Raw genomic sequence first — 55,117 nt, forward strand, 5'->3', positions numbered from 1 at the left:
TCCGAACAAAAACGCTAAGTTCAGCAAGTACACATCGCGGATTGCCGACGTCCTTAGGATTGATCCCCAGTGGCTCTCCTATGGGACAGGAGAGAGTCCGGACGCCCAGGCGGACTTGGTTATCAGGACCGAGGATTCGGGCGCCTTCGTTGAACTCAAATCGCCTCCCCCTTCCCTGGAGACCGTGCAGAAGATCAGGGCTATCGCTATCCTGAAAGAGCTCTCCGGGGCGTCTCTTACAAAGGCCCTCGCTTTTCTTCAGGACTTGGAAAGCTCGCAACAGTCCGCCCCGGCCAGCGCAGAGAAAACCGTCATCATTGAGGGCGGGAAGCCTGACCCGATAGCGGGAGCGCCCGCCAAGAGCAAATCGTCCAGATGACGATCACCTCAACTCATAAGTATGGAAGGGATGTCAGATGCGAAAATCGCTTGCTGCGCTACTGCTTTGCACCATAGTCCCCGGAATCTCATTAGCCGGCGGTGGCGCAGAAACACTGCTCATTGAAGATCCGACGAGCATTTCACAACGCTGCGAAGAATCTCTTCCCATACAGGGTATTGCGTGCATCCCCGTAGACCACGAAACGTGGGGCAAGATAGCAAGCAATGAAAATAACAATGAAGATCTCTGGAGAAAGACCTCCGTGGGCATCACGCAACCCATGGGGGTATACAAAGGGGAAGTCGGTTTAGTAGACAACCTGGTCGGTCGCACCTACTCTGTGGCGCTGATTCTTGATGAGCGCAAAACTGCCGAGGGATCGACCTACTTCGGCGCGTTTCCGGTTGTGTTCTCGACCACGGCCTTCACGCCAGGCGCCAGTCGCTTGAGCGATGATGAGGCCCCCGGGTTCGTCATGGATCAGATCGGCAGATCTATCAAATTAGCTGACCAGAAATCACCCGAAGCACAAGGATTCTTGAAGCGCCTGGATGCGCCAACCCTCGCGCAGCGAGCAATCAAAGAGCGCGAAGAGAGGCGTATCGAAGCGGAGGCCCGCAAACAGACTCCTGAATACAAGGCAGAAGCGGCCGCGAATTCTATGCGCGAGTGCGCTAATAACGTCGCTGTTGCTCAGAGGGGAATCGACCATGAGAAAAATATCGGGAGGATCTCCGGCGTGGTGAATCAAGTTTCCCTTTACACATACGGCTCAGTGATCGCCAATTGTACGGATGCAGTGCCTCGTCTTTGGAGGTCCTACAAGGAAAACGGGGGCACGGCAAAATCAATTGCAGAGGTTATGGGGGGCAAAGTGACCGAAATGTGAACTTTCATAAGATTACCCTAGCATTAAAAAAACCCGCCTTGGCGGGTTTTTTTGTCGCCATCACCAGCAGCGCCTTCTGCCGGAATCCATGCAGAAACTGCTGCCTCCTACTTTAGCGGGGGACTATTCAGTGGAAACTTAAAAGATATTTCGATGACTCGATGGATCGCCGGGGGCGCACCCGGCGACAACAGGGGTCAAACAGAATGGCTAACGTAGTAGATTTGGGCGACTACCGGAGAAGTCAGCGCCCAAAGAGAGCGTCACCCCCTGCCGGGGAAGACACGATTCTCATCCGCAAGAAACCGGACGGAACCTACACCGCCCACCTATCCGGCGCCTACGCATCCTCCCCACTGTTGGCGGTTGAGCACGCCTCCGATCTGGCGTCGGAACTCGCACGCAAGGAACGATTGAGCTAAGAACTACAAATTTCTCTGTATTCTTCTTGCGCTGCTACAAATTGCTTTGTAGACTACCCTCATCGATGCATCGCGTGCGGTGCTTTGCAACCGGAGATGAGGGATGGACCTGCTCGTACCTATCGGAATCATGCTGCGGGTGCTCTGCGTAGTCGGAGCGTTCGCTTTCGCGTCCTCGCGTGGATGGGTCTGAGCCATGGCCAGGCCCCTTACCCACGACCAGATCCTGGCGCTGCCGCTATCACAGCAGTTGGCCGCGATCGCGGAATGGCAGTGCCGCGCCCGCCTGAGCGAGATCAAGACCCTCGCTACCGCCGTGAAGCTGTTGGAAGTCGAGCACGCAGCAATCAAGGCGGCCGGCTTCACCATTCACCCGAGCGCCATCTCAGCCGTCTACGGCGAGAAGACGACGATCAGCATCGGCGGCTCTAGCTCCGCCGGAGAACGCCTCCTGGTGAAGGCGCTCTTGACCTGCGGTTTCGCGCTGGATCAGCGGCGCGACCACGGCACCTTCGCAACGGTCCGCTTCAAGAAGGGCCGCCTGGGTATCCGTTCTCACGTGAATGTGGCGGATCTGGACCGTGCACTGGCCGATGCCCAGCAAAAGGAGGTGGCATGAACAACGATCAAGCCGCCCTGCGCCAGGCTGGGCTTGCCAACGACAACGCCGACTTGCTGCGCGAGCTGCAGATGGCCCACGTCATCATCGGCAATGCCTCTCTGCTGATGTCCCCGCTGCAGCGCCAGGTGTGGGCCGAGCGGAATGCCCGCGCAGCCATCAAGGGTCAAGTTCCCTCGCGCGACAGCGAGCGTGCAGCCGTCATTTCCAAGGCTACTGGGAGCACCGCATGACCGCGACTCGTGCACAAATCGCCCTGCTGCAGCACGCGCTCGGCATCAATGAGGACCGGCGGGAGCCGTATCGCAACTACTTCCTGGCTGGCGGCATTGATGTCGCCCGCTGGGATGCAATGGTCGCAGCAGGTTGGGCAAGGCGCGGACGCACGCCATCCTTCGTGCCGCAGGAAGAGGTCAATTTCCATGTGACCGATGCCGGCCGGGTGCTGGCAATCGAGGCCCTGCCACCACCCCCGCCGCCGCCCTCCCGCGCCCAGGCGAAGTATCAAGACTATCTTGATGCGGACGGCTGCGCCGGAGACTCGTTCGCAGAGTTCTTGTGCGGCAGCCGCTTGCCGAAGTTCGAGGAGCGCCAGGCTTACGGCAATAGCCGGCGCGACAAGTGGGGCTGCGAATACCGCATGTATCGCCGCCAGCCTTACCCATACGAACACCGGCACGGCATTGAAGGCAACTGGGCTCCGACCAAGAAGGAAGCCAAGGCCAGCTACAAGGCGGCGCTGAAGAAGCATCAGGAAGCGCTGCGCGCCGAGCAGAGGGCCTACGCATGAAGATCGTACGTGCCATCGCCTTCTGGTTCGCCGTCGCCGCCGGTGCGATCGCCCTGTCTGGGCTCTACGCGGCGAACGACCCCGACGCGCCCACCGTCACCCCCATCTGGAGACAGTCATGAATCCCAACATCACCTGGGAGGCATGGGTACGCACGTGCCTTTCCGCCGATCCCGATATGACCGTCGCGGCGTGCAAGTCGCTGCTGAAGAAGCGCGGTTACATCGCTCGCTGGGATGCCCGCCTTGGCTCGCCCGTCCTCGTTCGCCTGCACTGATCAGAAGGAATCCAGACCATGTCCGCATTTTGTGTGTACGGCATGACCATCACGCATGCCACGAAGCTTGCCGAGAAGCGCCTGGAGCGCACCTCCGACTACAAGACCAAGGAGGAGTGGAAGGACAAGGTCCTCGCCATCGCCGAGGGCATCCTCAGCAGTCACGCGCCGGTGCAAGTAAGCCCCACTTTCGATGCCCCCATTTCGCCCGGGACTGGATCGAGGTTGCGCAGCGCACTTCGAAGATCTACGCGCCGAAGGTCATGGTGCGCAAGCAGAAGGTCGACAAGCACGGCAATCCGGTAGTCAGCAAATCCACGGGTCTGCCGACCCTCGGCTGGTCACCCTACCAGGCGTAACGATCAACCGGGGAAAGCGGCAAGACAGCCCCAAGTCGCTAAACACCGAGGGAAGCCTCCAAGATCGCGCCGCCGCAAGTACCCGACCCAATGCAGTACCCCTTCACCAGAGGATGATCATGACCGCAACCACCGCAGCAGAAGCAACCGCAATCCTGAGCACCATCACGCAGGCGGCCGCTGCCACCCTGCAGCCCGGCGACGCCATCGGTGGCGGCTTCTACGCCGGCCAGATCCGCCAGGCCGATGGCCTCTATGCACTGGTCGTCGCCCCCAAGGACGGCGGCAAGCACGATGAGACGGTCTGGCATGAGAGCTACAACCGCATCGAAGGCGCGCAGAGCTACTTCGACGGCCACGCCAACACCGCTGCCATGGCCGAGGCCGGCAGCGAACTCGCCAAGTGGGCCCTGGGACTGCAGATCAACGGCTTTCACGACTGGTACCTGCCGGCGCGCGACGAGCTGGAGATCCTGTACCGCAACCTGAAGCCGACCGCCGGCAACTGGGCCAGCTTCCGCGACGGCGAGAACGCCAGCAGCTTGCCGGTGGGCTATCCGTACACCAAGGACGTCCCCAGTCAGACGGCTGTCGAGGCTTTCCGAGACGGCGGCGCCGAGGCCTTCGAGCAGGAGTGGCACTGGTCGTCGACGCAGTCCGAGCGCTACTCCCTCAACGCGTGGTGCCAGTACTTCGGCAATGGCGGCCAGGGCTACGGCCCCAAGTACGACGAGCTTCGCGCCCGCGCCGTCCGCAGATTGCTGATTCAGTAATTCAGTCCTTTCATGGCCGCGCCAGCGGCCTCCCCTTCCCTCATACGTGGAGAGCAACGCAATGACCCAACACGCAGAAGTCGTCACCGTCGAGGTGGGCGGCGCCCAGGTCAGCATCCCCAAGGAAACAGTCGTGAAAAGCTGGCTCGACAGCCTGCTGCAGAAGGCCGCTGCCGCCGCGACGCCCGCGCCGGTACCGACCCCGGCCCTGTACATCCGCATCCCCGATCTGGCGCCCGGCGAGCGCTACGCCGGCCTGATCCTCGGCAAGGACGACGAGCCGAGCCATCACCTGATCCTGCTGCCTGGCGCCGTCGAGGAGGTGACCTGGGAGAAGGCTAAGGAATGGGCTGCGTCGGTCGGCGGCGAGCTGCCCGCCCGCCGCGAGCAGTCACTGCTGTTCGCCAACCTGCGCGAGGAATTTGAGAGCGCCTGGTATTGGTCCTGTGAGCAGTCCGAGCGCGACTCCACCTACGCGTGGTGCCAGACCTTCGACGATGGCTACCAGGACGACACCCACAAGGGCGACGAGCTTCGCGCCCGCGCCGTCCGCAGATTGACCATTTGATCTTTTGATCATTTCAGCATGGCCATCCATACCTCGCTCCCGATCTACAAGGCGGCATATGAGCTGCTCGACGTCGCCACGGATCTCGCCAAGAACATGCCGCGCGACTTCAAGGCACAGATCGGCGGGAAGATTCGCGACGAATGCCTGGAGATCATGGTCCTCATCTTCCGCGCGAACGTCTCGCGAGAGAAGGAAGCGCCGCTGCTGGATCTGCTCGAGCGCCTGCAGGTGGCCGAGCTGCTTCTTCGCCTCTCGGTGGACAAGCGGCTTATTTCGCGGCCGCAGTACGCCAAGGCGATCGCGCTGACCAGCAGCATCGGGAAGCAGGCCAATGGATGGAAAAGGAAGTCCGCACCGTCGCCTGTTGCTTGACCGTCAAGGCGGTCAAGCCCGTGCGAATTTCAATCTGGTCGTGCCGCTGGCCCAAAAGGCCACCGCCAGGCGCAATGAGGATACCGCTGGAAGTCTCCAGGCCTGGTCCAGCGCAGTTTCTCCGCTGATCGGCAAAGCCTTCGGCGAGGCGACGTAGATAGCACGAACAGACGCAGTCCGAGCGCAACTCCAACAACGCGTGGTACCAGAACTTCGACAATGGCAACCAGAACAACAACCACAAGAACAACGAGCTTCGCGCCCGCGCCGTCCGCAGATCGATCCGGTGCGGATCGCGCATCCTTCGAAGACCTCGTCGAGGCCTACTTCGACTGCCGGCGCCGCAAGCGCAATACGCACAGCGCGCTGGCATTCGAGCAGAACCTCGAGCGCAACCTGTGGCGCCTGCACCAGGAGCTGGTAGACGGCACCTATCGACCCGGCCGCTCCATCTGCTTCGTCGTCACCCGACCGAAGCCGCGCGAGGTGTGGGCGGCAGACTTCCGCGACCGGGTCGTGCACCACCTGCTCTACAATCAGGTCGCCGCACGCTTCTACGCATCATTCATCGCGGATAGCTGCGCCTGCATCCCGGGCCGCGGCACCCTCTACGCTGCCCAGCGGCTCGAGGCCAAGGTGCGCAGCATCACCGAGAATTGGGTACGCCCGGCTTGGTACCTGAAATGCGACCTGGCGAACTTCTTCGTCAGCATCGACAAGCAAATCCTCCGTGCACAGCTGGCCGCGCGCATCACCGAGGCTTGGTGGCTGTGGCTGACCGACCTGGTGCTGATGCATGACCCGCGGCCAGATGTCATCATGCAGGCCAGGCCTGAGCTGCTGACGCTGGTCCCGCCGCACAAGAGCCTGCTCAACCAGCCGGCGCATCGCGGCCTGCCGATCGGAAACCTGTCTTCTCAGTTCTTCGCCAACGTCTACCTGGACGTCCTGGACCAGCACGTTAAGCACCGCATCGGCGCGAAGCACTACATCCGGTATGTGGATGACTTCGTGCTACTGCACGAGTCGCCCCAGTGGCTGAATGCCGCGCATGACGACATTGCTGAATTCCTGCCGCGCCGGCTTGGCGCCCGGCTCAACCCTACCAAGACCATCCTGCAGCCGGTTGCCCGCGGCGTCGACTTCGTCGGCCAGGTCATCCGGCCGTGGGTACGCACCACGCGAGCACGGACCGTTAATGTGGGCGCGCGCCGACTTCGCGAAATGCCGGCGGCCGATGTCTATGCCGCAGCCAACAGTTACCTGGGTCTGCTGCGCCAGGCGACCGGTAGCCGTCGCCATCAAACCCAATTCGCCAACATCGCTCGTCGCCGCGGACATTGCGTCGACACCAGCCTGACCAAGATCTACCCACGCCGCGACACCGCGGCCCTGCTTGGAGGGAAAGCAGCATGACACATCAACGAGACGTGCGCGAGGGGGTGGCAACACAAGGCCATAGCGTACGCGTGACCGCACCGAAACAGATCTTTCTCGTGGTCGGCGAGGAATGCCCGACGGATGTCGATTTCAATGATCTGACTGACGTCTGCTGGTGCGCCGATCAACAGTTCGACACCGACATCGAGTATGTGCGCGCCGATGTCGCCGCGCCCGCCGCATCGCACCCTGTTGTCGCCATGCTGATCGAGGTGGCCCGCAGCGCCTATCTCGCGCTGGACGAATCTGAAGAACGCGAGGGCGAGGGTGGGCGCATTCATGTGCTGGACGCCGCAGCATTTGATGACCTGTCCAATGCGCTCGACAAGCTGGACGAGTTGCCCGACGACCAGCCCGGTTACGCCATGGGGCCGGCGCAGAAGGCGGAATGGGCGTTGCGCAATTCGGCCGCCGCATCGACGCAGCAGAGCGAGCCGCGCGAGGCGGAGAAGAAAGCGGCAGAGTGTGTGTTCCAGTCCGTGCTGCGTCGCGCCGGTGATATTGACGACTATGAGCAAGGGCTGATGCGTAATGCCTGGGATGCTGCGCTGGCATTCGCCACGCCACCCTCCACCGACTGCGCATTGGCACCAGCAGCGGATCTCATCGGCCTGCGCAAGCGCCTTCTGGCTCCGCGCGAGATCGTACGTAATGCGGACGGGTGGCTGGTGAATCCCGCTTTCCCGATCCTGGACGAAGGCGACGACGTGCGCATGTTCCTTTCTGCCTTCGGCGTCGAGTGCTGCACGGTCAGCATGGAATCAGACTGCGACGACGAAGCGCTGCGCGATGCTGTCTGGGCTGGCGAGAAGGGTTGCGGCGAATGGACGCCGACCACGCCCGCCGGAGAAGGCTGGATTCTCTCGGAGATCTATGACACCGAGGATGGGCCGGTCGCCCTCTTCATCCATCAGAAGCCGAAGGCGCCCCGTATGTCCCGCCGTGAGCGGCAAGCCGCACTCGCTGCGGCGCGTGCCACCGAAAGCGACAGCGCAGCGGCGCGCGATGTCCTGGCCGAACGCCACCGGCAGATCGATGCAGAAGGCTGGACGCCGGAGCATGACGACAAGCAGCGCGATTGTGAAATGGCAATGGCTGCCGCGTGCTACGCGCTTACGCCGGGTGCGCCATTCTCCAAGGTCGGGATGATTCCGGGATGGTGGCCGTGGGCGGAGCAATGGTGGAAGCCCAGCACGCCGCGCCGCAACCTGGTGAAGGCTGACGCTCTCATCCTAGCCGAAATCGAGCGCCTCGACCGCGCCGCTGCCCAGCTCGAGGGAGGGGCAGCATGACGACCGCCCGCCGATCCGTAGCAATAACGGTCATCGACGCCCTGCTTAATGGCCGCTCCGTCTGCGCCGAAGTGTTTGCCCGAGAAGTCAAGGCAGCGGGTGCCAACGTGAGCGCCGTGCTGCGCTACGTCAAACCGTACCTGAATGCCGAGCGACGCGGGGATGAGCCCGGCCGCAATCGAACCTATTACACGGCGGAGGACAAGGATGCCCTTAGCTTGGTGCGTGAGGATCTCGCCAAGAATGGATGGAATCCACGCACACGGCTTCCCCGCGCGTCGCGCCCGGCGTTCGGCGCCCTGCTGACCGCATGGGGCATCGCGCCGACGCGAATCGAGTTGCCGACCATCGTGCACCGCTTGGCGACGGTTGAAGACGAAATGGAGGAGGCATGACGACCATGAAGGCCTACGAGGTATACGACGGCGGCGACAACTGGGAGATCGTCTTTGCCACGAACTCTGCCACCGCGCGCCGGGAAGGCGCAAGCGACATCGGCTGTGCCTGGGAGGACATCGACCATTGCCGCCGCAAGCCGGAACTCGACCAGTACGCACCCGGCCCGGTCCCCCCGCTCGCGCTGATCGCGGCAGGCTGGCACTACGAATGCGGTCACTGCGGCCGCCGCGTCGATGAGGACATGGAAGATGCAGAGCCGGACCCGCATTTTGACGCATCGGATCTCGGCGCCGTGGCCGTTGGCCGGATGGTCTACTGCAGCCACTCATGCGCAGCAATGGAAAGAGCCGAGAGACGATCGCGCGAAGCGGCGGAGTCTGCGCTGATCGAGCTTGTGGAGACCAAGTACCCGGGCAGCAAGGTTACGCACGTCAACGTCTATGGCCACCGGCTGGAGGCCGAGGGCGGCCACTGCCTAGCCTACTTCAGCTTCCCAGGCGGGGAGCATCACGCCACCTACAAGTTTGGCGAGGGTGATGCCGCATGGGTATCCCAGTGTGATGCCGAGATCTTCCGCCGGCTCTACCGCTCGCCCCGGGACCAAAGCGCTCGCCAACTGAATGGTCTGCGCGAGGGAGGGGCATGATGGCCGAGTTCACCGTAGACCAACTGGAGCGCGAGGCCCAGATGTGCTCGCGGTTCTTCGGCAAGCGGCTCGCATGGGCTGCCGCGCGCATTCGAGAACTGGAGGGCCGAGCAGAGCCGCAAAGCACGGTGCCGCTCAATTACGACCCGAACATGGTGCTGTGTGGCCGCATGGCCGAGCAGAAGGTCCGTCTGACATTCCAGATGTGGGACTACCGCGCTTCCGTTGAGGTAGTCGTCAGCGGCAACTGCACTGGCATGGAAGTCATCGAGTGCGCGCTGGGATTTGCCTATGAGCAGCTCGATGCGAAGCCCACCTGGAATGAGCATAGCCAGGAAGTCGAGATGGCCTGCATCGAACTGCAGCGGCCCAACGGCGAGGTGCTGCTGTGCGAGGACGGCGAACTGCACGGCGAAGACTGGCTTGCCGGCATGCTGGTAGGCGCAGAAATCGCCGCCATCGCGGCCGCCGCCCCTTCTCCGGCGAAGGAGGAGTGAGATGAACTGTGGCGACGATCTCTACTACCTGCAGGACAGCCGCAGCTACGTCGGAAACGACGTGCTGTGGTGGGCAAAGGACGGCAGCGGCTACACCACGGATCTGCGCAAGGCGCATGTCTACACTCGCGGCGAGGCCATGACGCAGCATGAATCCCGCATTACAGACATCCCCTGGCCGAAGTCCTACATCGATGCCAAGACCCGGCCGGCCGTGGACATGCAGTACATCAACCGCGATGAGGCACTGATCGGCACCGGCATTGTCCTGGTCAAACCCGAGAAGCCAAAGCGCTCTCTCACCAACTGCGGCGGCTGCGGCAGGTTCATCGTCGAGCGCCAGCTCTGGGCCGGAGCGTGCCGCCATTGCGGCGCAGACAACAGGCCATGACCGAAGCAGCAGAACGAATCATCGAATTGACCCGCCGCGCTTGGCGGATTGGAGAATCAGATGGCTACCGGCATGCCTAAACTCATCTCGTTGGACGCCTGGGCGGAACGCATGTTCGGTACCGCGAAGCCGCACCGCAACACGCTTCGAAACTGGCGTAAGCTGGGCCTCATCAGCCCGCTACCCGTGAAGTGTGGGCGCATGTACTTCGTCGAGCCTGATGCGGTCTATATGGACGAGGGCGGTGAACTCGCTCGGAGGATCGGAAATGGCCGCTAGGCGCAGGGTGGCAAGTCGCAGGAACTGGCCGGCGAACCTTAACCAGAACGGCGCAGGCTACTTCTACTGGCGCGACCCGAGCACACAGAAAGACTACGGGCTCGGGCGCGACCAGGCGAAGGCGTTTCAGGAGGCCAGGGCAGCCAATGCCGAAATTGCGAGGCGCGCAGAACACACGTCGCTTGCGCAGCGCATCAGCACGCCAGAAGGTAAGACGCTGACAGAGTGGGCGCCGGAGTACCTGAAAGCGTATGAGAGCGAGAGGTCCCCCGCCGCGGCAACCATGAAGACCGTCAGGGCCGGCGTCCGGGCATGCCTAGATGCGCCGTTTGCCGGTAACGCGCTGAAGGCGATCACGACGAATGACGTTCACAAGTACATCAATGCCGCCATAGAGGACAGGGGCGCCAACATGGCGAAGCTGATCCGCAAGACTCTTAACGACATGTTCCGGGAGGCCGAGATAGCTGGCCTGATCGACGGGGGAGCGAACCCCGTCACGGTGACGCGCGCGCCGAAATTCGATGTGGAGCGCTCACGCTTGACGCTTGAGCAGTTCCGCGCCGTCTACGCGAAGGCGAAGGCGATGGATCCGTGGGTGGCGCGTAGTCTGGAGTTGGCGCTGCTGACCGGCCAGCGGCGGGAAGACATTGCGCGAATGAAGTTTGCTGACGCGAAGGATGGGTTCCTGCATGTCGTCCCCTCCAAGGGGCGCGGCGCCATCAAGCTGAGGATTCCCCTGTCGCTGCGCCTGGATGCGCTGAGTATGACGCTTGGCGACGCGATCAAGCTGGCGCGCGATAGCGTGATCTCAAAGAGCGTATTGCACCAGGTCAGAAATTCAGGGCGTCGCAAGCCTGGTGCTACTGTGACGGCAGATAACCTCACGAAGGCGTTTCAAGCACTGCGGGAGGATGCCGAACTGACGTGGGAAGAAGGGAGGGATCCAGCGACATTCCATGAGCTGCGCAGCTTGTCTGCTCGGCTCTACACCGAGCAGTACGGGCCGGAGTTCGCGCAGTCCATCCTTGGGCACAAGACGGCCAGCATGACAGCGATGTACCGCGATGTGCGTGGCGCCGAGTGGATTGAGATCAAGGTGGCCGTCTGACCGAATTCCAGACGAATTCCAGACGATTGGCAGACGGCCCGCGCCAGCTATGGCTTTCCGGCGCGCTCGATTACGCGGCGAGTAATCGTTCCGCGTCCGCCGCATCGCGGACGCGGGGAATGGTGCGATCCGGCGTCCGCGCCTTCCACTGCGGAAGACGCGGACGCCGGCGCAAGCGCGGTCAGGGCTTGAAGGTGTCGCCCAGTACCACGCCCTCGCGGCGGGGGTCGGTGCCGCCCTGCAGCACCGCCACGCCATTGCGCTGCACACGCATGATGGTGTTGACGCCGCTGGCCTGCGCCGTCGTGCCTATGGTGTGGCCGAGCGCCCGCAGCCCGGTGATCAGCGGATCATCATTGCCGCCGTTCGCGCTATTGACATAGGGATGCTCGCCGCCGAGCGTGGTGGTGGGCGAATTCGACGCGCCGAAGTCGATCAGGTTGGCCGACTGCTGCGCATCGAGCCCCCAGTCGAGCACGCCGACCAGGGTCTTCACCACGTACTGCGGAATCGTGCCGCCGCCCGGCGAGCCAGTGGCCATCACGAAGTCACCCTTCGAGCCGTCCGGCGCGACCTTGAAGACCAGCGTCGGCGCCATCGAGCTGCGCGGCCGCTTGCCCGGGGCGACGCGGTTCGCATAGGGCGTGCCGCTGCTGTCCGCCGGGTCGGCCGAGAAGTCCGTGAGCTGGTTGTTGAGCAGGAAGCCGTTGGTCATGTGGAAGGACCCCATGCTGCTCTCCACCGTGGTGGTCGCCGACAGCACGTTGCCGTCGCCGTCCACGATGGTGAAGTGGTTCGTGCCATGCTCGACCAGCAGCTTGTCCACGCCCAGCGGCACCGCGCCCAGGTTGCCCGGGTTGGCCGTCTTCATGCTCGCGCTGAAGCTGACCAGCCCCGCCCGGCCCTGCAGGTAGGCCTTGTTCAGCATCGCGTCCGGGCTGCCGCCGGGCAGCGGCACGAAGTCGGTGTCGGCCACGTACTTGTCGCGATCGGCGTAGGCCAGGCGTTCCGCTTCGGTGACCAGGTGCACGCCCAACACCGTTGGCCGCCCACCTTCGCCGTCGATGGCCGTGGGCTTGTGCAGCTTCAGGTTGAAGTTCTCGAGGATCCCCAGCGCCGAGGCGACGGCGATGCCGCCGGAGGACGGCGGCGGCATGCCGCAAACCCAATAGTCGCGATAGGTGGTGCAGATGGATTCGCGGCGCTTCGCCTCGTAGGCGGCCAGATCGGCCAGCGTGGTCTTGCCCGGGGTGATGACGCTGCCGTCGGCACCGCCGGAGGTGGCGATCTTGGCCACGATATCCTGCGCGATCTTGCCGGTGTACAGGGCATCGGCACCCTTGCTGGCCATCTCGGTCAGGGCGTTGGCGTAGGCCGGGTTGACCAGCAGCGTGCCGAGCGCCTTGGGCGAGCCGTCGGCGTTGAGGAAATAGGCCGCCGCCTCGGGATCGCGCTTCAGGCTGGCCGCGTTCATTGCGATGGCACTGGCGAGGCGGCCGCCGATGCGGAAGCCGTTGGTGGACAGCGCAACGGCGTCGCCGAACAGGTCCTTCCAGGCCAGCTTGCCATGGTCCTTCTGCACCGCCTCCAGCAGGCGCGGCACGCCGATGGTGCCGATCGAGCGGCCGCTGGCACGGGCGCTGGGCACGGGCGCGCTGCGGTCATTGACTTCGTCGACATAGCGCAGGTAATAGCCGGTGGCGGCGGCCGGCGCCGTCTCGCGCCCGTCGTATGCCTGCACGGTCTTCTTGGCCGCGTCATAGAAGAGCATCAGTCCGCCCGAGCCGAGGCCGGTGGCCTCGGGTACGGTCAGCCCCAGCACGGCCTGCACGGCCACCGCCGCGTCGGCCGCGCTGCCGCCGCGCCTGAGCACGGCACAGCCCGCTGCGCTGGCCAGCGCATTCGAGCTCGACACCATGTACTTCTGCGCGTAGACCGGCTTGAGCCCGGTACGGTAGCCCGATGCCGGTTCCGGCAGGGAAGGATCGCCGGGCTGGTTGGAGCCCACCACGACACTGCCGCCGCTGCTGTCGGTGGCCAGGCAACTGGAATCGGCCTGCAGCGGCGGCGTAGGATCGGCCGCCTGGGTCAGCGGCGGAGAATCGCCGCCCCCGCACGACACCAGCAACAGTGAGGCGGCGACGATGGGAGCGATCGCCGGCAGATAGTTTCTTGTTTTCATTCAGTCTTCCCTGCGTGTGGTTTCTTGTCGAACCGGACCCGTCCGTGCAGGACGCAGCCAGCCCCGCGAGCGTTGCGCGGGCCGGCCCGTGGCGCGAGGCGGGGCCGGAGACGGAGCAAGCCTGCGCAATGACAGGGGTGCTCCGCCAGGGAAGAGAAGAACATAGTCTCAAAGAGCAGACAATCAGAATCGATCAGGATTGCAGCACAGCGCCAGAACCACTTCCGCGCAAGCGGAGGCCCGGTCGGGCGCGCCAGCCTTCCTCACGCCAGCGCTGGTCCGGTGCCTCGATTATCATCAGCACTTTCCCGACACGCGCCTGCCGCAGGAATTCCATGCCCGACCTGTCCGCCTTCCCCATCACGACGAAATGGCCCGCCGTGCATCCCGAGCGCATCCAGCTCTATTCGCTGCCGACGCCCAATGGCGTCAAGGTATCGATCATGCTGGAGGAGACCGGCCTGCCCTATGAGGCCCACCTGGTGCGCTTCGACAGCAACGACCAGATGTCGCCCGCGTTCCTGTCGCTCAACCCGAACAACAAGATCCCGGCCATGCTCGACCCCAATGGTCCCGGCGGCAAGCCGCTGGCGCTGTTCGAGTCCGGCGCCATCCTGATCTACCTGGCGGACAAGGCCGGCCGCCTGCTGCCGCAGGACGCGGCCGCGCGCTACGAAACCATCCAGTGGCTGATGTTCCAGATGGCGGGCATCGGGCCGATGTTCGGCCAGCTCGGCTTCTTCCACAAGTTCGCGGGGCGCGACTTTGAAGACAAGCGTCCGCGCGACCGCTATGTGGCCGAGTCGCGCCGCCTGCTGGGCGTGCTGGAGGGCCACCTGTCCGGCCGCGCCTGGATCATGGGCGATGACTACACCATCGCCGACATCGCGACCTTCCCCTGGGTGCGCAACCTGATCGGCTTCTACGAGGCGGGCGATCTGGTGGGCTTTGCCGACTTCCCGAACGTCGCGCGCGTGCTGGAGGCATTCCTGGCGCGGCCGGCGGTGGTGCGCGGACTGGAGATTCCGAAGCGGACCTGATCCTGCCGCCTGCCTGGTGCGGGCGCAGACCCTGGCGCGCCAGCGTGCCCGCGCCGCGCTGGCGCCGGCGGGACGGCACAGATGGCCGGCCGCTCTGCTAAGGTTGACAGGGCGGATAGCACTGAAAGGGCTGACATGGCTGATATGGAAATCCCCGAACCCTCCGGCATCTCCGACTGGCACGCACACGTCTATTTCGACGCCGCGAGCCGCGACGCTGCGCTGGCGCTGCGCGCGCGGCTGGACGCGGCCTTCGGCGCGCGCATCGCGCTGGGGCGGGTGCACGACCGCCCGGTGGGGCCGCACCCCTGCGCGAGCTACCAGGTCGCCTTCGCGCCGGCGCAGCTCGCCGAGCTCGTCTCATGGCTGGCGCTGCACCATGGCGCGCTCGACGTGCTGATGCACCCCAACACCGGCCATGCCCTGCGCGACCACCGCGACTGCGCGCTGTGGTTCGGCCACAGCCACGCCTTGAACCTGCAGGCGCTGGGCGGCGGCTGAAGATTCCGGCCGCCATCGCCTCAAGACAACGCGCCCCCAGACAACACCGCCGGGGACAACGGCGGCGAAGGCCGGGGGACAGCCCGGCCTGACTTCAGTCGCCTCGCGCTACACCTTCACGGCGCGGATCCGCACCGCCGGCCCAGATCCAGGTTCCGTCCGGACGCCGCACGCGCACGATGGCCTGGGTGCCGCTGGTCATGTCGATCTCGGCAACCTGGTGTCCGCGCTCGCGCAGCGCCTGCACCAGGCCAGGCGTGACCAGCCCTTTCTCCACCTCGGTCGGGCCGTTGCGGCTGCCGAAGTTGGCCATGCCGATCGCCTGCTGCGGCTCGAGCTTCCAGTCGAGCAGCCCGATCGCGGTCTTCGCCACGTACTCGATGATCTGCGAGCCGCCGGGGGAGCCGAGCGCCGCCACCAGCTTGCCCGACTCACGGTCGAACACCAGCGTGGGCGCCATCGACGAGCGCGGCCGCTTGCCCGGCTCGACGCGGTTGGCCACCGGCTTGCCGTTCTCGCTGGGGACGAAGGAGAAGTCGGTCAACTGGTTGTTCAGCATGAAGCCGTGCACCATCAAGTGCGAGCCGAAGTAGGACTCGATGGTGGTGGTCATCGACAAGGCCCCGCCGCGATTGTCCACGGCGACGATCTGCGAGGTCGAGACGCGCGGCGGCGAGCGGTCCGGCGCGAAGGCCACCTTGGCGCCGGGCGGCACGCCGGGCTCGGCCTTGCCCATGCTCTTGTCACCGATCAGCGCAGCGCGCGTGGCGAGGTAGCCCGGATCGACCAGGCCGGCCACATTGACCGGCACGAAGTCGCTGTCGGCCACGTACAGGCCGCGGTCGGCATAGGCCAGGCGCTGGGCCTCGGCCACCGCGTGCACCGCCTCTACGGGCGGCTCCAGGCCGGCCGGCGTGGCCACGGCCTTCGGTTGCAGCGCAGCCAACGCGTACTTCGGGTCGCGCTTTTCCAACGCCTCGAGCGTGCCCAGGATCTGCGCGATGGCGATGCCGCCGGACGACGGCGGCGGCATGCCGCAGATCTTCCAACGACGGTAGTCGGTGCAGACCGGCTCGCGTTCCTTGGCCCGGTAGTCACGCAGGTCTGCCAGGGACAACGAGCCGGCATTGGCACTGCCATTGACCTTGGCGACGATGTCGCGCGCGATGGCGCCGGAGTAGAAGGCGGCAGTGCCCTGGCGCGCGATCAGGCGCAGCGTGCGTGCCAGCTCCGGGTTCTTGATCAGGGTGCCGACCGCCTTGGGCTTGCCTTGCGCATCGAGGAAATAGGCCGCCATCTCCGGCGAATCGGGCAGGAACTTGTCGGCCGCCACCTGCGTGTAGAGCCGCTCGGACATCGGGAAGCCCTTCTCGGCAAGCCGGATCGCAGGCTCGAACAAGCGGGCCCACGGCAGGCGGCCGTGCTGCCGGTGCGCCAGCTCAAGCGCGCGCAGCACGCCCGGCGTGCCCACCGAGCGCCCGCCGATCTGCGCCTCGGAGAACTCCATCGGCTTGCCATCCGGCCGCAGGAAAAGGCGCTCCGTGGCCCCCACCGGCGCCGTCTCGCGCCCATCGTAGGCCTGCACGCGCTTGCCATCCCAGTACATGATGAAGGCACCGCCGCCGATGCCGGTGGCCTGGGGCTCCACCAGGTTGAGCACGGCCTGCATGGCGACGGCGGCGTCGATGGCAGAACCACCCAGGCGCAGGATCTCGCGTCCTGCCTCCGTCGCCAGCGGGTTGGCCGCCGCCGCCATATGGCGCTGCGCAAAGGTGGTGGTCATGCCGGTGCGGTAGCCGGAAGCGACTTCCGGCGCGGCCGGCAATGCCGCGGCGGGCTGTGCGGGCTGTGCCGGGGCCGCCGGGGCCGCTGCCGCGCCCTGGCTCGGCGCCTGCTGCGTACTGCAGGCGCCAAGGAGCGCAAGCATTGCGGCGGCGAGCGCGCCGCGCGCAATCATCGGAGGGGTTGCGGGATGAGCCATGCGTCGTCTCCTTGGGTGTAGAAGCGAGGATTGTAGCGGCGCCCCCGCCGGCAATCACCCCCCGCGCTGCGCGACCGGCAGCCGCGCCAGCCCGGAGGCGTAGGCGCGCCCCTCCTCCAGCCATTGACAGGACAACTTCTTGATATTCCTGAGCGGCCATCCGCGCTAGAGTAACAGGGCGTGGCAGCCGGCCGGCAACACCGTACGCCGGCATGTGCCAGCATCGGCATGCGCCCCCGGCGCACCATCATTGACCTGGCCTTACGAACGATTACGAACGAGAACGGATATGCAACTCATCGGCATGCTGGATTCCCCCTATGTGCGCCGCGCGGCCATCTCGCTGCGCCTGCTCGGGCTGCCCTATGAACACAAGCCGCTGTCGGTGTTCCGCACCTATGAGGATTTCCGCGGCATCAATCCCGTGGTCAAGGCGCCGACGCTGGTCTGCGACGACGGCCAGGTGCTGATGGACTCGACGCTGATCATCGACTACGCGGAAACCGTCCTGGCGCCCGGCCGCAGCCTGATGCCAGCCGAGCCACGCGCACGCACTCTCGCCCTGCGCCGCATCGGGCTGGCGCTGGCCGCCTGCGAGAAGGCGGTGCAGATCGTCTATGAGCAGAACCTGCGGCCTGAGGAAAAGCGCCACGCGCCTTGGCTGGAGCGGGTCACGCTGCAGTTGCATGCTGCCTGTGCGGAACTGGAAGGTGAGTTGCTGACGGATGCTGGGCCGCTGCCGACACCGGAGGACCAGGCTGGCATCAGCATTGCTGTGGCTTGGCGGTTTATTCAGTTGATGGTGCCGGGGGTGGTGCCGGCGGTTGACTATCCGCGGTTGAATGCGTTTTCGTTGCAGGCGGAGGAGACGCAGGCGTTTTTGGAGACGCCGGTGGTTTGAGGCCGCTTTGGTCTGCTTTTAGTCTGCTTTGGTCTGCTTTGGTCCGCGGGTCCAATCCGGCGGTGCTGGTTGTTTCGGACAACGGCCTGTTTCGACTCCCCCTGCGGGGGAGCCGACCTACTTTCTTGTCTCGTCAAGAAAGTAGGCAAAGAAGGCGACCCGGGCGCGGCGAAAGACTCCTCGCGATTTGCCGCGGCCGCCGCGCCCGTCCGAACTCGCGTCCTGCGGCCGCTCAGACAGCGGACGGGCTTCATCGGCGGCCACGGCAAATCGCGAGGCGCCGCACAACGGGAGGGAACGGCCAAACCGTCGGGGCGCGGGTGCCACCGACACTGCCAATTCCGTGGGAATGGCGAAGTCTTCCGTGAACCGGCAGCTCCCGCTGCCGGTTCACCCGCCACCCGAAGCGAAGCGAGGCGTGGCGTCTTTACCCTGCCGTATGCGGCGCCTCGCGGGCTGGCTGAAAGAGCGGAAAAGAGGGCCCCCTGTCTGAGCATCGCCGTAAGGCGATGTGAGTTGGGGCCCGGCCGCTCTTTCAGCCAGCCCGCGAGGGGGGGTAAGCCGCATCCGGCGCGCCTTCTTTGCCTACTTTCTTGGCAAGACAAGAAAGTAGGTCGGCTCCCCGCAGGGGAGTCGAAACAGGCCTTTGCGCCCAAACAACCAACACCGCCAGACCGAACCCGCAAGCCTGGCACCGGCCATCAGCCAAAACGGCCCAAGCCATTCAAACAAGCCCCAAGAAAACTAAGCCCCTCCCTCCTGCCCCCCTCCCCCCAACGCATCCATCACCGCCATCAACTGCTCCCGCAGCCAGCGGTTGGCCCCGTCGTTCTCGCCGCCCGCATGCCAATAGAGATGCAATTCCAGCGAAGGCACCTTGAACGGCAGCGTCAGCAACCGATTGGCATAGGGCTCGTTAGCAATGCGCGCATAGCGCAGAGGCAGCGTAGCCAGCAGGTCGGTGCAACTCACCACGCGGCAGGCCGCCGCATAGTGCTGACAGCGCAGCCGCACGCGCCGCGTCAGGCCCATGCGATGCAGAGCCTGGTCCTCCAGCCCGGCGCCGCGCCGGCGCGAAGACACATGGACGTGCTCGGCCGCGAGGTAGCGCTCCAGCGTCAGTTCCTTCTTGACCAGCGGATGGTCGCGCCGCGCCAGCACCACCATCGGGTCCGCCATGAAGGGCGCGTGGTGGATGGCCGGTGACACCGGCAGCAGGATATCGATGGCGGCATCGAGCGTGCCCGCCAGCAGCTCGGATTCCATCTCGCGGCGGTCGAAGCGGATCGCCGCGATCTCCACCTGCGGTGCTGCGGCGGTCACGCGCGCCATCAGCGGCGGCAGCAGCGTGGATTCCAGCGCGTCGCGCATGCCGATGGTGAAGCGGCGCACGGTGGCGGTCGGGTCGAAATGCGGGGTGTCCTGCAGCGTGCGGGCGAAGGACTGCAGCGCGCCGCGCACCTCGGATGCCAGAGAGCGCGCCAGTGGCGTAGGCGCCATGCCCTGCCCGCGCCGCTCGAACAGCGGGTCGTCGAACAGCGCACGCAGGCGCCCCAGCGCGTGGCTCACCGCGGGCTGCGTCAGGTTGAGCTGGCGCGCGGCCGCGGTGATGCTGCCTTCGCTGTAGATGGCGTCGAACACCACGAAGAGATTCAGGTCGATGCGGGAGAGCTGCATGGCAAGGATTCTGTCATGGAATGCAGGATATTGATACTAGCAAATCGAGAAAATTCATTTCCCTAATTACCATGATTCCGATAGAGTGTCTCCAGCCGGCACGGACCGTGCCCTCCGGCGCCCCGCCAACGCCCGTGGCGCCGGCTTATTTCTGTGGTTGTGAGGAGACCCCCATGGAGTTCGAATACTCGCCGAAGGTCAAGGAACTGCAAGCCAAGCTGCTGGCATTCTTCGACAAGCACATCTACCCGAACGAGAAGCGCTTCTACGCCGAGATCCAGGCCAACCGCGAAGCGGGCAACGCCTGGGTACCGACCAAGGTGATCGAGGAACTGAAGCCGCTGGCGCGCGAGCAAGGCCTGTGGAACCTCTTCCTGCCGCGCTCGCCGCGCGCCCCGCAGGGCCTGTCCAACCTCGAATATGCGCCGCTGTGCGAGATCATGGGCCGTGTGCCCTGGTCGGCCGAGGTGTTCAACTGCGCCGCGCCCGACACCGGCAACATGGAAACCCTGGAGCGCTACGCCTCCGAGGAACTGAAGGACAAGTGGCTGGAGCCGCTGCTGGCCGGCGAGATCCGCTCGGCCTTCCTGATGACCGAGCCGGCCGTGGCCTCGTCGGACGCCACCAATATCGAATGCCGCATCGAGCGTGACGGCAACGACTACGTGATCAACGGCACCAAGTGGTGGTCGTCGGGCGCCGGCGATCCGCGCTGCCACGTCTACATCGTGATGGGCAAGACCAATCCCGATGCCGCCCGCCATGCGCAGCAGTCGATGATCGTCGTGCCCGCCAACACCCCGGGCATCACCATCAAGCGCTTCCTGCCGGTGTTCGGCTATGACGACGCGCCGCACGGTCACATGGAGATCGAGCTGAAGAACGTGCGCGTGCCGGCCAGCAACATCCTGCTGGGCGAAGGCCGCGGCTTCGAGATCGCCCAGGGCCGCCTCGGCCCGGGCCGCATCCACCACTGCATGCGCAGCATCGGCGTGGCCGAGCGCGCACTCGAGCTGCTGTGCCAGCGCGCCCTCAAGCGCGTGGCCTTCGGCAAGCCGGTGGCGGCCCAGGGCGTGACGCGCGAGCGCATCGCCGAGGCCCGCTGCGAGATTGAGATGGCCCGCCTGCTGACGCTCAAGGCCGCCTACATGATGGACACGGCGGGCAACAAGGTCGCCAAGGCCGAGATCGCGATGATCAAGGTGGTGGCACCGAACATGGCGCTCAAGGTCATCGACTGGGCCATCCAGGTGCATGGCGCGGCCGGCGTCTCGAGCGATACCCCGCTGGCCAACTGGTGGGCGCACCAGCGCACGCTGCGCCTGGCCGACGGTCCGGACGAGGTGCACCGCAACGCCGTCGCCAAGCTGGAGCTGGCCAAGCACATGAATGTGAACCCGAACGAGATCGACATGCCGGTGACGCGCGGCTTCTGAGCCCCGTCCGCCGTTCCGGCGGCGGCCGCCCCCGTCCTCATTGCAGGCGGCCCTGCCGGCTACATGGAAAACGCGCAGCCTGTCTGCGCGTTTTTTTCTTCTGTGCTTAAATCGCCCGATTCGCCATATCGGCGGTCGATGTGGCATGCGCAACGATCACAGCCAGGAGCCCTTCCCGATGATCGACGTCTATACCTGGGCCACGCCCAACGGTCACAAGGTTCACATCATGCTGGAGGAATGCGGCCTGCCCTACCGCGTCCACCCGATCAACATCGGCGCCGGCGACCAGTTCGGCAAGGACTTCCTCGCCATCAGCCCGAACAACAAGATCCCGGCCATCGTCGACCCGGACGGCCCGGACGGCAAGCCGATCTCGCTGTTCGAGTCGGGCGCCATCCTGGTCTACCTGGCCGGCAAGACCGGCAATTTCCTGCCCGAGGACGTGCGCGGCAAGTACGAGGCTCTGCAGTGGCTGATGTTCCAGATGGGCGGCGTCGGCCCGATGCTGGGCCAGGCCCACCACTTCCGCCTCTACGCGCCCGAGCAGATCGAGTATGCGGTCAACCGCTACACCAACGAGGCCAAGCGCCTGTACGGCGTGATCGACACGCAGCTGTCCAGGCACGAATGGCTGGCCGGCGACGAGTACACCATCGCCGACATCGCCACCTTCCCGTGGCTGCGCAACTGGCAGAACCAGGGGGTGGAACTGGACGACTACCCCAACCTGAAGCGTTGGTTCAACACCATTGCCGAGCGCCCCGCGGTCAAGCGCGGCGTGGAGGTGCTGTCCAAGGAGCGGCGCGCGCTGCAGGACGATCCCCGCGCGCGCGAGATGCTGTTCGGCGTCACGCAGTACCAGCGCCACGGCTGAAGGCCGGGGCGCCTGAGCGTGCAGGCCCTGGTGCGGGCCACGCTGCGGGCCCCATTCAGTCCGCGGCCCGCAGCGCCGGGTGCAGGCCGCACAGAAGGCCCGCGGGCTCCGACAAGGCTTCGATGCGATACGCCTCGCCGGCCTCGGGCACATAGACCATGCCGGGCTGCAGGTAGGCCTCCCGCGCCTGCCCCGCTTCCGCATCATTCCCTGCCGCGTCCGCCATCCGATCGGCGCAATCGGCGCAATCGTCGAGACCGGCCGCCGTCGCCTCCGGCCACCACTGCAGGCGCAGCGTCCCCCGATAGCACGCCGCCCAGCACAGCCCGCGCCGTGCCAGCGCATCGGCCCAGCCGGTGTCGCCGCGCCGCAGGGTAGCCAGGGCCGCATGGTCGCGCAGCGCGGTGCCGCCTGTGGTGCTGCCTGTCTCGCCCGGGCCGCGGGCGTGCTCGCCATCCAGCGCCAGGAAGGCCTGGTCCGCGCGCAGCAGCGTGCCACCGTCCCAGCTCGCATCGCCATGGCTCTTGCCCATGGGCGCGGCGTGCACCGGCGCGGCACACACCAGCACGCTGTCGAGCAGCGCGCGCACCCGCAGCACGCCGCCGCTGGGCGGCGCCAGCAGGTCGCCCGCGCCCATCAGCACGATCCCACCGTCGCCATCGAGCGCCAGCGCCAGCGCGCCGCGCAGGCAGGCCCACCATTGCTGCCCGGCCGCCACCACGCCCTCCTGCGACTCGCCCTCGCGCAACAGCAGGTAGTCGGTTGCGCTGTACTGCGCATCGCCCGGCAACATACGGGCACGCAAGCCAACACGCGGACCGACGGCGCCCGGCGCCTCGCCGAACGGTGCATCGAAGAGAGACAGGATCTGCATGGCACGCTCCTCGCGCGGCCAGCCCCTAAAGAATGTAGCGGCTGTAACCGATAGTGCGTGCCACTATAAGTTGTCGCTCAGGCAAGGTCAAACCCTTAGCCTCTGACCGACTCTATTACTGCCAGGATCATGGTCGGTGCGCCTTTGAAGCTGTTCGGACAACAACTAGCCATGCTGCGAAAGCAGCGAGGTTGGTCTCAGGAAAAGCTGGCGCTTGAGAGCGGATTGGCGCGCTCCTACGTCAGTGGCATCGAACGCGGCGTGCGCAACGTGGCCCTGATCAATATCTGCGCGCTGGCAGACACGCTGGGCGTGCCGCCCAGCGACCTGATGCGCTTCGGCGAATCCCCCGCCACTCAGCTGCTGCTGGAGCAGAAGCGCGCGCCCTTCCGTGCCGGCAAGAACCCCGCCCAGCAGGCCACGCTGCGCTATATGTCGGCGCTGTCCGACAGCGAGCAGGATGTGGTGGCCGCCGTCGCGCGCGCCCTCGCCAATAAAGGCAGCGCGCGCTGAGCGTCGACGCACTCACCCTTTCGCTGCTTTCATCGCTCCCCTCGCATACATCGCTCTGCTTGCAGCCTAGGCGGCCGCCGCGGCCTGGGTTTCGGCGTCGGCGAGGTGACGCGAGAACGTGGCCGCATCCAGGTTGGCCCCGCACAGGATCAGCGCCACGCGCTTGCCGTCCAGCGCTGCGCGCAGCGGCCCCATCAGCGCCGCGGTCGAAGCCGCGGTGGCAGGCTCGACAGCCAGCTTCATGTCGCGGTACAGCCAGCGCATGGCCGCGCGCAGCTGGTCGTCGCTGACGCGCACCATGGCATCGGCAAAGCGGCGGCATACGCCATAGCTGTAGGGCAGCGCGTAGGGCGCGCCCAGGCTGTCGGCAATGGTCTGCACGCGCGCGAGCCGCTGCGGCGCGCCGGCCTCGAAGCTGCGCGACATCGCATCGGCGCCCTCCGGCTCGACGCCATAGACGCGGCAGGCCGGATTGATCTGCTTGACGGCCGCGGCGATGCCCGCGCACAGGCCGCCGCCGCCCACCGGCACCACCACCGCATCCAGCGCAGGCACCTGCCGCATCAATTCCAGCCCGACCGTGCCGGTACCCTGCGCGATCAGCGGGCCGTCATAGGGATGGACCATGGTGCGCCCCTCCTGCACCACCAGTTCGTCCGCGCGCGCGAAGGCCGCGTGCACGTCGGGCAGCAGCTCCACCTCGGCGCCCCAGGCGCGGCACGCATCGACCCGGGCCGGGCTGGCGCTGGCCGGCATCGCCAGCCTCGCGCCGACGCCGGCCACGCGGGCCGCGTAGGCCACCGCCATGGCGTGGTTGCCCGCGCTGGCGGCGACCACGCCGCGCTCGCGCGCCGGGCCGTCGAGCTGCAGGATGCTGTTGAGCGCGCCGCGCAGCTTGAAAGTGCCGGTGAGCTGGAACAGCTCCAGCTTGAGCCAGACCTCGGTGGCTGGGTGCAGTCGCGCGGGAAGCTCGCCGGCCTGCCATTGCCAGACCGGGGTGGGCAGGACCTTGCCACGCAGGCGCGCCGCGGTGGCCTCGATCTCCGCCAGCGTGGGATACGGGGCATACAGGTGGGCGAGTTGCTGCGGCAGGTCGAGCAGATTGGACATGGGATTCTCCATCGATGCATTCGGTTCGTTCGGATTCGGGACGCGGACGGCGACGGCGCGCGGAAAAACCGCGCGCGCGCCCGGACTGGGGCCACCAAGCACCGGCCGAAGCCGCAGCTCAGCGACCCGAAATAATTCGAATGATCGAAGCGATGGAGAGGGAGACGCCGGCCTCGGACGAGGCGGCGATGCCCGACGCCGCATGGCGTGCGGCAGCGGCGACCGCGCAGCAAGCGCCGCCGCCACCGTGGACGGTGTCGGCGCGACGTGCGAAGGAGGCGGTCGGCGTGGAAGGCATAGAGCTGCAGTATGCCAAAGCGCCCGCCGCGCTGGCAAGTGGTGCGGCTGGCTTGGCGGCCCGGCAGCCGCAGGATTGCCCGATGACTCCGTCCGCCGCCAAGCCGCGCGGCCAGCGCAATGGCGAGCAGTTCGCTAGACGCCGAGCATCCCCGCGCGCTCGATGAAGCGGATCACCTCGTCCAGCCCCTGGCCCGACTTGATGCTGCCCATCACGAAGGGCCGCTCGCCGCGCATCTTGCGAGAGTCGCTCTCCATGACTTCCAGCGAGGCGCCCACATAAGGCGCGAGGTCGGTCTTGTTGATCACCAGCAGATCGGACTTGGTGATGCCGGGCCCGCCCTTGCGCGGGATCTTCTCGCCACCGGCCACGTCGATCACGTAGATGGTCAGGTCCGACAGCTCGGGGCTGAAGGTGGCCGCCAGGTTGTCGCCGCCCGACTCGATGAAGACCACGTCAGCATCGGGAAACCTCGCCAGCATGCGGTCCACGGCTTCGAGATTGATCGAGGCGTCCTCGCGGATGGCGGTGTGCGGACAGCCGCCCGTCTCCACCCCCATGATGCGCTCGGCCGGCAGCGCGCCGGAGAGGGTCAGCAGGCGCTGGTCTTCCTTGGTGTAGATGTCGTTGGTGATGGCGACCAGGTCGTAGCGGTCACGCATGGCCTTGCACAGCATTTCCAGCAAGGTGGTCTTGCCGGAGCCGACCGGGCCGCCCACGCCGACACGCAGCGGAGGATTTTTCTTGGTGCGGGTGCTCATGATGGATCTGCCTCTGGAAATCTGTCTCAGGAACGGAATAGCCGGGAATACTGGGTCTCGTGGCGTGCCGACAGCAGGCCAAGCATGGGCGAGAAGGTGGACAGCCCCGACTCTCCGTCGGCGGCGCGGCGCTGCGCCGCTGCCACGACCTCGAGCACCACGCCGTGCAAGCGGCGCAGGATGTGCTGCCCCGCCACTTGGCCGAGCGGCACCGCCTTGAGCGCCGCCGCCACCTGGTTCTCGGCCCAGCTGAAGCAATAGGCCGCCAGGCCGTCGCCCTCCTCCACCTGCAGTGCCACGCAGGCGGCGGTGAAGGCAGTGGGCAGGCAGACCGGCGACAGGCCGGCCAGCCCGCCGCGCAACGCCTCATCGCCCCAACCCATCTGCGCCAGCAGCCGCGCCAGCGACCAGCCCATCTGCTCGGTCTCGACCCGCAGCTCGGCGGTCTCGCGCGTGGCGTGGAACCAGTCGTTCCAATGCCGCACGCCTGGGTGATCGCCATTGCGCCAGGCGCGATGCAGCAGCAGCCACAGTGGCGCCTCGCACTGGGACTGCACGTGCAGGAGGTTGTCGTGGATCCAGCGCGCGGCGCTGTCGGCATCGCTTACCAGGCCGCAGTCGATGGCCGCTTCCAGGCCCTGCGAATAGCTGAAGCCGCCGATGGGCAGCGCGGGCGAGGCGAGGTGGAGCAGGGAGATGAGTTGGGGGAGTGAGGTCATGGTTGGGGCTTCTTGATGCGGGATGACCCCACCGTTGCAGATTCGGCGTCCGGCAGCTCTGGCGAGCGCCTGCCCTCTCCCCCATCCCCTCTCCCGCTAGCGGGAGAGGGGAGATCGGTCGCTTTGGCGGTGGCGGCTTCGGCCAGTGCGCCCAGGCATCCGACGCGCGCCGACTCTGTCGCCTCACGCTTCCCGGCCCGCCCGCGCTGCGCGCCGTGCTTCACTCTACTGCAGGTTTGCTCCCCTCTCCCGCTTGCGGGAGAGGGGCCGGGGGAGAGGGCCGGCGCATCCACGTGCCCGAGCCGCATCGCCACCTCGCGCACCTTTTCCAGCACGGATTCCGTTTGCCTGAGCACCTCGTTGTTCCAGAACCGCAGCACGGTGAAGCCGTTGCGCGCGAACCAGGCGTCGCGGCGCGCATCGGTTTCGTCGCCATGCTGCCCACCATCTGCCTCGACCACCAGCTTCAGCTCCATGCAGACGAAATCCACGATATAGGGCCCCAGCTGCTTTTGCCGCTTGAACTTCAGCCCCATGAAGCGATGCGCACGAAAGTGGTACCAGAGACGCTGCTCTGCCTGTGTCTGGCTCGCTCTCAGATTGCGGATGAACTGTGGCTTCGGCACGCGCCCGCCCTCTCCCCCCGCCCCTCTCCCGCCAGCGGGAGAGGGGAGTTCCGGTATCGGCAATGCAGCAGGCGATCGCTTCTTCATGCGTCCGCGCGAAGCCCCTCAGGACTTGTGCCCGCAATGCTCGTCATGCACGTGGTCATGCTCGCCGTGCGGGTGCGAGTGCCCATGATCGTGATCGTGCCCATGATGCTCATGAAACACCGCCTGCGCCGCCGCATAGTCCTCCGCGAAGGTCGCGTCGTGCCCGTGCTTGTGCCCGCCGCCATAGGCGCCCGCCTCCGGCTCGAACGGCAGCTCGGCCCGCTCGGCATGCACGCCCAGCCGCGCCAGCATATCGGCCAGCACCGGGTCGTACTCCAGGCGCAGGTAGTCGCGCCCCACTTCCACCGGCGTGTGGCGATTGCCGAGGTGGTAGGCGGCCCGCATCAGTGCCAGCGGGTCGGCTGCCGTCACATGCAGTACGCTTTCGGGCGCCGCCAGCACCTCGACGAAGGTGCCGGACTCGGTCACCAGCAGGTCGCCGCCGCGCAGCACGGTGCCGCGTGGCAGGAACAGCGCCACTTCCTCGCCGTTGTCGAGCGTGGCCCGCAGGCGGCTTTTGCTGCGGTCGCCGAAGGGCAGCACCAGCTTGGGCGAGCGCTTGACCAGCACGGGGGCGATGCCGTGCGGCGCGCTGAGATGTTTGGAGATCGTTTGCATGACAGGCCTGGACGAGGCGCGGCGCCGCAGTGCCGCGTCAGAAGAGGAAATATCGCTGCGCCAGCGGCAGCACCGTGGCCGGCTCGCACATGAGAAGCTGGCCATCGGCCACCACCTGGTAGGTCTCCGGGTCGACCGTGACGTGTGGCTGCCAGTCATTGTGCACCATGTCGCGCTTGCTGACGGTACGTGTGCCGCGTACCGCCGACAGCACCTTGCGCAGGCCATAGCGCTCACCCACGCCGGCGGCCAGCGCGGCCCGCGAGACGAAGGTCAGCGAGGACTGGTGCAGCGCCCCGCCGGCGGCGGCGAACATGGGGCGGTAGTGCACCGGCTGCGGCGTGGGGATGGAGGCGTTGGGATCGCCCATCGCGGCCGCGGCGATCATGCCGCCCTTCAGGATCAGGCTGGGCTTGACGCCAAAGAAGGCCGGCTTCCACAGCACCAGGTCGGCCCACTTGCCGACTGCGATGGAGCCCACCTCGTGCGCGATGCCGTGCGTGAGCGCCGGGTTGATGGTGTACTTGGCGATATAGCGCTTGACGCGGAAGTTGTCGTGCCCGCCGCGAGAGTCGTGCGGGTCGCCCGGCAGCTTGCCGCGCTGGGCCGCCATCTTGTGCGCGGTCTGCCAGGTGCGGATGATGACCTCGCCGACGCGGCCCATGGCCTGGGAATCGCTGGAGATCATCGAGAAGGCGCCCAGGTCGTGCAGGATGTCCTCGGCGGCGATGGTCTCGCGGCGGATGCGGCTCTCGGCAAAGGCGATGTCCTCAGCAATGGCCGGGTCCAGGTGGTGGCAGACCATCAGCATGTCGAGATGCTCGTCGAGCGTGTTGACGGTATAAGGCCGCGTCGGGTTGGTCGACGAGGGCAGCACATTGGCCTCGCCGCATACCTTGATGATGTCGGGCGCGTGGCCGCCGCCGGCGCCTTCGGTGTGGTAGGTATGGATGGTGCGGCCCTTGAAGGCCGCGATGGTGGCCTCGACGAAGCCCGCCTCGTTCAGCGTGTCGGTGTGGATCGCCACCTGGGTGTCGGTGGCATCGGCCACGCCCAGGCAGGTGTCGATGGCCTGTGGCGTGGTGCCCCAGTCCTCGTGCAGCTTGAGGCCGATGGCGCCAGCCTCGATCTGCTCGGCCAGCGGCCCCGGCTGGCTGGCGTTGCCCTTGCCGAGAAAGCCGATGTTCATCGGATAGGCGTCCGCCGCCTGCAGCATCCGGCTCATATACCAGGGCCCCGGCGTGACGGTGGTGGCGAAGGTGCCGGTGGCCGGCCCGGTGCCGCCGCCGATCATGGTGGTGACGCCGCTCATCAGCGCCTCCTCGATCTGCTGCGGGCAGATGAAGTGGATGTGGCTGTCGATGCCGCCGGCGGTGACGATCATGCCCTCGCCCGCGATCACCTCCGTGCCGGGACCGACCACGATGGTGACGGCCGGCTGGATGTCCGGGTTGCCCGCCTTGCCGATGGCGGCGATGCGCCCGCCCTTGAGGCCGATGTCGGCCTTGACGATGCCCCAGTGGTCGACGATCAGCGCATTGGTGATGACGGTGTCGACGCAATCGGCCGCCATGCGCTGGCTCTGGCCCATGCCGTCGCGGATCACCTTGCCGCCGCCGAACTTCACTTCCTCGCCGTAGACGGTGTAGTCCTTCTCCACCTCGATCACCAGCCCCGTGTCGGCCAGCCGCACACGGTCGCCGGTGGTGGGGCCGAACATCTCGGCATAGGCCTGCCTGGAGATCTTTACGCTCATCACAGCGCTCCCATGATCTTGCCGTTGAAGCCATAGACGATGCGCGCACCGTCCAGCGCCACCAGTTCCACGGTGCGGCTCTGGCCGGGCTCGAAGCGCACGGCGGTGCCGGCGGCGATGTTCAGCCGGAAGCCACGCGTGGCCTCGCGGTCGAAGTCGAGCGCGGCATTGGTCTCGTAGAAGTGGAAATGCGAGCCGACCTGGATGGGCCGGTCGCCGGTGTTGGCCACCGTCACGGTGACGGTGGGCCGTCCCGCGTTGAGTTCGATCTCGCCCTCGGCGGGCATCAATTCGCCGGGAATCATGCTGGCATCCTCCGCTTGTCCATGTCTCGCTCGTCCGTCCTCACTGGCCGTGGCTGCGCGCGGTGCGCTCACGCTGCAAGCAGGCCGGCGCCGTACAGCGCCACGCCCGCACCGGCCGCGCGCATCAGCCAGCCCGCCTGCCGCCGCAGCACGCTACCCAGGCCGATCCCCGACAGGTGCAGCGCCATCGTGGCGCTGGCGAAGCCGGCCACATAAGCCAGCGTGGCCGGCAGCGCGGCGGCGCCCGCGGGCAGTTCGGCGCCGTGCGCATCGCCATGGAACAGCGCGAAGCCACCGACGATGGCCATGCCGGCCCAGCCCGGCAGCGCGGCGCGCGCCGCCACCAGCAGGCCGATCACCAGCAGCGAGGCGGCGATCATCGGCTCCACCGCCGGCAGGCCGAAACCGGCCAATCCCAGCGCGGCGCCCGCCAGCATCAGCGCGACGAAGACGAGCGGCAGACGCAGTACGGCGGCAGGCCCCCTGTACTGCGAAGACTGTTCGCCCTGCGCGCTCCAAACCCCGACCGCAGTCATCGCCAGCAGGTGGTCCAGCCCGGTGAAGGGATGCAGCAGCCCCGCCCACAGGCTGGCGCCGACGGTGGCGGCGTCATGCCCCGGATGGGCGAAGGCCGAGGCGGTGGCGAGCGTGAGCGTGATGCCGACGGCCAGGCGCGCGCGAAGGGTGTTGGCGGAGGTGCGGTTCATGCGAGTCTCTCTGGTCGGATGCGATTGTCGGTTGCAGTGATCAGATGCAGATATCGAATACGGTCGCCCGCTTCGGCGTTGGGACGCGCGGAGGATGCAGGTCCCCCACGATGCGCCCCGATGCCGGGCCGGCTCAGACGATCGGGTGATGCACGGTGACCAGCTTGGTGCCGTCCGGGAAGGTCGCCTCCACCTGGATCTCCGGGATCATCTCGGCCACGCCTTCCATCACGTCCTCGCGGGTCAGCACGGTGGTGCCTTCGTGCATCAGCTCGGCCACGGTGCGGCCATCGCGCGCGCCTTCCATGATGGCCGCGGTGATCAGGGCCACCGCCTCCGGGTAGTTCAGCTTCAGCCCGCGCGCGCGGCGGCGCTCGGCCAGCAGCGCGGCGGTGAAGATCAGCAGCTTGTCCTTCTCGCGTGGCGTCAGTTCCATCGTATCGCTCCTTTTCTTCCTCTTGTTCCCTGCGTCCAGTCCGTCAAGCGCGCCGCCTTGGGGCCGCGCCGACGCTCAGGTAGCCCACAAGCGCAGTGGCCGCGCCTGCACGCCGTGCAGCGGCTCGCGCAGCAGCGTCCACGCGGCCACCAGCAAGTGGCGCACCGCTTCCATCCGCTCGCCCAGCACGCGCAGCAGCAGCATCGGCTGGCCGCCCGCCGCCGGCAGGCAGCTCACGCCGGCACGCAGCGCCGGCGTGTAAGGCAGGATTTCGGCCAGCCGCTCCGCCAGCTCGGGCGTGGCGCCCTCGCCCACCGCCCACAGCGTGCCCATCACGCCCAGCCCGTCCATGCCCGCCAGCGCATCGCGCAGCGGCGAGCCGGCCTCGACATGCGCCTGCTCGATCCACTGCGCGCGCTCCGTGCCGCCGATCCAGGTGTCCAGCCACACCGAGCCGCTGGACCAGTTTTCGCCGGAGGCGCGGCGGCCCAGCACCAGCGCGTCCCAGCCGATCGCGCTGCCGCCCGACGCCACCTCGACGCGCGTGGCAATGCGCGCGCGCGCATCGTCGTAGACGATGTTCTCCTGCGGCAGCCAGTCCAGCCGCGCGCCCGGCGCCACGCGTAGAGTCACGCGCTGCACGGCCTCGCGGCCGAGCGACTTGTACCACTTGGTGGCGCCAGGCGTGGCCAGCACGCCGTGCGCACCCGGCTCCAGCGCCACCTCGATGTCCAGCACATCGCCGCCGGCAATGCCCGCGGGCGGATGCAGGATCACCGCGTGACAAGGCGCCCCCTCCGGATAGAGCGGCTTCTGCACCAGCAGCGGGCCCCGGTGGCGGCGCTCGGCCAGCACGGTACGCTCGCCGCGCGCCGCAAAACGCAGGCGCAGGCTGGCCTGCCAGGCTCCGGGCGCGGCGACGGCGGGTGGAAAATCGGGATGGCGCATGGGGATGAGTCGCGTGTTGGGTGACGCGGACGGCTGCCGGTGTACCGGCAGCAGCGCTGCGGCCATCATAGCGCGGCGCCTGCGCACCCGGTAGGCCTGCTCCCCGCCCGCGACCAGGCCCGCGAACGGGACCGGGACCGGGACTGCGATGCGGCAAGGTGCCGGGCGCGAGGTGCCGGACAAGATCAGACCGCGATCAATTCGTGCACGCCATCGCGCTCCATGTCCGCACCCGCCCCCCTGGCCACCACCTCGCCGCGGCTCATCACCACATAGTGGTCGGCCAGGTCGCGGGCGAACTCGTAGTACTGCTCCACCAGCAGCACCGTCATGCCGAACTCGTCGACCAGCAGCCGCAGCGCGCGCCCGATGTCCTGGATGATCGAGGGCTGAATGCCCTCGGTCGGTTCGTCCAGGATCAGCAGGCCGGGTTCGCTCATCAGCGCCCGGCCGATCGCCAGTTGCTGCTGCTGGCCGCCGGACAGGTCGCCGCCGCGGCGCTGGCGCATGGTGCGCAGGACCGGGAAGAGCGCGTAGATGCGCTCCGGCACGCCGGCCGGACGCGCGCGGCTGGCCGCACCGATCAGCAGGTTCTCTTCCACGGTCAGGCGCGGGAAGATCTCCCGCCCCTGCGGCACATAGGCCAGCCCGGCTGCCACCCGCTCGTAGGGCGGCTTTTTCTCCAGCGCGCGGCCATCCCAATGGATGCTGCCGCTGCGCGTGGGCACCACGCCCATCAGGCACTTGAGCAGCGTGCTCTTGCCCACGCCGTTGCGGCCCAGCAGGGTGGTCAGCCGGCCTTGCGGCACCTCGAAGCTGACGTCGCGCAGGATGTGGCTGCCGCCGTAGAACTGGTTCAAAGCATTGACCTGCAGCATCTTCAGCGCCCCAGATAGGATTCGATCACGCGCTCGTCGCGCTTTACCGCATCCAGCGTGCCCTCGGCCAGCACGCTGCCTTCGGCCAGCACCGTGACCTTGCCGCCGTCGCCGGCCAGCGCTGCCACGAACTCCATGTCGTGCTCCACCACCATCATCGAGCAGCTGCCGCGCAGGCCGTTCAGCAGCGCCGCGAGTTGCATGGTTTCCTCGTCCGTCATGCCCGCCACCGGCTCGTCGAGCAGCAAGAGCTGCGGCTGCTGCATCAGCAGCATGCCGATCTCCAGGCGCTGCTTCTGCCCGTGCGACAGCAGGCCGGCGGGACGGTAGGCCTCGTCCTCCAGGCCGGTCAGCGCCAGCGTTTGTTCGATGCGCCCTCGCCCGCCGCCGTCCAGCCGTGCGCGCAGCGTCGCCCACCAGCGCTTGTCGGCCTTCATCGCCAGCTCCAGGTTTTCCCACACCGCATGCTGCTCGAACACGGTGGGCTTCTGGAACTTGCGGCCGATGCCCGCCTGCGCGATCTGCGGCTCGGTCATGCGCATCAGGTCGATGGTCTGGCCGAGGAAGACGCGGCCGCCGACATTGGCATTGCGCGGACCGGTCTTGCCGGTGATGACGTCCATCATGGTGGTCTTGCCGGCGCCGTTGGGACCGATCACGCAGCGCAGCTCGCCGTGGTCGATCGACAGCGTCAGCTTGTTCAGCGCGCGGAAGCCGTCGAAGCGCACGGTCACGTCCTCCAGGTAGAGAATGGGACCGTGCGAGACATCGATGACGCCGGGCTCGAGCACCCGTCCCAGGCCAGTCGCGTCGCCGCTCTCTACCAGGCCGGCATCCCCTTCTGCATGCATCGCCGCACTCATGCTTCCCCTCCGCTTCGACTGGCGCCCGCCGCCGGCGCGGTGGCCACTGCAGCCACCGCGGCCGGCGCTGCCGGCCGGCGTACGCCGCGCAACCGCTTGAACAAACCCAGCACGCCGTCCGGCAGATAGAGCGTGACCAGCACGAACATCGCCCCCAGCAGGAATAGCCAGTACTCGGCGAAATAGGCCGTGAACAATGTCTTGGCCCCATTGACCAGGAAGGCGCCGACCACGGGGCCCACCAGCGTGCCGCGCCCGCCCACGGCCACCCACACCGCCATCTCGATCGAGTTGGCGGGAGACATCTCGCCCGGGTTGATGATGCCGACCTGCGGCACATAAAGCGCGCCGGCGATGCCGCACAGCACGGCCGAGAAGGTCCAGACGAAGAGCTTGTAGCCGAGCGGGCTGTAGCCCGAGAACATCACGCGCGTCTCGGCGTCGCGCACCGCGGTCACCACCCGGCCCAGCTTGGAAGTGACAATGGCCCGGCAGGCGATGAGGCCCGCCAGCAGCGCCACGAAGCTCAGTACGAACAGCGCGGTGCGTGTCTGCGGCGCAGCGATGGCGAAGCCGCCGATGCGCTTGAAATCGGTGAAGCCGTTGTTGCCGCCGAAGCCGGTCTCGTTGCGGAAGAACAGCAGCATGGCCGCATAGGTCAGGGCCTGCGTGATGATGGACAAGTAGACGCCCTTGATGCGCGAACGGAAGGCGAAGAAGCCGAACAGCCAGGCCAGCACGCCCGGCAGCAGCACCACCAGCGCGAGCGCGTACCCCATGTGCTCGGTGCCGTGCCAGAACCACGGCAGTTCCTTCCAGTCGAGGAAGACCATGAAATCGGGCAGATCGCTCCTGTACACGCCCTCGCGGCCGATGGCACGCATCAGGTACATGCCCATCGCATAGCCGCCGAGCGCGAAGAAAAGGCCGTGGCCCAGGCTCAGGATGCCGCAGTAGCCCCACACCAGGTCCAGCGCGATGGCCGCTAGCGCATAGCACATGATCTTGCCGACCAGCGTCAGCGCGTAGGCCGACAGGTGCAGCGGGTGGCCGGGGGGCAGCACCAGCGCGCACAGCGGCACGCCGATGCCGGCAATGGCGGCGAGCACGGCCAGCGCCATCCAGCCGCGCGGCGAGAACAGCGGCTGGCGCGCCGGCACATCCAGCCGGAAACCATGGGAAGAGCGAGAGAAGGAACCCTGCATCATGCCTCCGCGCTGCGCCCCTTGAGCGCGAACAGTCCCTGCGGGCGCTTCTGGATGAAGAGCACGATCAGCACCAGGACGAAGATCTTGGCCAGCACCGCGCCATAGAAGGGCTCGATGAACTTGTTGACGAGGCCGAGGCCGAAGGCCCCGACGATGGTGCCCGCGAGCTGGCCGACGCCGCCCAGCACCACCACCATGAAGGAGTCGATGATGTAGGCTTGGCCGAGGTCGGGCCCCACATTGCCGATCTGCGACAGCGCGCAGCCGCCCAGGCCGGCGATGCCGGCGCCGAAGGCGAAGGCATAGCTGTCCACCTGCCAGGTACGCACGCCCACGCAGGCCGCCATGGTGCGGTTCTGCGTGGTGGCCCGCACGAACAGGCCCAGCCGCGTGCGGTTGAGCACGCCCCAGGCCACCACCACCACCGCCAGTGCGAACGCCACGATGACGATGCGGTTGTACGGAATCACCAGGCCGGGCAGCCACGCAAAGCCGCCGCTCATCCAGGCCGGGTTGGCCACCTCGACGTTCTGAGCGCCGAACAGCGTGCGCACCGCCTGCATCAGCAGCAGGCTGACGCCGAAGGTGGCCAGCAGCGTTTCCAGCGGACGGCCGTACAGATGGCGCAGCACCAGCCGCTCCAGCACGAAGCCGACCAGCGCCGAGGCGAAGAAGGCCGCCGGCAGCGCGGCCAGCAGGTACCACTCGAAGGCGCCGGGAAAATGCGCGCGGAACACCGTCTGCACCGCGTAGGTGGCATAGGCGCCGATCATCAGGAACTCGCCGTGCGCCATATTGATTACGCCGATCAGCCCGTAGGTGATGGCCAGCCCCAGCGCGGCCAGCAGCAGCACGCTGCCCAGGCTCAGGCCGGCGAACAGGTTGCCGATCAGTTCGGCGCGGCGCTGCTCGGTGCGCAGCGCATCGAGCGCCTGCTCCGCGGCCAGGCGCAGTTCGGCATCCGGCTCGCGGTACTGGCCAGCGGCGTCGCGCTTGACGAAGGGCTTGAGCTTGAGGCGGTTGTGCGGATTGTCATCGCGCCCGAGGATGCGGATCGCCTCCAGGCGGGCGTTGCGGTCCGGGTCGGTCAGCGCGGCACTGGCCCAGATCACGTCCAGCTTGGCGCGCAGCGTCGCATCGGCCTCCACCTTGCGCGCGGCCTCGACCGCCTCGCGCGAGGCGCTGTCGGGCTGGTCGAGCAACGTGTCGATCGCCTGCGTGCGCACGGCGATGTCGGGCGACTGCAGCAGCAGGCTGCTGGCCGCGCTGTCGACCTGGGCGCGCAGGCTGTTGTTCAGCGTCAGGGATTCCAGCTCGTCCGGCTTGAGCGCGACGGGCCTGCCGCTGACGGCGTCGCGAATCTTGTCGCCGTCCTGGATCACCATGCCGGCGGAGGGCGCGTACTGCAGCGCATCCTCCTGCAAGGCCTTCAGGATCGGGCCCGCCTGCTCGGCCGGCGCCCTGGCCAGCGCGGCGATGGCCGCGCTCTTGGCATCGAAGTCGTCCCCGGCCAGCGGCTTGAGGTCGGCCTGCGTGAGCGCCGCCGCATGCAGCAGCGGCGCGGCCAGCAGCAGCACGGCCGCCAATGCGGCGCGCAGGCGCGGGACGACGGACAGGAATGAGGTTCGGAGCATGGTTCGAAGCGATCTGCGGCAGTTGGCTTGGCGAACGGCGGCGGCGCGGACGGCGCCCGTTCCGGCCCGTCCACCCCTGCTTACATCACTTACATCACCTTGTCCGGCTTGCCTTCATTGCCGGAAATGAACGGGCTCCACGGCTGCGCGCGGATCGGCTTCGGCGTCTTCCACACCACGTTGAACTGGCCGTCGCCGCGCACCTCGCCGATCATCACCGGCTTGAACAGGTGGTGGTTGTCGCCCATGGTCAGCGTGAAGCCGTCGGGTGCCTTGAAGGTCTGGCCGTACATGGCGGCGCGCACCTTGTCCGGATCGGTCGTGCCGGCCTTCTTCACGGCCTGCGCCCACATATGCATGCCCACATAGGTGGCTTCCATCGGGTCGTTGGTGACCCGCTTGTCGCCGCCCGGCAGGTTGTTGGCCTTGACCCAGGCTGCCCACTTCTTCCTGAAGGCGTCGTTCTCCGGATTCTTGACCGACATGAAGTAGTTCCATGCGGCGAGCTGGCCGGCCAGCGGCTTGGTGTCGATGCCGCGCAATTCTTCCTCACCCACCGAGAAGGCGACCACCGGCACATCCTTGGCCTTCAGGCCGGCATTGCCCAGCTCCTTGTAGAAGGGCACGTTGGAGTCGCCGTTGATGGTCGAGATCACGGCGGTCTTGCCGCCCTGCGAGAACTTCTTGATATTGGCGACAATGGTCTGGTAGTCGCTATGGCCGAACGGGGTGTAGACCTCTTCAATGTCGGCATCGGCCACGCCCTTGCTCTTCAGGAAGGCGCGCAGGATCTTGTTGGTGGTGCGCGGGTAGACGTAGTCGGTGCCCAGCAGGAAGAAGCGCTTGGCCCCGCCGCCCTCCTTGCTCATCAGGTACTCGACCGCGGGAATGGCCTGCTGGTTGGGCGCCGCGCCGGTGTAGAAGACATTCTTCGACATCTCCTCGCCTTCATACTGCACCGGGTAGAACAGCAGCGCGTCGAGTTCCTCGTAGACCGGCAGCACCGACTTGCGCGACACCGAAGTCCAGCAGCCGAACGTGACTGCCACCTTGTCCTTGCTGATCAGCTGGCGCGCCTTCTCGGCGAACAGCGGCCAGTTCGAGGCGGGGTCCACCACCACCGGCTCCAGCTTGCGGCCGAGCACGCCGCCGCTCTTGTTGATCTCGTCGATGGTCATCAGCGCGACGTCCTTCAGCGAGGTCTCGGAGATCGCCATGGTGCCCGACAGCGAATGCAGTATGCCGACCTTGATCGGCTCCTTGCTTTGCGCCAGCGCCATCGTGCTGGCCCCGATCATCGCCGCCGCGGCCAGCGCGGACAGCTTCAGCATATTGCGTCGTTTCATTGCAGCTCCCAGATTGTCGTGTTGTGGAACAGCGGACTCCGGGGGCAGGTTTTGCAACTAGCATGCCAGGCGGCTGGATCCGCCCGGGCAGCGGCGCCGGCGCGACTGGCGGGCGCGGCGCCCGGCGGTCGGGGCCGGGCGCACCATCCGCGTGCGGGCAGCATGCGCACCGCGCAAGTGCATGTGGCAAAGCGGTGCATGGAGCGAGTGGTGCGGTCGCCGGCACAAATGGGGGGCACAGGCCGGGACTTCCAAGCGCCGCGCGATTGGCGTACGGGGCGAACCAGCGGCAGGCGTGGCGTCGCCCGGCATGCGCCATGCGGGCGCGAGGCGGACGTGATCCGGGCAGGCGCGCCGGACGCCCTAAAAGAAAACGGGCCCCATCGGGGCCCGTTTCATCGAGGCTGCGGGCGCCGGTGGCGGCGCCCGAGGCTCAGCGCAGCATTCACTGCGGCATCATGTTGGCGTTCATATTGTGCATGATCCACAGGCAACCGGCGATGACGATCAGCAGGATCAGCGCAGTGAAGAGCAGCGCGGTCACGTTCCAGCGTTGTTCCGAGGAACGGTCCATGTGCAGGAAGTAGACCAGGTGCACGAGGATCTGCACCACGGCCAGCGCCAGGATGACGATCAGCGTGGTGGCCGGCGTCGCCATGCCGTCCATCACCATCTTGAACGGGATCACGGTCAGGATGACCGCCAGCACGAAGCCGATCACATAGGACTTGGCGCTGCTGTGGCTGGCACCGCCGGCGGCGGCGCCATGGTGCGCGCCGTGGCCGGCGGAGACGTTGCTGTGTTCCATTTACATCGCTCCCATCAGGTAGACCACGGTGAACACGCCGATCCAGACGATGTCCAGGAAGTGCCAGAACAGCGCGAAGCAGGCCAGGCGCTTGTTCATGGTGGGCGTCAGGCCCTTGCTGGCGATCTGGCACATCAGCACGGCCATCCACAGCAGGCCGCTGGCCACGTGCAGGCCGTGGGTGCCCACCAGGGTGAAGAACGACGACAGGAAGGCACTGCGCTCAGGGCCCGCCCCTTCGGCGATCAGGTGGTGGAACTCGTTGATTTCCATGCCGATGAAGGCCACGCCGAGCAGGAAGGTGATGCCCAGCCAGAACTGCAGGCGGCCCTTCTGGCCGTTGTGCAGGGCGACCATCGCCATGCCCGAGGTCAGGCTCGAGAACAGCAGCAGGAAGGTTTCGACCAGGACGTAGTTCAGTTCGAACAGTTCCTTGCCGGAGGGGCCGCCCGCCACCTCGCCGCGCAGCACCGCAAATGCGGCGAACAGCCCGGCGAAGATGATGCAGTCGGTCATCAGGTACACCCAGAACCCGAACACCGTGTTGCCAGCGGTGTCGTGGTGGGCGTGGTCGTGCGCGTGGTCATGCGCCGCCGGAGCGGCTTGCGCGGAGTAACGGTCTAGGACTTGGGTCGACATATTCAGGCCTGCGACGCGAGACGGTCAAAATGGCGCGCTTCGACGGTTTCGACTTCCTTCGCGGGAACGTAGTAGTCGATGTGGTCGTCGTTGCTGCGGACGATGAAGGAGACGATCATGCCGACCAGGCCGACGATGGCCATCCACCAGATGTGCCAGGTCAGGGCGAAGCCGAACACCAGGCTGAAGGCACCGATGAAGAAGCCGGCACCGGTGTTCTTCGGCATGTGGATCTGGTCGTAGTGCGCTTCCTTCTTCGGCAGTTCACCACGTGCCTTCATGTCGGCGAAGGCGTCCAGGTCTTGCACCACCGGGGTGTGCGCGAAGTTATAGAACGGCGGCGGCGACGAGGTGGCCCACTCCAGCGTGCGGCCGTTCCAGGGATCGCCGGTCACGTCGGCCAGCGCCTTGCGGTTCTTGATCGAGACGACGATCTGCAGCACCTGGAACATGATGCCCAGGCCGATCAGCACAGGACCGACCACGGCGATGTGCAGGAACGGGGTCCAGTCGGGGTTGTCGGTGTGGTTCAGACGGCGCGTCATGCCCATGAAGCCCAGCACGTACAGCGGCATGAAGGCGAAGTAGAAGCCCACCAGCCAGCACCAGAAGGCGCACTTGCCCAGGCGCTCGTCGAGCTTGAAGCCGAAGGCCTTCGGGAACCAGTAGGTGATGCCGGCCAGGTAGCCGAACAGAGCGCCACCGATGATCACGTTGTGGAAGTGAGCGATCAGGAACACGCTGTTGTGCAGCACGAAGTCAGCCGCCGGCACTGCCATCAGCACGCCGGTCATGCCGCCGATCACGAAGGTGACCATGAAGCCCAGGGTCCACATCACCGGCGTGGCCATGCGCACGCGGCCGCGGTACATGGTGAACAGCCAGTTGAAGACCTTCACCCCGGTCGGGATGGAGATGATCATCGTGGTGATGCCGAAGAAGGCATTCACATTGGCGCCGGAGCCCATCGTGAAGAAGTGGTGCAGCCAGACCAGGAAGGACAGCACCATGATGCAGCAGGTGGCGTAGACCATGCCCTTGTAGCCGAACAGCTTCTTGCCCGAGAAAGTCGAGATGATTTCCGAGAAGATGCCGAAGGCGGGCAGCATCAGGATGTAGACCTCAGGGTGGCCCCAGATCCAGATCAGGTTCACGTACATCATGGCGTTGCCGCCCATCTCGTTCGTGAAGAAGTGCATGCCCATGTAGCGGTCCAGGCCCAGCAGCGCCAGCGACACGGTCAGCACGGGGAACGAGGCCAGGATCAGCACGTTGGTGCACAGCGCGGTCCAGGTGAACACCGGCATGCGCATCAGGGTCATGCCCGGGGCGCGCATCTTGAGGATGGTCACCAGGAAGTTGACGCCGGTCAGCAAGGTGCCGAGACCCGAGATCTGCAAGGCCCAGATGTAGTAGTCCACCCCGACGCCCGGGCTGTAGGCCAGCTCGGACAGCGGCGGGTAGGCCAGCCAGCCGGTGCGGGCGAATTCGCCGACGCCCAGCGAGACGTTGACCAGCGCCGCGCCGGCCACGAACAGCCAGAAGCTCAGCGTGTTCAGGAACGGGAAGGCCACGTCGCGCGCGCCGATCTGCAGGGGCACGACCAGGTTCATCAGGCCCGTCATCAGCGGCATGGCCACGAAGAAGATCATGATCACGCCGTGGGCGGTGAAGATCTGGTCGTAGTGCTCGGGCGGCAGGACGCCCGGGTTGCCGTTGGTGGCCAGCGCCAGCTGGGTACGCATCATGGCAGCGTCGGCGAAGCCGCGCAGCAGCATGATCAGCGAGACCAGCGAATACATGATGCCGATCTTCTTGTGGTCGACCGAAGTGATCCAGTCATTCCACAGCGTCTTCCACTTACCGAAGTAAGTGATCAGGGCGAATATCGCCAGCCCGGCCAAGCCAGCACCGCCAAGCGCCACCATGATGATGGGCTCGTGGTACGGAACGGCCTCCAATGTCAATTTGCCAAACATTCTTGCTCCTAGGAATTCGAGCCCGGCGCCGGCAGTGCGGGCGCGGCCATGGACACCTGCGGGCTGGTGCCGATCGTGTTGCGCGAGTTGCAGACGGGACCGAAGGAGGTGCCGCTGCCAGCGATGGCGCCACCGGTGCCATCCATGTACTTGTGCAGGATGCCGTGGTACAGCTGCGGGTCGACCTTGGCGTACAGGGCCACCGGCTCCTTCTCGCTCGGCTGGGCCAGCTTGTCATAGTCGGCCAGCGTCAGTTCGCGCGAGGAGGCCTTGACCTGCTTGACCCATTCCTCGAATTCGAAGCCAGACATGGACTTGGCCTTGAACTTCATGCCCGAGAAGCCGCCGCCGCTGTAGTTCGCCGACGCGCCGTCGAAGACGCCGGTCTCATTGGCGATCAGGTGCAGCTTGGTCTCCATCCCGGCCATGGCGTAGACCATGCTGCCCAGTTGGGGGATGAAGAAGGAGTTCATCACCGAGTCCGAGGTGATCTTGAAGTTCACCGGGGTGTTGACCGGGAATGCGATCTCGTTGACGGTGGCAATGTGCAGTTCCGGATAGATGAACAGCCACTTCCAGTTCAGCGCGACGGCCTCGATGGTCACCGGCTTCACTTCCGATTCGATCGGCTTGTAGGGATCCAGGTCGTGCGAGGACTTCCAGGTGATGTAGCCCAGCACCATGATGATCAGGCAGGGGATCAGCCAGACCACCACTTCGATCGCGGTGGAGTGCGACCAGTCGGGTTCGTAGCGCGCTTCCTTGTTGCTCTCGCGGTATTTCCAGGCGAAGGCCAGCGTCATGATGATGACGGGCACCACGACCAGCAGCATCAGCCACGTGGCCGTCAGGATGATGGATTTCTCCGCGGCACCGATCGCACCCTTCGGATCGAGCACACCCATATTGCAGCCGGCCAGCATCAGCAGGCCCAAGCAAGGCAGGAACCGCGTCCAACGCGGAGGTTTGTATTTCTTCATGTCACGACTGGGTTGAGTTCGCCGCGGCTAGGCACGACGCGGCTTCACAGCCTTGTGCTGGCGCACGAGGCGGAGAAGGACTGGGGAAAGGAAACCGGAGCGCTGATCCCTAGGCGGGTGCCAGGGGAGCTTGCGGTCGGCCCGTGTTTCTGGCCGATCCGGACGTCACCTTGTGGGTGACTGTGCCGAACCGGCCGGGCGGTCCGCATTGGGGGGTATTGGTATGACGATCCCTGCCCCGCCGGCTCAATAGGCGAGCGCGATCGACAGATGGTGGGGGCGGGGGGGCTGACATCGTGGCGCGAATTTACCGCGACGCAACATGCAGGGTAAACCACAGGTCTCGGACACACTGTCCGGAAAACCGGACAATGGCCGGCAACCGATGGCAACTGCGCGCACGACGCCTGCCGTGAGGAGATGCAGGCGTCACCGGGTGCGATGGGTGGCGATTGGCGAGCTGTGGCAGCCAGCCCTTGCCATGCCTGCGCTTGCGGGAGACCAAGCCGGGCGGCCTTCGGGTGCCCGTCGGCGCACGGGACGGAACCGTTGAGAGTACGCGCTGCGCCTGGGTGCGACAATATGTCACCCTGCGCGCGCAGGGCCTATTCGCGCTTTCCGTTGCAAAAAACCAACGCACCTCGATAGGCCTCTGCGCCTTGTTCGCCGCTTTGCAGCATCGGCGTTGCACGGCGGCGACGGCGCTGCCGGCCGCAACGCCCTCCGCCCCGGCTAATGCCGTTCGCTTAGGCCGGGGTTGCCGTCCCCGCACAGGCGGGAGAGACGGACCTTTCCAGACAGCCTCTTAGCGGTCACGCCAATGCTCGTGGCGCTCATGCTCACGCCATTCATGCTCGCGCCATTCGTGCTCGCGCCACTCCTCCCGCTCACGCCAGCGCCGCTCACGCCATCCCGGCCCCCAATATGCGGGCCCGGGCGCGACCACCACGGGTGCCGGTGGCGCCACCACCACCGGCGCCGGCGGCGCGTAGACCGGGGGCGCATAGACCGGCGCCGCATAGACCGGGGCGGGAATGCCGATGCCGATGCCCACGTCGACGTGCGCCTGCGCCGAGGCGCTCACCAGCAGCAAACCCGCCGCCGTGCAAATCCAGCTGATGCCTTTCATCTCTATCCGTCCGTCATTTCCATCAATCTGCCCCCAAGGCATCGTCGCGGTGCTGCCTGCAGGGCCCCGACCAGCCCGGCGGGGTCGCCGGCACCGGTCATGGTCTTCACATTCTGTGAGGCTGCACTGTAGAGGGAAGAAAGGCGCTCGGGCTTTGTGGATTCGCTACATTTGTATCGTTTTGTAATCCGGGGGGCGCTTGGCCTCAGGCCGGTGGCGGGGCACGCAGCACTTAGAGATGCAGCGGCATCGAGTTTCCGCGTGAAGGCGTTGCCTGCATCTTGCGGCCAGCCGCCGCGAACGGTTGCGAACGATTGCGAACCGGGGCACAGTGGCGCGCATCATGCGTGCGCGCCGAGCTCTCCCACGCCCATTGGGCATAAATGATCGGCCCAACCGTGCGCGGCGGCGGAGGCACCGAAAAAAAAAAGGCCGCACATGGCGGCCTTTCACGTACCGGGCGTGCCCTCTGTCGGGCGCGCGGTGCTACGGGATCAGGAATAACGGCGGCTGATCGATTCCGCCACGCAGACGGGACGGTCGCTGCCTTCACGTTCCATGGTCACCTCCCAGGTCGATTGGGCACCAACCAGCTCCGGCGCGTTCGGCAAGGGATCGAGCCGCTCCACCTTGAGCAGCTTCACTCGCGCGCGCAGCCGGCTGCCGACCGGCACCGGCCCGGTGAAGCGCACGCGGTTCAGGCCGTAGTTGACGCCCATCTTCACGCCCGGCATGTCGATCGCCTTATGCATCAGCGCCGGCAGCAGCGACAGCGTCAGGAAGCCGTGGGCGATCGGCGCGCCATACGGCGACTCGCGCTTGGCCCGTTCCACGTCGACGTGAATCCACTGATGGTCGCCGGTGGCTTCGGCGAACAAGTTGACCTGCTGCTGCGTGATCTCCATCCAGTCGCTGACAGCGACCTCCTGACCCTGCAGGCTCTCAAGTTCCTCCAGTGAGGCAATGGTGCGCATCCTGTCTCCTTCGTGCTGGCTATGGTTGTCTTTATGGTTGTCTTGTCTGCGGCGGCGAAAGGCCTGCACCCGCATTCCTTTCTCAGGGGATTGTGCCTGTTTCGCCGGTTTCCTGCTCAGGCGGGCCGGCGGCCGTACATGCCCATGCCCTTGACCGTGCAGACGAGTTCGCCGCGCTGGTTGGTGCCTTCCCACAGGGTAAGGACCACGCCGCGGTCGGGCTTTGACTGGGAGGGGCGCGCCTCCAGTACGGTCAGGGTGACGCTCAGGGTGTCGCCGGCATAGACCGGCTTCAGCCAGCGGATGCCGTCCACACCCGGCGAGCCCATGCTGGCCGACTTGCCGACCAGGCTGTCGACCACCAGCCGCATCATGATGCCGCAGGTCATCCAGCCGCTGGAGATCAGGCCGCCATAGATGCTCTTGGCAGCGGCTTCCTTGTCGGTATGGAAGGGTTGCGGGTCGTACTGCCGGGCGAAGGCCAGGATCTCTTCCTCGGTGACGTGGTAGGAACCCAGGTCCCGCTTGCTGCCCACTGTGAAGTCTTCGAAGTAAAGCATGGAGGTTGTCATCTGCTGGGGGCCGCTTGGGCCGGTCTGGGGTGATGCCTCTGTCTCACCGGCGGTGCGGGGTGTGCGGGCTGCAGCCACGGCCGCCCTGCCCCCACCAAGAAAAAAGCCGCGCCTGGACGACCGGCGCGGCTTTCTATCTGCCAGTGAGCCTTGCGGCCTCAGGCTGCCTGCTGGAAGCCAGGCTGGGCGGCAAAGCGGCCCAGGTGGTGGTCCACGTCGCCGAAGGTGGTGTTGATCAGCGTCAGCCGCTTGAACATGTGCGCGGCCGGCAGTTCGTTGGTCACGCCCATGCCGCCGTGGATCTGCACCGCCTCCTGGCCGACCGAGCGGGCCGCCTGGCCCACGCGCGCCTTGGCGGCGGATGCGTAGCGGCGGCGTTCTTCGGGCGAGGACTCCTCGAAGCGGGCCGCGGCCAGCAGCGTGATCGAGCGCGACTGCTCGGCATGGATGAACATCTCGACCATGCGGTGCTGCAGCGCCTGGAAGCGCGCGATGGGCACGCCGAACTGCTGGCGGGTCTTCGCGTATTCCAGCGTGGCGATGTTCAGCGTGTCCATCACACCGACGGCTTCCGCGCACAGCAACACGGCTGCGTAGTCGGCGGTTTCCTCGATGATCGGCCAGGCCTTGCCGGCGGTGCCGAGCAGCGTGGCGGGCGCATCCTGGAACTGGATATCGGCCGCGCGCAGATTGTCGATGGTGCGGTAGTCGGTGACGCTGACGCCCGCGCCCTTGACGTCCACCAGGAACAGGGAGATGCCGTCCTGATCGGCCTCGGCGCCGCCGGTGCGTGCCGACACCACCAGCTTGTCGGCCTGCGCGCCGTGGATGGCGACGACCTTGCGGCCGTTGAGCTTGCCGTCCTTGGCGCTCACGCGCACCTCGTTCAGCGCGTAGCGCGACTGCGGCTCATTGAACGCGGTGGCGAGCTTGAGTTCGCCGCCGGCCACCTGCTCCAGCAGCGCTTCCTGGCCGCCGGCCAGCTTCAGCGCGTGCGCGGCAGTCACGGTGGCCAGGTAGGGCTCAACCACCAGGCCGCGGCCGAGTTCCTGCATCACCACCATCATGTCGACGGCCTTGCCGGAGAAGCCGCCCTGCGCTTCCGGCACCGGCAGCGCGGTCAGGCCCAGCTCGACCAGCGCGCCCCAGGCGGCGTCGCTGTAGCCGGCGTCGGTATGGATGCCCTTCTTGCGGGTCTCGAAATCGTAGCTCTTGTCGATGAAGCGGTGGATCGCGTCGGCGAGCTGCTTCTGTTCGTCGCTCAGATTGAAGTTCATGTCGCGTGTCTCCTCACAGCCCCAGGATCATCTTGCTGATGATGTTCTTCTGAATTTCGTTGGAGCCGCCGTAGATGGAGGTCTTCCGATAGTTGAAGTAGTACGCGGCCAGCGGCGCGGCGTCGTCGTAGCCGGTCACGGCGTGCTCGTGCTCGCACTCCAGGTAGGCCGGATCGAAGGGCTGGGCGTACGGGCCGACGGCCTCCACCATCAGCTCGGTCAGCATCTGCTGGATCTCGGTGCCCTTGATCTTAAGCATCGAGGCTTCCGGGCCGGGGCCCTTGCCGGCGGCTTCGCTCGACACCACGCGCAGCACGGTGATCTCCAGCGCCATCAGCTCCACCTCCAGCGCGGCGACCTTGGCGCCGAACACCGGATCCTCCAGCAGCGGCTTGCCATTCTTCTGCTGCTGGCGCGCCACGCGCTTGAGGAAGCCCAGCTCGCGCTTGGAATTGCCCACGCGGGCGATGCCAGTGCGCTCGTGGCCGAGCAGGTACTTGGCGTAGGTCCAACCCTTGTTCTCTTCGCCCACGCGGTTCTCGACCGGCACCTGGACGTTGTCGAAGAAGACTTCGTTCACCTCATGCTCTTCGTCCAGCATGATGATGGGGCGCACGGTGATGCCCGGGGTCTTCATGTCGATCAGCAGGAAGGAGATGCCCTCCTGCTGCTTGGCTTCGGGATCGGTGCGCACCAGGCAGAAGATCATGTCTGCGTGCTGGCCGAGCGTGGTCCAGGTCTTCTGGCCGTTGACGATGTAGTGCTTGCCGTCCGCCGTCAGCTGGGCGCGGGTCTTCAGCGAGGCCAGGTCGGAGCCCGAACCCGGCTCGGAATAGCCCTGGCACCACCAGTCGGTGCAGTCCTTGATGCGCGGCAGGTAGTACTGCTTCTGCTGCTCGTTGCCGTACTTCATGATCACCGGGGCCACCATGGCGACACCGAAGGGCAGCACGCCGGGCGCGCCCACGCGGGCATTTTCCTCGTCCCAGATATGGCGCTGGGTGGCGTTCCAGCCGGTGCCGCCGTACTGCACCGGCCAGTGCGGTGCCGACCAGCCGTTGCTGGCCAGGATCTTGTGCCAGCGCACCAGGTCGTCGCGGTTCGGACGCCGGTGGTTCAGCACCTTGCTGCGGATGTCCGCCGGCAGATTGGCCTCCAGCCAGCCGCGCACTTCCGCGCGGAAGGCGTCGTCGGCCGCCGAGTAATTGAGATCCATGCCCGTCTCCTGTGATGCCGGCTTTCAAGATGGCCGGCGCGTTGTTCTGCCTGCGCGTCATGCGCCGGCAGGAACGGGCACAGGACGCAATTCAGTGGGCCGTCTGCTTGAGGGCGTCAGGCACCACGAGCTGGAAGGTGTCGATGCCCTCCTCGGCCAGCGCCTGCACCTCTTCCGCCGACGCCGAGCCGCGGATGCCGCGCTCGGGCGCCTCTTCGTAGTGCATGCGCCTCGCCTCCTCGGCAAAGCGTTCCCCCACGTCCTCGGTCTGCGCCAGCACCTGCCGCACCGCCGTCAGGTACAGCGCCTGCAGCGCCGCCTGCCGTGCGGGCGGCGACTGCTCGCCCGAGCCCTGCGCCGGCGCTGCGGCGCCCGAGAGGTTCAGGCGCGGCGCGCTGGGCAGCCGGCTCACGGCGCGGTCGCCGCAGACCGGACACTGGACGAGGTCACGCGCGATCTGGTCTTGCGCATCTTCCTCCGAGGCGAACCAGCCCTCGAAACGATGGTCATGCGCACAGCGCAGGTCGAGCACCTTCATGATCTTTCCAGCCCGTCAAAAGCAATAGTATCCGTGAATCGAAATTTTGTGAACGGTCGTGCTAATTTTTTTGCAAGCCGCCCCACCCCTGGCACCGACGTCAAAAAATGACGAACAAGGCAGGAATTCTGCCATGCAAAACGCCAGGTGAATGGCGCCTTGCATAGCGCAAGCTTAACAGTTGCGGGAGGGGCGTGCGCCTGGCACCGCCGGGGAGGCCCCGGCGGCGCTGCGCGGGAATGGATGCCGGCCGGGCGGCGCGCTATGCCGCCTGGCGCACGAAATCGCTGACGCTGCCGTCGCGCCAGGCCAGCAGCGCCTCGCCGACGATGCGGTTCCAGTGCGCCTCGGAGCCATGCGCCATGCGCCAGTCATGGAGCCGGCGCGTCAGCAGCTGCAGATCGTACTCTTCGGTCACGCCGATCGCGCCATGCACCGCATGCGCGATGGCGGCGACCACGCTCACCGCCTCGCTGGTGCGCGCCTTGGCGATCGCCGCGGCCAGCACGGCGGGCACCGACCCGTTGCCGCGGAAGGCCAGTTCGGCCGCGGTGCCGGCTGAGGCCACGTGCTGGGCCATCACCGCCAACTGGTGCTGGATCGACTGGAACTTGCCGATCGACTTGCCGAACTGGGCGCGGTCGTTGCCGTACTGCAGCGTCAGCTGGAACACGCGGCTCATGGCGCCGGCCAGCAGCGCCGCGTGCAGGGCAGCGCCGAAGGCCTGCACTCCGGCGCCCGCGCCGGCCACGCGCGCCAGCGGCGCAAGCACCTGCCAGCGCAGGGTGGCGCACTGGCTGCCATGCACCCCGGTGCCGATGCGCTCCGCGCGGGCGCAGTCCAGCAGCACCAGGTCACCGCCCTGGTCCGTCAGCACATAGTCGGCCAGTGCGCCGAACGGGGTCAGCGCGCAGGTGCCGCCCTGCCCGTCGACACGCAAGGCAGGCGCCAGCGTGATCATGCCGGCCGGCGCCGCCAGGCCGTGCGGCGCCAGCAGCGCGCGCGCGGCCACGCTCTGCGCCACCGGCGCCGGCACGGCGTAGCGGCCCAGCGTGGTGAACACGGGGAAGGCCGCCGCCAGTCCCAGTCCCGCGCCGCCCGCGTCCTCGGGCGCCAGCAGTTCCAGGAAACCGGCCTCGGCCAGCGCGTCCCACAACGGCGCGGCCGGCGCACCGCCCTCCACCGCGCGCACGAAGGCCGGCGTGCATTGGTCTTTCAGAATGGCCTCGATGGCTTCTACGAACATCTGTCTTCTCTCTCTCGGTTCGGTCGGGCCCGGCTCAGCGCAGCCCCAGGCCGCGCGCGATCATGCCGCGCAGGATCTCCCGCGTGCCGCCGCGCAGCGAGAAGGTCGGCGCGATCTGGCTCAGGTAGGCCACGGTGCGGAACAGTTCGGCGTCGACCTCGGCGCCCGGATCGGCGGCGATCACCGCCTCGATCATGGCCGGGATCGACTGCTCGAACTCCGTGCCGATGTCCTTGACCAGCGCGGCCTCCACCACCGGGCTCTCGCCGCGCGCCAGGCGCGAGGTGACCGCGATCGACATGCTGCGCAGCGTGCACAGGTGGGTGGCAAAGCGCCCCGCCAGCGCGATCTGCTCCGCGCCCGGCGTACCGCGCCGCAGCCCGGCCAGCCAGTGCTCGAGCAGCGCGATGCTGGAATAGATGCGTTCCGGGCCGCTGCGCTCGAAGGCCAGCTCGGCAGTCACCTGCTCCCAGCCGCTGCCCTCCTCGCCCACCAGCGCCTCCGGCGCCAGCAGCACATCGTCGAAGGTCACTTCGGAGAAGTGCGCGTCGCCGGTCAGGTCCTGGATCGGGCGCACCGTGACACCAGGCAGCGAGAGGTCGACGATGAACTGCGACAAGCCGCGTTGACGGTCCTCCGGCGCGCCGGAGGAGCGCACCAGCGCGATCATGTACTGGCAATGGTCGGCATTGGTTGTCCAGATCTTGCGCCCCGACAGCCGCCAGCCGCCCTCGCAGGGAGTGGCGCGCGTACGCACGCTGGCCAGGTCTGAGCCCGAGTTGGGCTCGCTCATGCCGATGCAGAAGAAGGCCTCGCCGGCGCAGATGCGCGGCAGGTAGAAGCGCTTCTGTGCCTCGGTGCCGTACTTGAGGATCAGCGGACCGCTCTGCCGGTCAGCGATCCAGTGCGCCGAGACCGGCGCGCCCGCGGCCAGCAGTTCCTCCACCAGCACGAAGCGCCGGAAGGCATCCATGCCCGCGCCGCCATACTCGGCCGGCAGCGTCAGCCCGACCCAGCCGCGCGCGGCCAGCCGGCGGCTGAAGGCCGCATCGAAGCCCATCCAGGAACGCGCGCGCACATCGGCCGGTGCCGGCGGCATGTTGTCGCGCAGAAAGGCCTTCACGTCAGCGCGGAAGGCCTCGGCTTCGGCCGGCAGCGCCGCCAGCCGGAAGGCATCCAGTAGATTATCCAAACCACTCCCCTAAACGTAGTAACACCGGCGCGCCACACAACGTGCCGTAAAGCCAAGCAACGCGCGGACGGCCGCGCGCCGCGATCATTCCGCCTTGACGCCGAGTGCCTTCGCCACCGGAATCCAGCGTGAACGCTCCTCCTGCACGAAGCGGCCGAACGCCTCCGGGCTGCCTGGCATCGGCTGCGCGCCGATCGCACGCAGCTTGTCGACGAGGTCAGGCCGCTTGAGCGCATCGTTGATCGCCTGGTTGAGCGCATCGATCGCCGCGTGCGGCGTGCGCGCTGGCGCTACCACGCCGAACCAGGCACTGGCCTCCGTGTTGGCATAGCCGAGTTCCTGCAAGGTCGGCACATCGGGCATCAAGGGAAAGCGCGTGCGATCCAGGATGGCCAGCGCGTGCAGCTTGCCGGCGCGTGCCTGCGGCATCGACGATGGCAGGGCATCGAACATCAGGTCGACGTTGCCGCCCATCATGCTGACGATGGCAGGCGCGCTCCCGGCAAACGGCACGTGGGTGACACGGAAGCCCAGCACATTGGCCGCGTTCTCTCCCGCCAGATGCGTGATATTGCCGCTGCTGGCCGAGCCCATGGTCAGCTTGCCCGGCGACTGCTTGCCGAGCGCCACCAGTTCGGCCACCGACTTCACCGGCAGGTCCTTGCGCGTCACCAGCAGCAGGGGCGACTTGCCCAGTCCGGCCACCGGCACGAAGTCGCGCACCGGGTCATAGGGCATGGAAGCGTAGAGCGCGCTGTTGATGACCAGCGGGGCATTCGAGCCGACCAGGAAGGTCCTGCCGTCCGGTTCGGCGCGCGCCACGGTCTCGGCGGCGATCATGCCGGCAGCGCCGGCCTTGTTCTCGACCACGATCGGCACGCCGAGCGCGGGGCCGGCCTGCAGCGCCACCAGGCGCGTGATCTGGTCGGCGGCGCCGCCGGGCGGATATGGCACCACGAAGCGGATGGGCTGGCCGCGCTGCTGCGCCTGCGCGGGAACGATCGCGGTGGCGGCAAGCAGAAGCGGCAGCACGGCGCGCGACAGCAGGCGCGCAAGGAAGGGGCTGGGCATATCGGTGTCTCCTCGTTCTGTATCTTTTGTCTCGTTTCCCTGCCTCCATGGCGGGACGTTCACGGGCGGGATGGAGGCCGGCGCGATTGCCTGCGCCCGCCCTCACCCCCGGCCCCTCTCCCGCAAGCGGGAGAGGGGAGCACACCGGCGCGGCGCGAAACCCAGCGCGCTTGCCGAAGCCGGCAGGATGCGCCAAAACCAATCGCCAAGCATAGTGTCTTGGCTCCCTCTCCCCTCATGGGGAGAGGGTTGGGGAGAGGGGTGGTCTAGCAAGGCGCCACATTCAAACGAAGCCGTCGGTGTGGTCCAGCACGCCAAGGCGAGCCGAAGCCGACAAGACGCGCCAGCACCATTGGCCAAGCATAGTGTCTTGACCCCCTCTCCCCTCATGGGGAGAGGGCCGGGGTGAGGGGTGGTCTAGCAAGGCACCACGAACAACGAAGCCCTCGGTGTTGTCCAGCACGCCAAGGCCAAGACGAAGCCGACAAGACGCGCCAGCACCATTGGCCAAGCATAGTGTCTTGACCCCCTCTCCCCTCATGGGGAGAGGGCCGGGGTGAGGGGTGGTTTAGCAAGGCGCCACGAACAACGAAGCCCTCGGTGTTGTCCAGCACGCTAAGGCCAAGACGAAGCCGCTGGCGTGATCCAGGACATCGCCGCTTGCCCGCCCCCCACCGCTCACACCACCCCCTTCTCCCGCAACTGCGCAATCTCCTCCACCGAATACCCCAGCTTCTCCGCCAGCACCTCGTCGGTGTGCTCGCCCAGCGTCGGCGCCGAGCGTTCGTAGGTGATCGGCGTGTCCGAGAAGCGCATCGGGTTGCCCAGGCTGGGGGCCTGCACGCCAGTGCCGTGCGGCAGCGTCATCTGCATGCCGCGGTGCCGTACCTGCGGGTCCTCGAAAACCTGCTGCATGTTGTAGATCGGGCCGCACGGCACATTGGCCGCCTCCATCAGCTCCACCCATTCATCCATGGTCCGCGCCAGCATGGCCTCGGCCACCTGCGGGATCAGCTCGGCACGGTTGCGGTTGCGGTTGCCGGCGCTGGAGAAGCGCTCGTCGCGCGCCAGCTCGGGGCGGCCGATCACCTCGCACAGCGCGCGGTACTGGCCGTCGTTGCCCACTGCCACGATGATGTCGCCCTCCTTGCAGCGGAACACCTGGTAGGGAACCATGTTCGAGTGCGCATTGCCCATGCGCTGCGGGATCTTGCCCGACAGGAAGTAGTTGAGCGCCTGGTAGGAATTGATGGCGACCAGGCAATCGAGCAGCGCCAGGTCGATGTACTGCCCTTCTCCGCTGACGTGCCGGTGCTCCAGCGCGGCGAGGATGGCGCTGGTCGCGTACATGCCGGTCAGCAGGTCGGCGATGGCGATGCCGGATTTCATCGGCGCCGCGCCGGCTTCGCCGTCCGGCACGCCGGTGATGCTCATCAGCCCGCTCATGCCCTGGAACACGAAGTCGTAGCCGGGCAGCGCGGCGTAGGGACCGCTCTGGCCAAAGCCCGTCACCGAGCAGTAGACCAGGCGCGGGTTGATGGCGCGCAGGTCTTCGTAGCCCAGGCCGTAGCGTGCCAGCGTGCCGACCTTGTAGTTCTCGACCACCACGTCGGCATCGCGCGCCAGGTCGCGGATGATCTGCTGTCCCTCGGGGCTGGCCAGGTCCACCGTCACCGAGCGCTTGCCGCGGTTCACGCTGAGGAAGTAGGAGGAGTCGCGCGTTTCCTCGCCCTGTGCATCGCGCAGGAAGGGCGGCCCCCAGGCACGGGTGTCGTCGCCCGCGCCGGGGCGCTCGATCTTGATCACCTCCGCGCCCATGTCGGCCAGGTTCTGGGTGGCCCAGGGGCCGGCCAGCACACGTGTCAGGTCCAGCACCTTCAGGTGCGCCAATGCCTTCTTCATCGGTCTCCTCCGCCTGTCCCGGCTGTTCGCTGCGGCCCCCGCCCGTGGCGACGGCCAGCGCAACAGAGAGTAGTAGCGCCGGCGGCGCCCTGTCCAATATTGAATTGCGAGTGAGCGATATCGTTTCGGTATCACCTCTCCCAGCGCCGCCGCGCCGCCCGTCCCTGGCAGCAGGCCGCCCCTGCCGCGCCGGGGTGCCGGTCCGCCGCCGCCCGCGCACGATGCGAACAATATGCGAGCGCGATATGCAATCGATATCGCCCGAGTGAAAACGAATATTGGACAGCGCCGCGCCGGCTCCCTTAGCCTTGCTGCACGGCCTGCGGTGGGCGCCAGCACCACATTGCCTGCCGCACCGGCCAGGCACGACACATACCGATACGGAGAGACAGATGGCGGACTTCCTGCGCTACGAACAAGACGGGCACATCGTGACCCTGACCATGAACGAGCCCGACCGGCGCAATCCGCTGACCGGCAACAGCGCGGTCGACGACTTTCTCGCGGCCATCGCCCGCATCCAGGCTGACCGCGACGTGCGCGCCGTGATCCTCACCGGAGCCGGCACCGCCTTTTCTTCGGGCGGCGACATCCGTGACATGGCACGCCAATCGTCCGGCGAAGTCCCGGGCCTGGAGATCCGCCAGGACTACCGCAATGGCATCCAGCGCCTGCCGCTGGCGCTGTTCAACCTCGAGGTGCCGGTGATCGCGGCGGTCAACGGCCCGGCGATGGGCGCCGGCCTGGACCTGACCTGCATGTGCGACATCCGCATCGCCTCGGAGAAGGCGCTGTTCGCCGAGAGCTTCGTCAAGCTGGGCATCATTCCCGGCGACGGCGGCGCCTGGCTGCTGCCGCGCGTGATCGGCCTGTCGCGCGCAGCCGAGATGACCTTCACCGCGCAGCCCATCGATGCGCAGCAGGCGCTTGAATGGAACCTGGTCTCGCGCGTGGTGCCGGCCGAGCAGCTGATGCCGACCGCCATCGAACTGGCCGAGCGCATCGCCGCCAATCCGCCGCATGCGGTGCGCATGGCCAAGCGCCTGATGCGCGAAGGCATGCACAGCCGGCTGGACACGCTGCTGGAGCTGTCAGCCGGCATGCAGGCACTGTCGCACCAGACCGCCGACCACCGCGAGGCGGTGCAGGCCTTCCTGGAGAAGCGCAAGCCGGTTTTCACCGGCCAGTAAGCCAGCATCGGCCATGGACCTGCGCCGCATCCGGCATTTCGTCGTGCTGGCGGAAACGCTGAATTTCCGCCGCGCCGCCGAGCGGCTGCACATGGCCCAGCCGCCGCTGTCGGTCTCGATCCAGAAGCTGGAGGCCGAGTTCGGCACCACGCTGTTCACGCGCGACGCGCGCGGCGTGGCGCTGACGCCCAGCGGCCGTGCCGCGCTGGCGGAGGCGCGCCGCATGCTGTTCCATGCCACGCAGTTCTCCGATGCAGCGCGCAATGCGGAAAGCGGCACCGGCGGCGTGCTGCGGGTAGGCTTCGTCGGCTCCACCACCTTCGCGCTGCTGCCGCGGCTGGTGCCCATCTTCCGTGCCGAGTACCCCGGTGTGGAACTGGTGCTGAGAGAGGCCACTTCCGCTCGCATCATGCAGTTGCTCGATGAAGAGGCCCTCGACGTAGGACTGGTGCGCACGCCGCTGCTGCGCCATTCGAGCGCGGCCCTGCTGCCGCTGGAGCGCGATGGCTTCGTCGCCGCGCTGCCACGTGGCAACCCGCTGGCCGGCAAGGGACCGCTTCGGCTCGCCGAGCTGGCCGGCGAACGCTTCATCATGTATGCGCAGGACGAGGCC

The 55,117-nt window shown here is 66.8% G+C and carries 60 protein-coding genes (2 of these 60 cut by a window edge); 27 read left to right on the top strand and 33 right to left on the bottom strand.

Annotated elements, in window-relative coordinates:
• From AC1Z3O_RS12420 to AC1Z3O_RS12505, 18 genes are all read left to right on the top strand, one after another.
• A protein-coding gene (locus AC1Z3O_RS12420) for a helix-turn-helix domain-containing protein (protein WP_483516023.1) crosses the window boundary here: on the top strand, positions 1-379 show its 3' portion. It extends 131 nt beyond the left edge of the window; the window shows 379 of its 510 coding nt (coding positions 132-510); its start codon lies beyond the left edge, outside the window; it ends in the stop codon at positions 377-379.
• Positions 380-416: 37 nt separating this feature from the next.
• Entirely contained in the window at positions 417-1,271 is an 855-nt protein-coding gene (locus AC1Z3O_RS12425; protein WP_483516024.1) for a hypothetical protein, read from the top strand.
• 618 nt (positions 1,272-1,889) lie between these two features.
• Positions 1,890-2,312, top strand: a complete 423-nt coding sequence (locus AC1Z3O_RS12430) for a hypothetical protein (protein WP_483516025.1) — start codon at positions 1,890-1,892, stop codon at positions 2,310-2,312.
• Positions 2,309-2,545, top strand: a complete 237-nt coding sequence (locus AC1Z3O_RS12435; RefSeq protein ID WP_483516026.1) for a hypothetical protein — start codon at positions 2,309-2,311, stop codon at positions 2,543-2,545. The genes AC1Z3O_RS12430 and AC1Z3O_RS12435 overlap by 4 nt, the downstream gene beginning before the upstream one ends.
• Entirely contained in the window at positions 2,542-3,102 is a 561-nt protein-coding gene (locus AC1Z3O_RS12440) for a hypothetical protein (protein WP_483516027.1), read from the top strand. Before AC1Z3O_RS12435 ends, AC1Z3O_RS12440 begins: the two co-directional genes overlap by 4 nt.
• Positions 3,099-3,224 (top strand): hypothetical protein, encoded by a 126-nt coding sequence (locus tag AC1Z3O_RS12445; RefSeq protein ID WP_483516028.1) that lies wholly within the window; start codon positions 3,099-3,101, stop codon positions 3,222-3,224. Before AC1Z3O_RS12440 ends, AC1Z3O_RS12445 begins: the two co-directional genes overlap by 4 nt.
• Positions 3,221-3,379, top strand: a complete 159-nt coding sequence (locus AC1Z3O_RS12450; protein WP_483516029.1) for a hypothetical protein — start codon at positions 3,221-3,223, stop codon at positions 3,377-3,379. The genes AC1Z3O_RS12445 and AC1Z3O_RS12450 overlap by 4 nt, the downstream gene beginning before the upstream one ends.
• Before the next feature lie 478 nt (positions 3,380-3,857).
• Positions 3,858-4,511: an Lcl domain-containing protein gene (locus AC1Z3O_RS12455; protein ID WP_483516030.1), complete on the top strand. Its 654-nt coding sequence runs from the start codon at positions 3,858-3,860 to the stop codon at positions 4,509-4,511.
• Positions 4,512-4,572: 61 nt separating this feature from the next.
• The gene (locus AC1Z3O_RS12460) at positions 4,573-5,079 is read left to right on the top strand and encodes an Lcl C-terminal domain-containing protein (RefSeq protein WP_483516031.1); all 507 of its coding nucleotides are present in this window, start codon (positions 4,573-4,575) and stop codon (positions 5,077-5,079) included.
• Positions 5,080-5,097: 18 nt separating this feature from the next.
• Positions 5,098-5,454, top strand: coding sequence for a four helix bundle protein (locus AC1Z3O_RS12465; protein ID WP_483516032.1), 357 nt, complete (start codon positions 5,098-5,100; stop codon positions 5,452-5,454).
• A 219-nt stretch (positions 5,455-5,673) separates the two neighbouring features.
• Positions 5,674-6,870, top strand: coding sequence for a reverse transcriptase domain-containing protein (locus tag AC1Z3O_RS12470; RefSeq protein WP_483516033.1), 1,197 nt, complete (start codon positions 5,674-5,676; stop codon positions 6,868-6,870).
• Entirely contained in the window at positions 6,867-8,186 is a 1,320-nt protein-coding gene (locus tag AC1Z3O_RS12475) for a hypothetical protein (protein ID WP_483516034.1), read from the top strand. Before AC1Z3O_RS12470 ends, AC1Z3O_RS12475 begins: the two co-directional genes overlap by 4 nt.
• Positions 8,183-8,581, top strand: coding sequence for a hypothetical protein (locus tag AC1Z3O_RS12480; RefSeq protein WP_483516035.1), 399 nt, complete (start codon positions 8,183-8,185; stop codon positions 8,579-8,581). Before AC1Z3O_RS12475 ends, AC1Z3O_RS12480 begins: the two co-directional genes overlap by 4 nt.
• Positions 8,578-9,231 carry a hypothetical protein gene (locus tag AC1Z3O_RS12485; protein WP_483516036.1) on the top strand — a complete coding sequence of 218 codons (654 nt, stop codon included), beginning with the start codon at positions 8,578-8,580 and terminating at the stop codon, positions 9,229-9,231. Before AC1Z3O_RS12480 ends, AC1Z3O_RS12485 begins: the two co-directional genes overlap by 4 nt.
• Positions 9,228-9,728 (top strand): DUF5406 family protein, encoded by a 501-nt coding sequence (locus tag AC1Z3O_RS12490; protein ID WP_483516037.1) that lies wholly within the window; start codon positions 9,228-9,230, stop codon positions 9,726-9,728. The genes AC1Z3O_RS12485 and AC1Z3O_RS12490 overlap by 4 nt, the downstream gene beginning before the upstream one ends.
• A 1-nt stretch (position 9,729) precedes the next feature.
• Positions 9,730-10,119 (top strand): hypothetical protein, encoded by a 390-nt coding sequence (locus tag AC1Z3O_RS12495; RefSeq protein WP_483516038.1) that lies wholly within the window; start codon positions 9,730-9,732, stop codon positions 10,117-10,119.
• A 60-nt stretch (positions 10,120-10,179) separates the two neighbouring features.
• Positions 10,180-10,398 carry an excisionase gene (locus AC1Z3O_RS12500; protein WP_483516039.1) on the top strand — a complete coding sequence of 73 codons (219 nt, stop codon included), beginning with the start codon at positions 10,180-10,182 and terminating at the stop codon, positions 10,396-10,398.
• Entirely contained in the window at positions 10,388-11,509 is a 1,122-nt protein-coding gene (locus tag AC1Z3O_RS12505; protein ID WP_483516040.1) for a tyrosine-type recombinase/integrase, read from the top strand. Before AC1Z3O_RS12500 ends, AC1Z3O_RS12505 begins: the two co-directional genes overlap by 11 nt.
• Before the next feature lie 181 nt (positions 11,510-11,690).
• Here the strand turns inward: AC1Z3O_RS12505 and AC1Z3O_RS12510 are convergent, their stop codons facing one another.
• Positions 11,691-13,691: a gamma-glutamyltransferase family protein gene (locus tag AC1Z3O_RS12510; RefSeq protein WP_483516041.1), complete on the bottom strand. Its 2,001-nt coding sequence runs from the start codon at positions 13,689-13,691 to the stop codon at positions 11,691-11,693.
• A 335-nt stretch (positions 13,692-14,026) separates the two neighbouring features.
• Between AC1Z3O_RS12510 and AC1Z3O_RS12515 the strand changes: the two genes are divergently transcribed.
• Together AC1Z3O_RS12515 and AC1Z3O_RS12520 are read left to right on the top strand one after the other, a co-directional pair.
• Complete coding sequence (locus AC1Z3O_RS12515; protein ID WP_483516042.1) at positions 14,027-14,731, top strand: glutathione S-transferase N-terminal domain-containing protein; 705 nt, start codon at positions 14,027-14,029, stop codon at positions 14,729-14,731.
• A gap of 144 nt (positions 14,732-14,875) precedes the next feature.
• On the top strand, positions 14,876-15,232 hold the full coding sequence (locus AC1Z3O_RS12520; protein ID WP_483517588.1) for a DOPA 4,5-dioxygenase family protein: 357 nt from the start codon (positions 14,876-14,878) through the stop codon (positions 15,230-15,232).
• A gap of 94 nt (positions 15,233-15,326) precedes the next feature.
• Here the strand turns inward: AC1Z3O_RS12520 and ggt are convergent, their stop codons facing one another.
• Positions 15,327-17,213, bottom strand: coding sequence for a gamma-glutamyltransferase (gene ggt, locus AC1Z3O_RS12525; RefSeq protein ID WP_483516043.1), 1,887 nt, complete (start codon positions 17,211-17,213; stop codon positions 15,327-15,329).
• 289 nt (positions 17,214-17,502) lie between these two features.
• Between ggt and AC1Z3O_RS12530 the strand changes: the two genes are divergently transcribed.
• Complete coding sequence (locus tag AC1Z3O_RS12530; protein WP_483516044.1) at positions 17,503-18,114, top strand: glutathione S-transferase; 612 nt, start codon at positions 17,503-17,505, stop codon at positions 18,112-18,114.
• Between the two features lie 744 nt (positions 18,115-18,858).
• Here the strand turns inward: AC1Z3O_RS12530 and AC1Z3O_RS12535 are convergent.
• Positions 18,859-19,791 (bottom strand): LysR family transcriptional regulator, encoded by a 933-nt coding sequence (locus AC1Z3O_RS12535; protein ID WP_483516045.1) that lies wholly within the window; start codon positions 19,789-19,791, stop codon positions 18,859-18,861.
• 173 nt (positions 19,792-19,964) lie between these two features.
• Here AC1Z3O_RS12535 and AC1Z3O_RS12540 point away from each other — a divergent pair, with 173 nt between their 5' ends.
• Positions 19,965-21,227: an acyl-CoA dehydrogenase family protein gene (locus tag AC1Z3O_RS12540; RefSeq protein WP_483516046.1), complete on the top strand. Its 1,263-nt coding sequence runs from the start codon at positions 19,965-19,967 to the stop codon at positions 21,225-21,227.
• Between the two features lie 178 nt (positions 21,228-21,405).
• Positions 21,406-22,104 carry a glutathione binding-like protein gene (locus AC1Z3O_RS12545; protein WP_483517589.1) on the top strand — a complete coding sequence of 233 codons (699 nt, stop codon included), beginning with the start codon at positions 21,406-21,408 and terminating at the stop codon, positions 22,102-22,104.
• Positions 22,105-22,159: 55 nt separating this feature from the next.
• Here the strand turns inward: AC1Z3O_RS12545 and AC1Z3O_RS12550 are convergent, their stop codons facing one another.
• Positions 22,160-22,978 carry a hypothetical protein gene (locus AC1Z3O_RS12550; protein WP_483516047.1) on the bottom strand — a complete coding sequence of 273 codons (819 nt, stop codon included), beginning with the start codon at positions 22,976-22,978 and terminating at the stop codon, positions 22,160-22,162.
• A gap of 171 nt (positions 22,979-23,149) precedes the next feature.
• Here AC1Z3O_RS12550 and AC1Z3O_RS12555 point away from each other — a divergent pair, with 171 nt between their 5' ends.
• Complete coding sequence (locus AC1Z3O_RS12555; RefSeq protein ID WP_483516048.1) at positions 23,150-23,491, top strand: helix-turn-helix domain-containing protein; 342 nt, start codon at positions 23,150-23,152, stop codon at positions 23,489-23,491.
• A gap of 66 nt (positions 23,492-23,557) precedes the next feature.
• Here AC1Z3O_RS12555 and AC1Z3O_RS12560 read toward each other — a convergent pair whose 3' ends face one another.
• On the bottom strand, positions 23,558-24,601 hold the full coding sequence (locus tag AC1Z3O_RS12560) for a threonine ammonia-lyase (RefSeq protein WP_483516049.1): 1,044 nt from the start codon (positions 24,599-24,601) through the stop codon (positions 23,558-23,560).
• Positions 24,602-24,741: 140 nt separating this feature from the next.
• On the opposite strand from AC1Z3O_RS12560, the gene AC1Z3O_RS12565 reads away from it, so the two are divergent.
• On the top strand, positions 24,742-25,065 hold the full coding sequence (locus AC1Z3O_RS12565) for a hypothetical protein (protein ID WP_483516050.1): 324 nt from the start codon (positions 24,742-24,744) through the stop codon (positions 25,063-25,065).
• Here the strand turns inward: AC1Z3O_RS12565 and ureG are convergent.
• The 28 genes from ureG to AC1Z3O_RS12705 form a co-directional block, all read right to left on the bottom strand.
• Positions 25,034-25,663, bottom strand: a complete 630-nt coding sequence (gene ureG / locus AC1Z3O_RS12570) for an urease accessory protein UreG (RefSeq protein ID WP_483517590.1) — start codon at positions 25,661-25,663, stop codon at positions 25,034-25,036. The two genes, AC1Z3O_RS12565 and ureG, sit on opposite strands and share 32 nt — an antisense overlap.
• A 23-nt stretch (positions 25,664-25,686) precedes the next feature.
• Positions 25,687-26,379 carry an urease accessory protein UreF gene (locus AC1Z3O_RS12575; RefSeq protein WP_483516051.1) on the bottom strand — a complete coding sequence of 231 codons (693 nt, stop codon included), beginning with the start codon at positions 26,377-26,379 and terminating at the stop codon, positions 25,687-25,689.
• Positions 26,376-27,005: an endonuclease domain-containing protein gene (locus tag AC1Z3O_RS12580; protein ID WP_483516052.1), complete on the bottom strand. Its 630-nt coding sequence runs from the start codon at positions 27,003-27,005 to the stop codon at positions 26,376-26,378. The genes AC1Z3O_RS12575 and AC1Z3O_RS12580 overlap by 4 nt, the downstream gene beginning before the upstream one ends.
• A gap of 105 nt (positions 27,006-27,110) precedes the next feature.
• On the bottom strand, positions 27,111-27,710 hold the full coding sequence (gene ureE / locus AC1Z3O_RS12585) for an urease accessory protein UreE (RefSeq protein WP_483516053.1): 600 nt from the start codon (positions 27,708-27,710) through the stop codon (positions 27,111-27,113).
• A gap of 37 nt (positions 27,711-27,747) precedes the next feature.
• Entirely contained in the window at positions 27,748-29,466 is a 1,719-nt protein-coding gene (gene ureC / locus AC1Z3O_RS12590; protein ID WP_483516054.1) for an urease subunit alpha, read from the bottom strand.
• Positions 29,466-29,771, bottom strand: coding sequence for an urease subunit beta (locus AC1Z3O_RS12595; protein WP_483516055.1), 306 nt, complete (start codon positions 29,769-29,771; stop codon positions 29,466-29,468). The genes ureC and AC1Z3O_RS12595 overlap by 1 nt, the downstream gene beginning before the upstream one ends.
• 68 nt (positions 29,772-29,839) lie before the next feature.
• Positions 29,840-30,478, bottom strand: a complete 639-nt coding sequence (locus tag AC1Z3O_RS12600) for a HupE/UreJ family protein (RefSeq protein ID WP_483516056.1) — start codon at positions 30,476-30,478, stop codon at positions 29,840-29,842.
• Between the two features lie 133 nt (positions 30,479-30,611).
• Positions 30,612-30,914 (bottom strand): urease subunit gamma, encoded by a 303-nt coding sequence (locus AC1Z3O_RS12605; RefSeq protein WP_483516057.1) that lies wholly within the window; start codon positions 30,912-30,914, stop codon positions 30,612-30,614.
• A 75-nt stretch (positions 30,915-30,989) separates the two neighbouring features.
• Positions 30,990-31,862, bottom strand: a complete 873-nt coding sequence (locus AC1Z3O_RS12610) for an urease accessory protein UreD (RefSeq protein WP_483516058.1) — start codon at positions 31,860-31,862, stop codon at positions 30,990-30,992.
• Between the two features lie 185 nt (positions 31,863-32,047).
• Positions 32,048-32,740, bottom strand: a complete 693-nt coding sequence (gene urtE, locus AC1Z3O_RS12615; RefSeq protein WP_483516059.1) for an urea ABC transporter ATP-binding subunit UrtE — start codon at positions 32,738-32,740, stop codon at positions 32,048-32,050.
• 2 nt (positions 32,741-32,742) lie between these two features.
• Positions 32,743-33,591, bottom strand: a complete 849-nt coding sequence (gene urtD, locus AC1Z3O_RS12620) for an urea ABC transporter ATP-binding protein UrtD (protein ID WP_483517591.1) — start codon at positions 33,589-33,591, stop codon at positions 32,743-32,745.
• 8 nt (positions 33,592-33,599) lie between these two features.
• Entirely contained in the window at positions 33,600-34,808 is a 1,209-nt protein-coding gene (gene urtC / locus AC1Z3O_RS12625; protein ID WP_483517592.1) for an urea ABC transporter permease subunit UrtC, read from the bottom strand.
• Entirely contained in the window at positions 34,808-36,445 is a 1,638-nt protein-coding gene (urtB, locus tag AC1Z3O_RS12630; RefSeq protein WP_483516060.1) for an urea ABC transporter permease subunit UrtB, read from the bottom strand. Before urtB ends, urtC begins: the two co-directional genes overlap by 1 nt.
• Positions 36,446-36,534: 89 nt before the next feature.
• Positions 36,535-37,791 carry an urea ABC transporter substrate-binding protein gene (gene urtA / locus AC1Z3O_RS12635; RefSeq protein WP_483516061.1) on the bottom strand — a complete coding sequence of 419 codons (1,257 nt, stop codon included), beginning with the start codon at positions 37,789-37,791 and terminating at the stop codon, positions 36,535-36,537.
• Between the two features lie 445 nt (positions 37,792-38,236).
• Positions 38,237-38,599 (bottom strand): cytochrome o ubiquinol oxidase subunit IV, encoded by a 363-nt coding sequence (locus AC1Z3O_RS12640; RefSeq protein ID WP_483516062.1) that lies wholly within the window; start codon positions 38,597-38,599, stop codon positions 38,237-38,239.
• Positions 38,600-39,238 carry a cytochrome o ubiquinol oxidase subunit III gene (cyoC, locus tag AC1Z3O_RS12645; RefSeq protein ID WP_483516063.1) on the bottom strand — a complete coding sequence of 213 codons (639 nt, stop codon included), beginning with the start codon at positions 39,236-39,238 and terminating at the stop codon, positions 38,600-38,602.
• A gap of 2 nt (positions 39,239-39,240) precedes the next feature.
• A complete protein-coding gene (cyoB, locus tag AC1Z3O_RS12650; RefSeq protein WP_483516064.1) occupies positions 39,241-41,217 on the bottom strand; it encodes a cytochrome o ubiquinol oxidase subunit I in 1,977 nt (658 codons plus the stop codon).
• Positions 41,218-41,225: 8 nt separating this feature from the next.
• Entirely contained in the window at positions 41,226-42,197 is a 972-nt protein-coding gene (gene cyoA / locus AC1Z3O_RS12655) for a ubiquinol oxidase subunit II (protein ID WP_483516065.1), read from the bottom strand.
• An 805-nt stretch (positions 42,198-43,002) separates the two neighbouring features.
• Positions 43,003-43,326, bottom strand: a complete 324-nt coding sequence (locus AC1Z3O_RS12660; protein ID WP_483516066.1) for a hypothetical protein — start codon at positions 43,324-43,326, stop codon at positions 43,003-43,005.
• 494 nt (positions 43,327-43,820) lie between these two features.
• A complete protein-coding gene (locus tag AC1Z3O_RS12665) occupies positions 43,821-44,300 on the bottom strand; it encodes a MaoC family dehydratase (RefSeq protein ID WP_483516067.1) in 480 nt (159 codons plus the stop codon).
• Between the two features lie 116 nt (positions 44,301-44,416).
• Complete coding sequence (locus tag AC1Z3O_RS12670) at positions 44,417-44,860, bottom strand: MaoC family dehydratase (RefSeq protein WP_483516068.1); 444 nt, start codon at positions 44,858-44,860, stop codon at positions 44,417-44,419.
• Between the two features lie 170 nt (positions 44,861-45,030).
• Positions 45,031-46,149 (bottom strand): acyl-CoA dehydrogenase family protein, encoded by a 1,119-nt coding sequence (locus tag AC1Z3O_RS12675; RefSeq protein ID WP_483516069.1) that lies wholly within the window; start codon positions 46,147-46,149, stop codon positions 45,031-45,033.
• A gap of 13 nt (positions 46,150-46,162) precedes the next feature.
• Positions 46,163-47,365, bottom strand: a complete 1,203-nt coding sequence (locus AC1Z3O_RS12680; protein ID WP_483516070.1) for an acyl-CoA dehydrogenase family protein — start codon at positions 47,363-47,365, stop codon at positions 46,163-46,165.
• 91 nt (positions 47,366-47,456) lie between these two features.
• Positions 47,457-47,903, bottom strand: a complete 447-nt coding sequence (locus AC1Z3O_RS12685; protein ID WP_483516071.1) for a DUF1178 family protein — start codon at positions 47,901-47,903, stop codon at positions 47,457-47,459.
• Positions 47,904-48,165: 262 nt separating this feature from the next.
• Positions 48,166-49,149, bottom strand: a complete 984-nt coding sequence (locus tag AC1Z3O_RS12690) for an acyl-CoA dehydrogenase family protein (RefSeq protein WP_483516072.1) — start codon at positions 49,147-49,149, stop codon at positions 48,166-48,168.
• A gap of 34 nt (positions 49,150-49,183) precedes the next feature.
• Positions 49,184-50,341, bottom strand: a complete 1,158-nt coding sequence (locus AC1Z3O_RS12695; protein WP_483516073.1) for an acyl-CoA dehydrogenase family protein — start codon at positions 50,339-50,341, stop codon at positions 49,184-49,186.
• 84 nt (positions 50,342-50,425) lie between these two features.
• Positions 50,426-51,412, bottom strand: a complete 987-nt coding sequence (locus tag AC1Z3O_RS12700; protein WP_483516074.1) for a Bug family tripartite tricarboxylate transporter substrate binding protein — start codon at positions 51,410-51,412, stop codon at positions 50,426-50,428.
• Between the two features lie 678 nt (positions 51,413-52,090).
• Entirely contained in the window at positions 52,091-53,314 is a 1,224-nt protein-coding gene (locus tag AC1Z3O_RS12705; protein WP_483516075.1) for a CaiB/BaiF CoA transferase family protein, read from the bottom strand.
• 392 nt (positions 53,315-53,706) lie between these two features.
• Between AC1Z3O_RS12705 and AC1Z3O_RS12710 the strand changes: the two genes are divergently transcribed.
• Positions 53,707-54,504 carry a crotonase/enoyl-CoA hydratase family protein gene (locus tag AC1Z3O_RS12710; protein WP_483516076.1) on the top strand — a complete coding sequence of 266 codons (798 nt, stop codon included), beginning with the start codon at positions 53,707-53,709 and terminating at the stop codon, positions 54,502-54,504.
• Positions 54,505-54,517: 13 nt separating this feature from the next.
• Positions 54,518-55,117: the 5' portion of a LysR family transcriptional regulator gene (locus tag AC1Z3O_RS12715; protein ID WP_483516077.1), read on the top strand. 336 nt of this gene lie beyond the right edge of the window; the window shows 600 of its 936 coding nt (coding positions 1-600); the start codon lies at positions 54,518-54,520; its stop codon lies off the right edge, out of view.

The organism is Cupriavidus sp. 09_S30, from assembly GCF_056930435.1.

Coding starts and splice junctions, on each gene's coding strand:
- AC1Z3O_RS12425 (WP_483516024.1), top strand. CDS start 417: ATGCGAAAATCGCTTGCTGCGCTACTGCTTTGCACCATAGTCCCCGGA.
- AC1Z3O_RS12430 (WP_483516025.1), top strand. CDS start 1,890: ATGGCCAGGCCCCTTACCCACGACCAGATCCTGGCGCTGCCGCTATCA.
- AC1Z3O_RS12435 (WP_483516026.1), top strand. CDS start 2,309: ATGAACAACGATCAAGCCGCCCTGCGCCAGGCTGGGCTTGCCAACGAC.
- AC1Z3O_RS12440 (WP_483516027.1), top strand. CDS start 2,542: ATGACCGCGACTCGTGCACAAATCGCCCTGCTGCAGCACGCGCTCGGC.
- AC1Z3O_RS12445 (WP_483516028.1), top strand. CDS start 3,099: ATGAAGATCGTACGTGCCATCGCCTTCTGGTTCGCCGTCGCCGCCGGT.
- AC1Z3O_RS12450 (WP_483516029.1), top strand. CDS start 3,221: ATGAATCCCAACATCACCTGGGAGGCATGGGTACGCACGTGCCTTTCC.
- AC1Z3O_RS12455 (WP_483516030.1), top strand. CDS start 3,858: ATGACCGCAACCACCGCAGCAGAAGCAACCGCAATCCTGAGCACCATC.
- AC1Z3O_RS12460 (WP_483516031.1), top strand. CDS start 4,573: ATGACCCAACACGCAGAAGTCGTCACCGTCGAGGTGGGCGGCGCCCAG.
- AC1Z3O_RS12465 (WP_483516032.1), top strand. CDS start 5,098: ATGGCCATCCATACCTCGCTCCCGATCTACAAGGCGGCATATGAGCTG.
- AC1Z3O_RS12470 (WP_483516033.1), top strand. CDS start 5,674: ATGGCAACCAGAACAACAACCACAAGAACAACGAGCTTCGCGCCCGCG.
- AC1Z3O_RS12475 (WP_483516034.1), top strand. CDS start 6,867: ATGACACATCAACGAGACGTGCGCGAGGGGGTGGCAACACAAGGCCAT.
- AC1Z3O_RS12480 (WP_483516035.1), top strand. CDS start 8,183: ATGACGACCGCCCGCCGATCCGTAGCAATAACGGTCATCGACGCCCTG.
- AC1Z3O_RS12485 (WP_483516036.1), top strand. CDS start 8,578: ATGACGACCATGAAGGCCTACGAGGTATACGACGGCGGCGACAACTGG.
- AC1Z3O_RS12490 (WP_483516037.1), top strand. CDS start 9,228: ATGATGGCCGAGTTCACCGTAGACCAACTGGAGCGCGAGGCCCAGATG.
- AC1Z3O_RS12495 (WP_483516038.1), top strand. CDS start 9,730: ATGAACTGTGGCGACGATCTCTACTACCTGCAGGACAGCCGCAGCTAC.
- AC1Z3O_RS12500 (WP_483516039.1), top strand. CDS start 10,180: ATGGCTACCGGCATGCCTAAACTCATCTCGTTGGACGCCTGGGCGGAA.
- AC1Z3O_RS12505 (WP_483516040.1), top strand. CDS start 10,388: ATGGCCGCTAGGCGCAGGGTGGCAAGTCGCAGGAACTGGCCGGCGAAC.
- AC1Z3O_RS12510 (WP_483516041.1), bottom strand. CDS start 13,691: ATGAAAACAAGAAACTATCTGCCGGCGATCGCTCCCATCGTCGCCGCC.
- AC1Z3O_RS12515 (WP_483516042.1), top strand. CDS start 14,027: ATGCCCGACCTGTCCGCCTTCCCCATCACGACGAAATGGCCCGCCGTG.
- AC1Z3O_RS12520 (WP_483517588.1), top strand. CDS start 14,876: ATGGAAATCCCCGAACCCTCCGGCATCTCCGACTGGCACGCACACGTC.
- ggt (WP_483516043.1), bottom strand. CDS start 17,213: ATGGCTCATCCCGCAACCCCTCCGATGATTGCGCGCGGCGCGCTCGCC.
- AC1Z3O_RS12530 (WP_483516044.1), top strand. CDS start 17,503: ATGCAACTCATCGGCATGCTGGATTCCCCCTATGTGCGCCGCGCGGCC.
- AC1Z3O_RS12535 (WP_483516045.1), bottom strand. CDS start 19,791: ATGCAGCTCTCCCGCATCGACCTGAATCTCTTCGTGGTGTTCGACGCC.
- AC1Z3O_RS12540 (WP_483516046.1), top strand. CDS start 19,965: ATGGAGTTCGAATACTCGCCGAAGGTCAAGGAACTGCAAGCCAAGCTG.
- AC1Z3O_RS12545 (WP_483517589.1), top strand. CDS start 21,406: ATGATCGACGTCTATACCTGGGCCACGCCCAACGGTCACAAGGTTCAC.
- AC1Z3O_RS12550 (WP_483516047.1), bottom strand. CDS start 22,978: ATGCAGATCCTGTCTCTCTTCGATGCACCGTTCGGCGAGGCGCCGGGC.
- AC1Z3O_RS12555 (WP_483516048.1), top strand. CDS start 23,150: ATGCTGCGAAAGCAGCGAGGTTGGTCTCAGGAAAAGCTGGCGCTTGAG.
- AC1Z3O_RS12560 (WP_483516049.1), bottom strand. CDS start 24,601: ATGTCCAATCTGCTCGACCTGCCGCAGCAACTCGCCCACCTGTATGCC.
- AC1Z3O_RS12565 (WP_483516050.1), top strand. CDS start 24,742: ATGATCGAAGCGATGGAGAGGGAGACGCCGGCCTCGGACGAGGCGGCG.
- AC1Z3O_RS12575 (WP_483516051.1), bottom strand. CDS start 26,379: ATGACCTCACTCCCCCAACTCATCTCCCTGCTCCACCTCGCCTCGCCC.
- ureE (WP_483516053.1), bottom strand. CDS start 27,710: ATGCAAACGATCTCCAAACATCTCAGCGCGCCGCACGGCATCGCCCCC.
- ureC (WP_483516054.1), bottom strand. CDS start 29,466: ATGAGCGTAAAGATCTCCAGGCAGGCCTATGCCGAGATGTTCGGCCCC.
- AC1Z3O_RS12595 (WP_483516055.1), bottom strand. CDS start 29,771: ATGATTCCCGGCGAATTGATGCCCGCCGAGGGCGAGATCGAACTCAAC.
- AC1Z3O_RS12600 (WP_483516056.1), bottom strand. CDS start 30,478: ATGAACCGCACCTCCGCCAACACCCTTCGCGCGCGCCTGGCCGTCGGC.
- AC1Z3O_RS12605 (WP_483516057.1), bottom strand. CDS start 30,914: ATGGAACTGACGCCACGCGAGAAGGACAAGCTGCTGATCTTCACCGCC.
- AC1Z3O_RS12610 (WP_483516058.1), bottom strand. CDS start 31,862: ATGCGCCATCCCGATTTTCCACCCGCCGTCGCCGCGCCCGGAGCCTGG.
- urtE (WP_483516059.1), bottom strand. CDS start 32,740: ATGCTGCAGGTCAATGCTTTGAACCAGTTCTACGGCGGCAGCCACATC.
- urtD (WP_483517591.1), bottom strand. CDS start 33,591: ATGCATGCAGAAGGGGATGCCGGCCTGGTAGAGAGCGGCGACGCGACT.
- urtC (WP_483517592.1), bottom strand. CDS start 34,808: ATGCAGGGTTCCTTCTCTCGCTCTTCCCATGGTTTCCGGCTGGATGTG.
- urtB (WP_483516060.1), bottom strand. CDS start 36,445: ATGCTCCGAACCTCATTCCTGTCCGTCGTCCCGCGCCTGCGCGCCGCA.
- urtA (WP_483516061.1), bottom strand. CDS start 37,791: ATGAAACGACGCAATATGCTGAAGCTGTCCGCGCTGGCCGCGGCGGCG.
- AC1Z3O_RS12640 (WP_483516062.1), bottom strand. CDS start 38,599: ATGGAACACAGCAACGTCTCCGCCGGCCACGGCGCGCACCATGGCGCC.
- cyoC (WP_483516063.1), bottom strand. CDS start 39,238: ATGTCGACCCAAGTCCTAGACCGTTACTCCGCGCAAGCCGCTCCGGCG.
- cyoB (WP_483516064.1), bottom strand. CDS start 41,217: ATGTTTGGCAAATTGACATTGGAGGCCGTTCCGTACCACGAGCCCATC.
- cyoA (WP_483516065.1), bottom strand. CDS start 42,197: ATGAAGAAATACAAACCTCCGCGTTGGACGCGGTTCCTGCCTTGCTTG.
- AC1Z3O_RS12660 (WP_483516066.1), bottom strand. CDS start 43,326: ATGAAAGGCATCAGCTGGATTTGCACGGCGGCGGGTTTGCTGCTGGTG.
- AC1Z3O_RS12665 (WP_483516067.1), bottom strand. CDS start 44,300: ATGCGCACCATTGCCTCACTGGAGGAACTTGAGAGCCTGCAGGGTCAG.
- AC1Z3O_RS12670 (WP_483516068.1), bottom strand. CDS start 44,860: ATGCTTTACTTCGAAGACTTCACAGTGGGCAGCAAGCGGGACCTGGGT.
- AC1Z3O_RS12675 (WP_483516069.1), bottom strand. CDS start 46,149: ATGAACTTCAATCTGAGCGACGAACAGAAGCAGCTCGCCGACGCGATC.
- AC1Z3O_RS12680 (WP_483516070.1), bottom strand. CDS start 47,365: ATGGATCTCAATTACTCGGCGGCCGACGACGCCTTCCGCGCGGAAGTG.
- AC1Z3O_RS12685 (WP_483516071.1), bottom strand. CDS start 47,903: ATGAAGGTGCTCGACCTGCGCTGTGCGCATGACCATCGTTTCGAGGGC.
- AC1Z3O_RS12690 (WP_483516072.1), bottom strand. CDS start 49,149: ATGTTCGTAGAAGCCATCGAGGCCATTCTGAAAGACCAATGCACGCCG.
- AC1Z3O_RS12700 (WP_483516074.1), bottom strand. CDS start 51,412: ATGCCCAGCCCCTTCCTTGCGCGCCTGCTGTCGCGCGCCGTGCTGCCG.
- AC1Z3O_RS12705 (WP_483516075.1), bottom strand. CDS start 53,314: ATGAAGAAGGCATTGGCGCACCTGAAGGTGCTGGACCTGACACGTGTG.
- AC1Z3O_RS12710 (WP_483516076.1), top strand. CDS start 53,707: ATGGCGGACTTCCTGCGCTACGAACAAGACGGGCACATCGTGACCCTG.